The following is a 55,265-nucleotide window of genomic DNA, read 5'->3' on the forward strand; positions in this document are numbered from 1 at the left end:
CGGCCGGCCGGATCGCCGAGCTGTCCGGCCTGTCCACGGGCGCGGTGACCGGCGTGATCGACCGGCTGGAGCACGCCGGCTACGTGCGCCGCGTCCGCGACCCGCACGACCGCCGCAAGGTGCTCGTCGAGGTGACGCTCGGCGAGGAGGCCCGGTCCGCGCGCCTGTCGCTCGGCGCGCAGGCGGCCCTGGCGGAGGTGCTGTCGCGCTTCACGCCCGAGGAGCGGGACGTGCTGGAGCGGTACAGCAAGACGGTCATCGAGGCGTTCCGCAAGCGCGTGGTCGACGCCTGAGCCGGCGGCACCCCGAGCCGGCAGCATGTCGCCCATGGGCGACCAGTGGAACTACCTGATGGACATGGACGGCGTGCTCGTGCACGAGGAGCACCCGATCCCGGGTTCGAGCGAGTTCGTCGCCGAGCTGACCGCGAACGCCATCCCGTTCCTCGTGCTCACCAACAACTCCATCTACACCCCGCGCGACCTGCGCGCCCGGCTGTCCCGCACCGGCCTGGAGGTGCCGGAGTCGGCGATCTGGACGTCGGCGCTGGCGACCGCGAAGTTCCTCGACTCGCAGCGGCCCGGCGGGGCGGCGTTCGTCATCGGCGAGGCGGGCCTGACCACGGCGCTGCACGAGATCGGCTACGTGCTCACCGACCGCGACCCGGACTACGTGGTGCTGGGCGAGACGCGCACCTACAGCTTCACCGCGATCACCAAGGCCATCCGGCTGGTCGAGGAGGGCGCGAAGTTCATCGCCACCAACCCCGACGCCACGGGCCCGTCGCGGGAGGGCTCGCTGCCCGCGACCGGCGCGGTGGCCGCGCTCATCGAGCGGGCCACCGGCCGCGCCCCCTACTACGTGGGCAAGCCGAACCCGCTGATGATGAGGTCGGCGCTGCGGGCGCTGGGCGCGCACTCGGCGAACACGCTGATGATCGGCGACCGGATGGACACCGACGTGCGGTCCGGCCTGGAGGCGGGCCTGCGCACCATCCTGGTGCTGACGGGCATCTCCGCGGACTCCACCGCCGAGTTGTACCCGTACCGGCCGACGCGGGTGGTGAAGTCGATCGCCGACCTGGTGGGCCACTCGGCCGACCCGTTCCCCGAGGACGAGCCGAACCCCGTGTGACCCGCCGGGTGCGCGGCGCGGTCGCGCCGTCACGGTCCGCTCGCCGAAGATCACCCCCGCGGGTGAGCGGTCGCGCCGACCGCCGGGCGGAGCGCCGGAGCACTGATCGACTTGCGCGCACGACCTCCGCGCGTCGCCTATCGTCGCGGGTGTGGAACGACCGCTGTTCGTGGTCGGCGACGTGCACGGGCACCTCGCCGAGCTGATTCGCGCCCTGCACGCCTCGGACCTGGTGGACGCCGACGGCGACTGGACCGGCGGCGACGCGGAGCTGTGGTTCCTCGGCGACTTCGTCGACCGCGGCCCCGACGGCATCGGCGTGATCGAGCTGGTCATGCGCCTGCACGAGCAGAGCGGCGGGCAGGTCGACGCCCTCGTGGGCAACCACGAGGTGCTGCTGCTGGGCATGCACCGGTTCGGCGACGAGAACGTGCCGGGCGCCCCCACGCCCCGCAGCTTCGCCCGCAGCTGGCTGCTCAACGGCGGCCTGCGCAGCGACCAGGACCGGCTCACCGCGGCGCACGTCGACTGGCTGACGTCCCGCCGCGTGCTCACCGAGGTCGACGGCCACCTGCTGATGCACTCCGACACCCTCGCCTACCTGGAGTGGGGCGCCACGGTCGACGAGGTCAACGAGGCCGTGCGCCGGGTCCTCGAGGGCGACGACCTGGAGCAGTGGTGGGAGTGCTGGCGCAAGATGACGACCCGCTACGCGTTCCGCGGCCCGGACGGCCCGGCGGTGGCCACCGCGCTGCTCGACGTGCTGGGCGGCCGCGAGGTCGTGCACGGGCACAGCGTCATCGCCGACCAGCTGGGCGTGCCGCCGCAGGAGATCGACGGCCCGCTGCGCTACGCCGACGACCTGGTGCTCGCGGTGGACGCGGGCCTCTACAGCGGCGGCCCGTGCCTGGTCGTCCGCCTCGACGAGCCCGAGGCCGAGCCCGAACCCGAGGCCGGCGACTAGGGGACCGGCACGATCTCCTTGCCCAGCGGCATGAGCGAGACCGGCACCAGCTTGAAGTTCGCGATGCCGAGCGGGATGCCGATGATGGTCACGCACAGCGCCAGGCCGGTCACGATGTGCCCGATCGCCAGCCAGACACCCGCGACCACGATCCAGATCACGTTGCCGAGCAGCGACGGCGCGCCCGCGCCGGGCCGGTCCACGACGGTGCGGCCGAACGGCCACAGCGCGTAGTTCGCGATCCGGAACGAGGCGAGCCCCCACGGGATCGTGATGATCAGAACGCAGCACACGATGCCCGCGAGCACGTACCCCACGGCCAGCCAGAAGCCGCTCAGCACCAGCCAGATCACGTTCAGGATGAGCCTCACCCGACCATCCTGCCCGATTAAGCTGCCCGCTTGTGCAGAACAGACTCCGCTGGGGCGTCGTCGCCACGGGCGGCATCGCCGACGTCGTGACCGGTGACCTCCGCCTCCTGCCCGATGCCGAGGTGCTCGCGGTGTCGTCCCGCGCGCTGCCGAAGGCCGAGGCCTTCGCCGCGAAGCACGGCATCCCGCGCGCCTACGGCGACTACGCCGACCTGCTGGCCGACCCCGACGTGGACGTGGTCTACGTGGCGACGCCGCACGTCCAGCACCACGAGGTGAGCCGGGCCGCCCTGGAGGCGGGCAAGCACGTGCTGTGCGAGAAGCCCGCCGCGCTGACCTCCGCCGACCTGCGGGACGTGGTGGACCTGGCGCGCGAGCGCGGCCTGTTCTTCATGGAGGCGGTCTGGACCCGGTTCAACCCGCTCGTCACGCGCCTGGGCGAACTGGTCGCGGCGGGGGGGATCGGCGAGGTGCGGTCGGTCCGGGCCGACTTCGGCTTCACGCTGCCGCACGACCCGGCGCACCGGCTGTGGAACCGGGACCTCGGCGGCGGCTCGCTGTTCGACCTGGGCATCTACCCGGTGTCGTTCGCGCACCTGCTGCTCGGCGAGCCGGAGGTGGTGCACGCGCACGGGTCGCTGGTCGGCGGCGTGGACGCCGAACTGGGCATGCTGCTCGGCTACCCCGGCGGCGCGCACGCCCTGCTCGGGTCGTCGCTGGTCAGCCCGCTCAAGGACGGCGCGGTCGTGTACGGCACGAAGGGGCTCGTGGAGTTCCCGGAGGCGATGTACAACCCGGCGCGCATGATCGTGAACGGCGTGGAGCACACCCACGCGCAGGAGGGCGCGGGCTACGTGCCGCAGCTGCGCGAGGTCGTGGCGCGGGTCGCGGCGGGCGAGGTGGAGAGCCCGTCGATGACGCACGACGACTCGCTGGCGGTCCTGCGCACGATGGAACGCGCCGCCGCCGCAGTCGGCCTGTCCTACGAGGGCGTCCGGTGATCCCGGTCGGGTAACCCCCGGTCGCCGGGTCACGGCTCGCGCAGCAGGGCCTCCGCCACCGCCACCACGGCCTCGACCCGGCGGCTGCCCGGCGGGAAGTGCCGGCTCGGCGTGAGCAGGTGGCTGAGCGCGAGGCGCACGACCGTCTCCGCGGTCAGGCGCACGCGCGCGGCGGGCAGGGCGGGCCAGTGCGCGCCGATGTGCTGCGCGAACACCGAGGTGGCGAGCGCCAGGACCGGTTGGCCGCGGGTGGTGAGCAGCGGCAGCAGGTCCTCGGCGTTCGCCCCGGTGAACACGGACCGGGCCAGCGGGTCCTCGACGGCCAGCGCGAAGGCGAACCCGAGGCCGAGCCGCAGCCCCTCCACCGGGTCCGGGGCGGCGCGGAACCGCTCGCGCATGCCGTCGAGGAACTCGCCCGCCTTGAACAGGGCCACCGCCTGCACGAGCCGGTCCTTGTTGCCGAACTCGTTGTAGACGCTCTGCCTGCTCACGCCCGCCCGGCTGGCGACGTCGGCCATGCGCAGGCCGCGGGAACCGCGCGCCGCCACCAGGTCCGCGGCCGCCAGCAGCAGGGCGCGGGTGAGTTCCGTCACGCGACAGAGCTTGGCACAGCGGGGGTTACAGTCGGGGGGTGCCGCTGACCGTGGGATTCGACCTGGACATGACGCTGATCGACCCCCGGCCCGGGATGGCCGCCGTGATGGACGCGGTGGCGGCCGAGTCCGGCTACCCGCTCGACGGCGCCCACTTCGCGGCCAACCTCGGCCCGCCGCTCGACATGGTCTACCGCGGCTTCGGCGTGCCGGAGGAGGACGTCCCGGCCCTCGTCGACCGGTTCCGCGCGCTGTACCCGGACGTGGTGATCCCGGCGACGGTGGCGCTGCCCGGCGCCGCGCAAGCGCTTGCGGCCGTGCGCGAGCTGGGCGGGACGACGCTCGTGGTGACCGGCAAGTACCGCAAGAACGCCGCGCTGCACCTGGCCGCGTTCGGCTGGGAGGTGGACCACCTGTTCGGCGAGCTGTGGTCCACCGGCAAGGCCGAGGCGCTCAAGGCGCACGGCGCCGCGGTCTACGTGGGCGACCACGTGGGCGACGTGCGGGGCGCGAAGGCGGCGGGCGCGGTGGCGGTCGGCGTGGCGAGCGGGCCCTGCGCCGCCGACGAGCTGACCGCCGAGGGCGCGGACGTCGTGCTGCCCGACCTGACGGGCTTCCCGGACTGGCTGCGCGCGAACGCCGACCGGCTCAGCGCCGGGGCCGCTTCGAGTCCCGCACCGCGCTGACCACGCCCAGCGCGAGACCGGCGGGGGCGAGCAGCCAGCCCGCCGCGAACACCCACGCGGGCAGCCCGCGTTCGCCCACGACGAACATCGCGACGATCGCCACGACACCGAGCGCGAACAGGACCACCGCCGCCGGCATCAGCTTCGACATGCGGATGAGCCTAGTCGCGCGATCGGAGGTGCCTCCGGCCCGGTGTTCTGGCTACTCTGGTGGGACGCGCCTCGGGCACGCCCGGGGCGCGTTCGTCGTGTGAGTGCAAGAAGGATTGGTGAGCGCGGTGCCGACCGGCAAGGTCAAGTGGTACGACACGGAAAAGGGCTTCGGCTTCGTCACGCAGGACGGTGGCGAGGACGTCTACGTGCGCAAATCCGCGCTGCCCCCCGGCGTCGAGGGCCTGAAAGCCGGTCAGCGCATCGAGTTCGGCATGGCCGAGGGCAGGCGCGGGCCGCAGGCGCTGTCGGTGCGCCTGGTCGACCCCGCCCCGTCGGTGGCCGAGGCGCGCCGCCGCCCCGCGGAGGAGCTGCACGGCCTGGTCGAGGACATGATCAAGCTGCTGGAGACGAAGGTGCAGCCCGAGCTGCGCCGCGGCCGCTACCCGGACCGCAAGAACACCAAGCTGATCGCCGAGGTGGTCCGGGCCGTCGCGCGGGAGCTCGACCCGTAGGTCAGCGCTCCTCGACCCTGAGCACCCAGGTGCCGCGCGCCACGAAGTCGAACGCGCCGGTGGTGCTCGCCTCGATGCGCGCCCCGTACTGCTGCACCTCGACGCTCTCCAACCGGGCCCCGGGGTCCGGCAGCGCGAGCGTGTACGCGTACCGCGGCTCGCGCGAGGTGAACAGCTTGCTGCGCAACGGCTCCTGCGGCACGCCCGCGCCGTCGCGGTAGGTGAACTTCACCGACCACGCCGTCTCGGCCAGCTCGCCGGGCACGGAGATCTGCACCGGCTTCCCCGGCCGCACCCGCAGCACGCCCAGGGCGTTCGGGTCCACGTCGCAGTTCTCCGACTGGAGGTCGCAGTACTGCGACGGGCCGACGTCCACCGCGTGCCCGTCGGCGTAGAAGGTCACCTCGGGGTTCTGCGGGGCCGCGCAGGCGGCGAGGGCCAGCAGCGGGACGACGGCAAGCGGTACTCGGCGCACGGCCGCCGAGCCTACGTGCCGGGACGGGGCGCGACCGGGCCGGGGCGCAGCGGCCGGTCGCCGCCGAGGCCGGGCACCAGCGACGTGCCCCGCCGGGTCTGCACGGTCTGCGCGAGACCCAGCGCGAGCAGCACCGACAGCACGGTGAACCCGATCCAGTACTCGGTCGGCAGCAGCACGCCGAGCGCCCCGCCGAACACCCAGCCGAGCTGGAGGATGGTCTCCGACCGGCCGAACGCCGAGGCCCGCGACTCGTCCGGCACGTCGTCCTGGATCACCGCGTCCAGCGAGACCTTCGCCAGCGAGCTGGCCGTGGCCCCGACCAGGCCGACGGCCGCCGCCGTGGTCAGGCCGGGCAGCACCGCCGCCACCACCGCCGTGGCCAGGGCCGCGGCGAGGCAGCCGATGACGACGCCGTCGGGCGAGCCGAAGTGCAGGCGCGCGCCGACGGCGTTGCCGAGGAAGCTGCCGACACCGGCCGCCGCCGCGATCACGCCCAGCAGCAGGAGCTGCCTGAACGCGTCGCCCTCGGTCTGGGCGCGCACCACGAACGCGGAGAACAGCATCAGGAAACCGGTGAGCATCCGGATCGTGCCGTTGGCCCACAGCGACACCACGACCGTGCGGCCCAGCGGCTGCCGCCGCCGCTTCGGCGGCCGGTCCGGCTTCCCCGGCCCGGCCCGCAGCGTCGCGGGCACCTCGCCCTCGGTGACCTCCACCCACGACGGGATGCGCAGGCAGTAGTAGGCGTTGACGGCGCTCAACGCGGCGGTGAACCACAGCGCGCCGGGTGAGCCGAACAGGTTCGCGAAGCCGGCCGCGAACGCCCCGAACACACCGCCCGCGGCCAGGCCGAACACCGTCATCCGGGCGTTGGTCTTGGACAGCGTGATGTCGCGCGGCAGCACGCGCGGCGTGATCGCGGACTTGAGCACGGTGAACGACTTGGACAGCACCATGCTGCCCAGCGCCGCGGGGTACAGGCCCCAGTTGTCGAAGTTCGTCGCCATCACGATCGACAGCAGCACCCGCAGCGCGCACGACGCCGCGAGCGCGACCCGCCTGCCGTGCTGGACGCGGTCCAGCGCCGGCCCGATGACCGGCGCGACGAGCGCGAACGGCGCGACCGTGATCAGCAGGTAGAGGGCGACCTTGCCGCGGCTCTCGCCGGAGGCGGCGGAGAAGAACAGGGTGTTGGCGAGCGCGACGGCCATGGCGGCGTCGGCGGCGTAGTTCAGCATCACCGCGTAGGTGAGGGAGGACAGGCCGGACTGCTTCGCGCCGTCGGCGTGCGCGGCGCGGCGGAACGTGGCCAGCGCCTTCCCGCTCAGCTCGCGGGCGCGGAACCAGGCGACGCGGGTGACGGTCAGCTTCCTGGGCAGGGTCGGCGCGGTCGGCCGCTCGTCCGGCGGCGGGGCGAAGCGCGCTTCCTCCGGCCGCCCGTCGTCGCCGTACCAGGACTCCGCGACCCGGTCGCGCGGGTCCCGCGGCCCCCGTGCCGGCGCGCCCCGCGCCCCCGGGTCGCGGTCCGGGCGCGGCGCCCGGCGCGAGGGGCCCCGGCCGGGCGGGTCGGGCGGCGGCGGGGTCCCCGGGGTCGGGTACGGCCGGGTGCGCGGCTTGTACTCGTCGTCCTCCCACGGGTACCGCCGCGACTGGTCTTCCGGCCGAGGGGGTGTCACGCCCCAATCCTGCCTCACCGGGGACGCGGTCACCCCCGGGACGGGCGGTCAGCCCCCGGTGAACCTCACCCGGAAGATCGTCGGCCAGTTCTTGCCGGTGAGCAGGAACTCGTCGGTGCCCGGCACGGCCGCGATGCCGTTGAGCACGTCGGTCGCCGGCACGCCGGCCGGCCGCAGCCCCGCCAGGTCGTAGGTGGCGACGACGCGGCCGTCGGCGGGGTCGATCCGGACGACCTCGTCGGTCTGCCACACGTTCGCCCACACCTGCCCGCCGGCGCACTCCAGCTCGTTCAGCCCGGTCACCGGCCGGCCGTCGCGGCTGACCCGCACCGCGCCGGTCTCGGCGAACGTGCCGGGGTCGCGGAACACCAGCTCGTCCGTGCCGTCGCCCATCACCAGCCGGTCGCCGTCGCGGCACAGGCCCCAACCCTCGCCCTCGTAGGTGACGCGCCTCACTTCTTCGAGGGTGTCGCGGTCCCGCTCGATGGCCACGCCGTCCCGCCAGGTGAGCTGCCACAGCCGGTCGTCGACGACCGTGATGCCCTCGCCGAACAGCGGGCCGGGCAGGTCGACACGCCGCACCACCTCGCCCGTGCCGGGGTCGATCCGGCGCACCGACGACCGCCCCTCCAGGCCCGTGCCCTCGTAGAGCACGCCGTCGACCAGCTCCAACCCCTGCGTGAACGCGCCCGTGTCGTGGGGCAGCGTGCCCAGCACCTCGTAGCCACCCGGGGCGGGGCGGGACGCCTCGCCGGGGCCGCCCGGCGGCGCGCCGCACGCCGCCGACAGGACGAGGACCGCCACCACGAGGAACCACCGCACGTCCGAAAGGGTGGCACGTGTGCGCGGGAGCGCGACGACGTGCGGCACAATTCAACCGTGACCTCGACGCCGACCCAGCAGCCCGACCCAGTCCTCGCCGACACCGCCGCCGTGGAGCTCGCCCGAGCCGCGGCGCAGGAGGAGGCGGGCGCGGAACGCATCGGCGACCACGTGGGCGTGATCGCCGAGGACGAGGTGTCGGCCACCCACCTGTTCGAGGCCGAGCACGCGGGCTACCGGGGTTGGAACTGGGCCGTCACGGTCGCGTTCGCCGGCCCCGGCACGCCGCTGTCGGTCAGCGAGGTCGTGCTGCTGCCCGGTGACGAGGCGCTCGTCGCGCCCGACTGGGTCCCGTGGCACGAGCGGGTCCGCGCGGGCGACCTGGGCGTCGGCGACCTGCTGCCCGCGCCCGAGGACGACCCGCGCCTGGCGCCCGGCTACGTCGCCTCCGACGACCCGGCCGTCGAGGAGGTCGCCCTGGAGGTGGGCCTCGGCCGGGTGCGCGTGCTGTCCCGCGAGGGCGTGCTCGACGCCGCCCAGCGGTGGCACTCCGGCGACTTCGGGCCGCGCAGCGAGATGGCCCGCAGCGCGCCCGCGCACTGCGGCACCTGCGGTTTCTACCAGCGCGTCGCCGGATCGCTCGGTGCCGCGTTCGGGATCTGCGCGAACGAGCTGACGCCCGCCGACGGGCACGTGGTGCACGTCGAGTACGGGTGCGGCGCGCACTCCGAGGTCGAGGTGGAGGGCGGTTCGGCGATCCCCGTGGCCGACGTCGTGTACGACGACGCGGTGCTGGACGTGGAGGCCAACGAGGTCTCCGACGCCGGTGCCGGCACGGCTTCCGCCCGGACCCCCGCCGGCGAGAGCGGGCAGTGAGCCCGGAGCCGCGTGACCCGTTCGGGACCGCCGCGCTGCGCGAGTCGGTGCTGGCCGCCTGGCGGGGGTCGCCCACCCGGTTCCGCGAGGACGCCAACGCCGAGGAGGACCTGCGCCTCGGCGGCTACCGCGACCGGCTGCTGGTCGAGCTGGCGCAGAACGCCTCCGACGCGGCCGGGGCCGAACCCGGCGTGCTGCGGCTGACCGTCGTCGACGGCGAGCTGCGCGCGGCCAACACCGGCGCGCCGCTCGACGCGGCCGGGGTGTCGGCGCTCGCGTCGCTGCGGGCGTCGTCGAAGTCGGCGGGCACGGTCGGCCAGTTCGGCGTCGGCTTCGCCGCCGTGCTGGCGGTGACCGACGCGCCGCGGGTGGTGTCCCGCTCCGGCGGCGTCGCGTTCTCGGCGGCCCGCACCCGCGAGGCCGTGCCGGAGCTGGCGTCGGCGCGCGGCGGCGACGTGCCCGTGCTGCGGCTGGTGTGGCCGACCGACGAGGACGACCTGCCCGAGGGCTTCGACACCGAGGTGCGGCTCCCGCTGCGCGCGGACGCCGGCGGCGTGCTGGCGGAGTTCGCGCTCCAGGTGCCCGACCTGCTGCTGGCCCTGCCGGGGCTGCGGCGGGTCGAGGTCGGCGACGAGGCGTGGGAGCGCGCGGAGACCGGCGGCGTCGTGGAGCTGACCGGGCCCGGCGGCGTGCGGCGGTGGCTGGTGCACCGGGACGCCGGCGAGCTGCCCGGGGAACTGGTGGCCGGCGTGGAGGCGCGGCCCCGGTGGTCGGTGTGCTGGGCGTGGCCGGTGGACGAGCCGCTGTCCGGCGACGTGCTGCACGCGCCCACGCCGACCGACGAGAAGCTGTCCCTGCCCGCCCGGCTGATCGCCACGCTGCCGGTGGAGCCGTCCCGGCGGCGGGTGCTGGCCGGCGACGCGGCGTCGTTCGTGCTGGACCGGGCCGCCGCCGCGTACCCGGCGCTGGTGACCGCGCTGCCCGCGGTCGAGCGCACCTCCCTGGTGCCGCTGCCCGGCTTCCCGCTGTCCGAGGTGGACGACCGGCTGCGCACGGCCGTGCTGGCCGAGCTGCGGTCGGCCTCGTGGCTGCCGCTGGCCGACGGCGAGTGGGGTGCCCCGGCGACGTCCAAGGTGCTGGACGCCGCGTCGTTCGACCTGGTCGAACTGCTGGAGGACGTCGTCCCCGGCCTGCTCGACCACGAGCTGACGCTGCCGTCGCACGCCCGCGCGCTGGCGGCGCTGGACGTGCCGCGCATGTCGGTCGCGGAGGTCGTGGCGGCCCTGTCCGGCGTCGGCGGAGACCCGTCGTGGTGGCGGCAGGTCTACGAGGCCCTGTCGCCGATCGCGGACGTCGACTCGACGGCCCGCGAGGAGATGGGCAGCCTGCCCGTGCCGCTGGTCGACGGTCGCCTGGTGAGCAGCCCGCGCGGCGTGCTCGTCGGCACCGACGCCGACCTGTTCTCGGTGCCGGGCCTGCGGATCGCGCACCCGGAGGCCGCGCACCCGCTGCTGCTGCGGCTCGGCGCGACCGAGGCGAGCGCGGCCGAGCTGCTCGACTCCGACGCGGTGCGCGAGGCCGTCCGGCAGAGCCTCGACGACCCCGGCATGGAAGGGCCCGAGCTGGTCTCCACCGTCCTGCGGCTGGTGTCGCGGGCCGGCGGCCGGCCGTGGCTGGGCGCGCTGGCGCTGCCGTCGTCCTCCGGCGAGTGGCGGCGGGCCGACGAGCTGGTGCTGCCCGACTCGGCGCTGCTGGAGGTGCTGGAGGACGACGCGCCGTTCGGCGTGCTCGCCGCTCCGGTGGCGGCGGAGTGGCCGCGCGAGGTGCTGACCGGCGTGGGCGTCATCGACGGGTTCACCGTCGTGGACGACGACTCGCCCACCGAACCGGACCACGACCTGGCCGACGAGGGCTACTGGTGGGACGCGTTCGACGTGCCGCCGACGCGGGTGCTGGGCATCCGCGACCTGGATCTGGTGGCGCACGACAAGTGGCCGCGGGCGCTGGCCATGATGGCCGCCGACCCCGTGACGTGGCGCGCGGTGACCGAGCCCGACGGCTACACCGGCTGGTGGCTGGCCCGCTACGCGACCCTGGGCGGCGCGCCGCTCGGCTCGTGGCGGCTGCCCGACGCCGTGGAGCTGGAGGGCCTGTACGACGTGGTGCCGGACGTCGGCCTGCCCGCGCACGTGCTGGCGGCGGCGGGCGTGCGCACGTCGTTGGGCGTGCTCGACGAGGACGACGTGACCGACCTCCTGGCCCGCCTGGGCGATCCCGCCCGCACCCTCTCCGACGCCCTGGTGCTGCGGGTCCACGCCCTGCTCGCCGCGGTGGCCGACGACGTGGGCGTCGAACCCCCCGACCGGGTCCGGGTGCTGACCGGGGCCGCCGAACCGGCGGACGACGTGCTGGTGCTGGACCTCCCGTGGCTGCTGGGCGTCCTGCCCCCGGAGCAGGTCCTCACCTCGTCGGGCTCCGCCCCCGCCCTGGCCGAGCTGCTGGCCCTGCCCCTGGCCTCGGAAGAGGTGACCGGCGAGGTCGTCGGCGCCGGTGACGAGGTCGTGTGGTCGGACCTGGGCGCGGTGCGCCTGGCGTGCGAGCTCCTCGGCGTGGAGGTGCCCACCGCCACCGTGGTCGTCCACGACACCCTCGTGGTCTCCGCCGAGGGCGCCGAGCACGAGGTCCCCTGGTGGGTCGCCGACGACGTGGTCCACGCCGCCGACACCCCCGAGGGCCTGGCCCGGGCCCTGGCCTGGACCACGTCCCGCTGGGCGGACCGCCACACCTTCACCGCCCTGATCACCACCCCGACCCCCATCACCCTCCTGGCCTGACCCGCGAGAGTCGTACGTTCAGGCTGCGGGAGTCCAACCCCCAGGTCCCGCGAGTCGTACGTCCAAGTCCCGCGAGTCGTACGTTCAGGGCCCCTGAGTTCTACGTTCGGGTACTCGGCGAGTCCTGGACGTAGAACTCAGAGGGCCCGAACGTACGACTCGCCCGGCCTGGACGTACGACTCGCGCGGCTTGGGGGTTGGACTCTCGGGTCAGTCGGTCAGGCCTTGGCCTTGTTGGGCGGTGCGGCGGCCGCGGCGGGCGGCGGAGCGCTGCCACGTGAAGACGCCGTAGCCGATCACGCCCAGCAGGCTGCCGGACAGGCACGTCCACAGCAGCGTCGTCTCCGACCGCCAGAACAGCAGCACGACGAGGAACCCGACGAACCACAACCCCGTCCCGGCCACGATGGCGGGCACCGGGTCGGCCAGCCTCGCGGGCAGCGGCGGCGGGGCGGGGAGCGGTGCTGCGGGGAGGGGCGGTGCGTCCTGTTCGGCCACGTCAGGCAGGCTACCTGTCCGAAACACGGGTGGGGCACGCTCTGCCTCCTCGCCACACCGACGACCAAGGAGAAGAGATGGCCACCGCCGACCCCGCCGACCCCGCCGCCTCTGACGCGGCCCCCGACGACACCGACGCCGACGCCGGTTCACGAGGACCGGGCGCGGGGGCGTCCGAACCCGGCGCGACCGCCGGGAGCGGTGCCGGGCCCAGGGTGTCCGGGCTCGACGCGTTCTTCAAGATCTCCGCGCGCGGCTCCACGGTCGGCCGCGAGGTGCGCGGCGGCCTGGTCACGTTCGTGACCATGGCCTACATCGTCGTGCTGAACCCGCTGATCCTGGGCAGTTTCGCCGCCGACGACCCGTCCGCCAAGGTCGACGTCCTGGGCAACATCCTCACCGTGCCGCAGGTGGCGGCGGTCACGGCGCTCGTCGCGGGCGTCATGACGATCCTGTTCGGACTGGTCGCGAACTACCCGTTCGCGCTCGCCACGGGCCTGGGCATCAACTCGTTCGTCGCGGTGACGATCGTGCCGCAGGTGTCGTGGCCCGAGGCGATGGGCCTGGTCGTCGTCAACGGCCTGGTGGTGCTGCTGCTGGTCGTCACGGGCGTCCGCACGGCCGTGTTCAACGCGGTGCCCGCCGAGCTGAAGGCGGCCATCGCGGTCGGCATCGGCCTGTTCATCTGCTTCATCGGCCTGGTCGACGCGGGTTTCGTGCGCCGCGTCCCGGACGCCGCGGGCACGACCGTCCCGGTCGGACTGGGCATCGGCGGCTCGATCGCGTCGTGGCCCACGTTCGTGTTCGTCGTCGGCCTGGTCCTGACCGGCATCCTGGTGGCGCGCAAGGTCAAGGGCGGCATCCTGATCGGCGTCCTGTCCGCGACCGTCCTGTCCGTCGTGATCGAGGCGATCGTCGAGGCGGGCCCGTCGGCGGGCGTGAACCCGACCGGCTGGAACCTGGGCTACCCGGCGCTGCCGGACGAGGTGTTCGGCCTGCCGGACCTCAGCCTGCTCGGCGACGTGTCGTTCGGCGCGTGGACCCGGGTGCCCGCGCTGACCGCCGCGCTGCTGGTGTTCACGCTGGTCCTGACGGACTTCTTCGACACGGTCGGCACGATGACGGGCCTGGGCAAGGAGGCCGGGCTGATCGGGAGGGACGGCCAGTTGCCGGGCGTGTCCAAGGCGCTGTTCGTGGACGGCCTGGGCGCGGTGGCGGGTGGTGCGGCGTCCTCGTCGTCGAACACCGTGTTCGTCGAGTCGGCGGCCGGCATCGCGGAGGGCGCGCGGACGGGCCTGGCGAACGTCGTGACGGGCCTGCTGTTCCTCGCCGCGATGTTCCTGACCCCGCTGTACTCGATCGTGCCGGTCGAGGCGGCGGCGCCGGCGCTGGTGATCGTCGGCGCGCTGATGATCGCCCAGGTCAGGGAGATCGACTTCGCCGACTTCTCGGTGGGGCTGCCCGCGTTCCTGACCATCGTGGTCATGCCGTTCACCTACTCCATCGCGAACGGCATCGGCGCGGGTTTCGTCAGCTACGTGCTGCTGCGCGCGCTGACCGGTCGGGCGCGCAGCGTGCACCCGTTGATGTGGGTGGTGTCGGCGGCGTTCGTCGTCTACTTCGCGATCGGGCCGATCCAGGCGGTCCTGGGCGGCTGACGATCCCGGGGTGGTGGAACGGGAGGACAAGTTCACACGATGGGTGCACAGATCGTGAGGTATGCTAACTACGTGGCGGAGACCGAGGTGGAAGCGGGACTGGCGAGCCGGTTGCGACTGGCCGTCGTCAGGCTGAACCGCAGGCTCCGCGCGCAGCGGGTGAACTCCGCGATCTCGCTCACCCAGGTGTCCGCGCTGTCCACGCTGCACAAGTGCGGACCGCTGACGCCCGGCGAGCTGGCCGCCAGGGAAGGCGTCCAGCCGCCGTCGATGACCAGGGTCATCGCGGCGCTGGAGGAGTACGGCTTCGCCACGCGCCGCCCCCACCCCACCGACGGCCGGCAGGCCATCGTGGAGCTGAGCGAGGCGGGGCTGAGCTACATCGACGAAGAGGTGTCCGCGCGCGAGGCCTGGTTGGACGTCCGGCTGGCCGAGCTGACACCGGAGGAACGGGACGTGCTGTCGCGCGCGTCCGGGATCATCGACAGGATGGCGGGGCAGTAACGACGTGCCGGCGTACGCGGGTGGTGCAGAGACCGGTCAGCTCGATCGCAACACGGCCGCACCCCCGCCGCGCAGCGGCATGTTCGGCTCCCTCCGCGTCCGCAACTACCGCCTCTACGCGTCCGGCCAGGTCGTCTCGCTGGTCGGCCTGTGGATGCAGCGCGTCGCCCAGGACTGGCTGGTCCTGGAGCTGTCGGACGGCTCACCGGTGGCGCTCGGCATCGCCGCCGCGCTCCAGTTCGCGCCGACGCTGCTGCTGTCGCTGTGGGCCGGTGTGCTCGCCGACCGGCTCGACAAGCGCAAGCTGCTGCTGGTGCTGGAGACCGGGCTCGGGCTGTGCGCGCTGGTGCTGGGGCTGCTCGACGTCACCGGCGTCGCCGAGCTGTGGCACGTCTACCTGCTGTGCCTGCTGCTCGGCGCGGTGTCCGCGGTGGAAACCCCCGTGCGGCAGAGCTTCGTGGTCGAGATGGTCGGCCGCGACCAGCTGACCAACGCCGTCGCGCTCAACTCCATGACGTTCAACCTGGCCCGGATGGTCGGCCCGGCCGTCGCCGGCGGGCTGATCGTCTTCGTCGGGACGGGCTGGGTGTTCCTGATCAACGCGGCCAGCTTCCTCGGGGTGCTGCTCGGGTTGTTCCTGATGAACCCGCGCGAACTGCACCGCGGCGACCCGGTGCCGCGCCGGAAGGGGCAGTTGCGGGAGGGGCTGCGGTACGTCCGCAAGCGCGCCGACCTGGTGATCCTGCTGTTCCTGGTGTTCTTCATCAGCACGTTCGGGTTGAACTTCTACGTGACCCTGGCGGTGTTGGCGCGCAACACCTTCGGCGGCGACGCCAGTGCGTACGGCCTGCTGTCCACGATGCTGGCGGTCGGCACCCTGGCGGGCGCGACCCTGGCCGCGAAGCGCAGCGCCAACGGCAAGCCGAGGCTGCGCCTGCTGATCATCGGCGCCCTCGCGTTCGGCGTGCTGGAGATCGTCGCCGGCGTGCTGCCCACGATGTGGCTGACGGGCGTCGCGCTGATCCCGCTGGGCATCGCCATGATGACGTTCACGACCACCGCGAACGCCACCGTGCAGCTGGCCGTGGAGCCCGCGATGCGGGGCCGGGTCATGGGCCTGTACATGCTGGTGTTCCTGGGCGGCAACCCGGTGGGCGGCCCGGTGATGGGCTGGCTGGCGGAGCACTTCACCCCCCGCGCGCCGCTCGTGGTCGGCGGCGCCGTGTCGATCCTCGCGGCCGTGGTGGGCGGGATCGTGCTGGCCCGCCGGGGCGGCCTTACCCTGCCGATCCCGCGCTTCGGCCTGCGCCGCCGCTCCCGCCCCTGACCCGCGCGCCACCCGTCCGACCACCCCGTTCGCCAGGCCGTCGCACCCCGCCCGGCCGCTCCACCCGCCCCGTCCGCCCGGCCGTCGCACAATCGTCGCGTGGTCATCGCAACGGACTGGGTCCGCCTGCTCGTCGTCTGCCTGGTCCTCACCGCCGCCGCCGCGGCGGTCGTGCGGTGGGGCGGCCTCGCGTCACCCGGACCGGTCGTCCGGGCGGCCCTGCGGGCGACCGCGCAACTCGCCGCCGTGTCCGCCGTCATCACGGCGGTGCTCGCGTCCCTGCCCTTGACGGTCGGCTTCCTCGTCCTGATGGCCGCCGTGGCGACCGGCACGTCCGCCGCCCGCACCGGGACCGGCCGGCGGGGCGCGTGGGTCGGGGTCGCCATCCTCGGCGGCGCGCTCCCCGCCGTCGCGCTGCTGGTGCTCGGCGGCCTGGTGCCGGTGACCGGCATCGCGCTCGTCCCCGTCGGCGGCATCCTCGTCGGCGGCGCGATGACCGCGACCACGCTGTCCGTCCGGCGCGCCCTCGACGCCCTGCGGGACCGGCACGGCGAGTACGAGGCGGCGCTGGCGCTCGGCTTCACCGAACCGGACGCGGTGCGCGAACTCGTGCGCCGGCCCGCCGCCGAGGCCCTCCTGCCCGCGCTCGACCAGACCCGCACGGTGGGGTTGGTGACGCTGCCCGGCGCGTTCGTCGGGATGCTGCTCGGCGGTGCGCCGGTGTGGCAGGCGGGGGCGCTGCAACTCGTCGTGCTGCTCGCCCTGCTGGCGGTGGAGGCGGTGGCGATCGTCGTGGTCGTGGAACTCGTGGCGCGCGGTTTCGTGCGCCGGGCTTCACAAGAAGAGGAGCTTAGGCTAACCTAAGTCACGTCGCTTCGTGGTGGGAGCGGCAGTCAGTTCGGGAACAGACGAGGCCCCGCCTCCCGGTCGTACCGCCGGGCGGCGGGGCCTCGTCGTGCCCGCACCCCGTCCGCTCCGGGGAGCACCGGCGCGGAAAACCAGGTGCCCCCGGACCCGTGTCCCTGCCACCCTCGGAACGTGTCCGCACTGACCGCCCGGGGCGTGTCGCTGTCGTTCGGCCCGCACACCGTGCTCGCCGCCGTCGACCTCGACGTCCCCGCCGGCGAACGCGTGGGCCTGATCGCGCCCAACGGCGTCGGCAAGTCCACCCTCCTGCGCGTCCTCGCCGGCGAACTGCGCCCCGACACCGGCACCGTCACCGCCCGCGGCCACGTCGCCCACCTCACCCAGGAGACCTCACCGCACCCCGGCGAATCCCTGCGCGACCACCTCGCCCGCCGCACCGGCGTCGCCGCCGCCGTCCAGCGCTTCGAACGCGCCACCGCCGCGCTGACCACCGGGACACCCGGCGCCGACGACGCCTACACCCGCGCGTTCGACGAGTGGACCGCCTCCGGCGCACCCGACTTCGCCGAACGCGCCGACGAGGTGTGCGAACGCCTCGGCCTGCCCGCGTCCCTCCTGGACGACCGCGGCCCCGACGAGCTGTCCGGGGGCCAGTCCGCCCGCCTGCGCCTCGCCGCCGTCCTGCTCACCACCGCCGACGTGCTGCTGCTCGACGAACCCACCAACGACCTCGACCTCGCCGGCCTGGAACTGCTGGAGGCGCACGTGCTGCGCAGCCGCGCCGCCATGGTCCTCGTCAGCCACGACCGCGAGTTCCTCGCCCGCACCACCACCGCCATCGCCGAACTCGACGAGTTCACCAGGGGCGTCACCGCGTACGGCGGCGGCTGGGAGGCGTACGCGCACGAACAGGCCGCCGCCCGCCGCCGCGCCCGCGAGGAGTACGAGACCTACGCCGCCAGGCGCGACGCCCTCGTCGCCCGCTCCCGCCGGACCCGGGAGTGGTCCAGGGCGGGCGTGCGGCGCGTCGCCAGGTCCGACGAGAGCGACAAGAACATCAAGCACGCCCGCAAGCAGGGCGCCGAGAACCTCTCCGCCAAGGCGTCCGCCGCCGACCGCGCCCTCGACCGCCTCGACGAGGTCGAGGAACCCCGCGAACCGTGGGAACTGCGCCTCACCCTCCCGTCCGCGGGCCGCGGCAGCCAGGTCGCGTTCACCCTGCGCCGGGCGGTCGTGCGACGCGGCGACGTCGAACTCGGCCCGGTCGACCTCACCGTCGGCGCGGGCGAGCGGTGGCGCGTCGTGGGACCCAACGGCTCCGGGAAGTCCACCCTCCTGGCGGCCCTGCTCGGCCGCCTGCCACTGGTCTCCGGCGACCGGGCGCAGGGGCCGAACGTCGTCGTCGGCGAAGTGGACCAGGTGCGCGCCGACTTCGCCACCACCACGCCCGTGCTCGACGTCGTGGTCGCCTCCACCGGCCTGTCGCCCGAGGAGGCCAGGACCCTGCTGGCGAAGTTCCGGATCGGCGCCGGCGCCGTGCTCCGACCGTCCGCGTCGCTGTCGCCGGGCGAGCGGACCCGGGCCGGCATGGCGGTGCTCCAGGCACGCGGCACGACGTGCCTCGTGCTGGACGAACCCACCAACCACCTGGACCTGGCGGCCATCGAACAACTCGAACGGGCCCTCGCCGACTACGCGGGCACCCTGCTGCTGGTCACCCACGACCGAAGGCTGGCCGACGCGGTGGGGGTGGACCACACCCTGGACGTCCGAACCCTGGCAAGATAGGGCGCATGGGCACCGAGGAGGACTGGCCGGTCGAGCAGACGTGGTCGTTGCGGAACACGCACTGGCACGCGTACGTGGAGCACACGTCCCTCGACCACGCCTCCCCGCGCTCCGAGCGCCTGGAGCGCACGCCGGAGGAGGTGCTGACCACCCCCGCGGAGGTGGCCGCGTGGCTGGAGGTCAACCTCCGCAGCGCCACGAAGCCCGAGGAAGCCGGCAAGAAGCGCACCAAGGACGACCGCGACTTCACCGACTCGAACCGCGTGCACACCTCGCTGGCGTCGGCGGGCGAGAGCATCTACACGGGCGTCAAGGGCATGCTGACCCTGGCGGTCGAGGCGGTGACCCCCGACGAGTGCCGCAACACCCACGACGGCGCGGACGTGGCACCGCTGAAGTCGGGCCGCCGGCGCTGACCGGATCACCCGATCGGGGAACGAAGATCGGGTATGAGTGGTGATGGCGATGTTGTTGCCGGAAAGATGGAGGCGGCGGCGCACCGGACCCCGTGTCCTGTGAACCGCGCCGTGCGTCGCGCCCCGTGCGCCATGACTCGTGCCCGTGGCTCGTGCGCCGTGACCCACGCCCGGGCCTGGGGCCGAGCCCGACTCCGATCCGCTCCCGTCGAACAGGGCCAAGCCCCCGCAGGGCAGGACCGTCGGACAGGACCGGGGCCCGCCGCGCCCCGACAGAGCGGCGGGCCCCGGAGTCGGGGTGGTCACCCGGGTGGCGCGCTGGGGCGGGTCACGGGGTCACCGGCCAGGTGTGGACCGGTTCGCCCCCGTGCATGAGTTCCACGTACCTGGCCAGCATCGCGGACAGCGCGGTGTCCCGGTCGGCGCCCCGTGCCTCCAGCATCGCCACGGTCTCGCGCTGCCACTGCGAACCGGTCCGCCGCGCCAGGCACCGGGCCTCGATGACGCCGAGGTAGCGCTCCCGCGCCTCGTCGGACACGCCGCAGTCGCGCAGGCCCTCGTGGGCGAGGGGGAGCAGCCTGCGCAGCACCAGCTCGTCCGGGGGGACCCAGCCGATGCCCGGCCAGTAGAGCTGCGCGCCCATCCCGTGCCGTGAACCGGCGTACAGGTTCTCCTCCGCCGCGTGGAACGACATCTGACTCCACAGTGGACGTTCCGAGGTCGTCAGCGCCCGCTGCGCGCCGTAGAAGAACGCCGCGTTGGCCATCGTGTCCAGCACCGTCGGCCCCGCCGGCAGGACGCGGTTCTCCACTCGCAGGTGTGGAACCCCGTCCACCACGTCGTACACCGGCCGGTTCCAGCGCCACACCGTCCCGTTGTGCAGCCTCAGCTCCGTCAACGACGGCGTCCCGCCCGACCCCAGCACGTCCAGCGGGTCCTCGTCGCCGGTCTCCGGCAGCAGCGCCGGGAAGTACCGCACGTTCTCCTCGAACAAGTCGAAGATGGACGTGATCCACCGCTCCCCGAACCACACGCGCGGCCGGACACCCTGGTTCTTCAGCTCCTGCGTCCTGGTGTCGGTGGCCTGGAGGAAGAGCGGTATCCGGGTCTCGTGCCACAGCGCCCGGCCCAGCAGGAACGGCGAGTTCGCCGCGATCGCCACCTGCACCCCGGCCAGCGCCTGCGCCGCGTTCCAGTGCGCCGCGAAGTCGTCCGGCGCCACCTGGAGGTGCAGCTGCACGGACGTGCAAGCCGCCTCCGGCATGATCGACTCCGCGTAGCCGGCCAGCTTCTCGCCGGTCCGGCCGGGCAGCGGCGACAGCTCGCCGGAGATGGACAGCGCGACCTCCTCGCCGCGCTCGGCGAGGATGCGGTCGTTGAGCACCGCGTAGCGCGGCTGGTTGGACAGCCACCGCCGTTCGAAGTGCTCCTGTCGCAACGTCGGCAGCACGCCGATCATCACGATGGACGTCCCGGCGTCGTGCGCCTTGTCGTCGGCCGACGACAGCGTGGAGACCAGTTCGCGCTCCAGGTCGAGCGTCTCGTTCCCGGCCAGCTCGCGCGGCGGGACGTTCACCTCCAGGTTGTGCTGCCCCAGTTCGAGCGTGAACGAGGGGTCGTCGATCTTCTCCAGGACCTCGGAGTTGGCCATGGCCGGCCGGCACGCGCCGTCGACCAGGTTCAGTTCGATCTCCAACCCCATCTGCTGACGCGGGAACGAGAAGCTGTCCTCGACCAACATGGTCCCCAGCGCGTCCATGCACCGCTGCATGCGCTCGCGGTAGCGCTGGCGATCTTCCCTGGTGAACGTCCGACTGGACACATCCGTACCCATGCCGCCTCCCAATCGGTCGGGGTGCTCCGGCGGGCTCAGCGGAGGCCAACCGTGACACAGCGACCACATGCCCGCCAGCGTCCAAATCGGTGCTCTCTGTCACATGACGGTAACAATAAGCGACAAATCGCAGGTTGTGAGCCCGGCCACGTTCACGAGGGATGTTCACGCGGTGGGAGGTGGGACACTGCCCCCGTGATCGAGATCGACGACCCGGCGGACCCGAGGCTGGACGACTTCCGGGACCTGTCGACGGCCGACCGCCGCCCGGACCGCCCGGGTGGGCGCGGCCTGGTGATCGCCGAGGGCGTGGTCGTCGTCGAACGGCTCCTCGCCTCGCCCTACCCGGTCCGCGCGCTGCTCGGCGTGCGTCGGCGCGTCGAAGCCCTCGGCGACCTCCCCGCCCCCGCGTACGTCACGTCCGCCGAGGTCATGGCCGAGGTGGTCGGCTTCCACCTCAACCGGGGCGTCCTCGCCGCCGCCGACCGCGCGCCGCGGCCCGCCCTGGCCGACCTGGCCGCCACCGCGACCCGGCTCGCCGTCCTCGAAGGCGTCGGCGACCACGAGAACCTGGGTTCGTTGTTCCGCAACGCCGCCGCGCTCGGCGTCGACGGCGTCGTCCTCGGCCCGGGGTGCAGCGACCCGCTGTACCGGCGCAGCGTCCGCGTTTCTATGGGGCACGTGCTGCGCGTGCCGTTCACGCACGCGCCCGACCTCGCCGACGGGCTGAACACCTTGCGGGACAACGGTTTCACGGTCGCCGCCCTCACTCCGCGCGCCGACGCGGTGAGCCTGGCCGACGCCGGGCTGCGCGGGCGCCGGGTCGCCGTGATGCTCGGTTCCGAGGGGCCGGGGCTCACCGACGAGGCCATCGCCGCGGCCGACGTCGCCGTGCGCATCCCCATGGCCGACGGCGTCGACTCGCTCAACGTCGCGACCGCGGGCGCCATCGCCTTCTACGCCATCGCCTGAAGCGCTACGTTGCTCTCCGAGCAGAGGAGGACGCAGGTGGAACTGCGGGTCCAGGACGGCCGCGCCGTGCTCGCGGGCAGCGACGACGCGGGTGAGCACGAGGTCGACCCCCACACCCTCCCGCTCGGCGCGGGACTGGCCGAGGCGCTGCACGAGTGGGCGAAGGTGGCCGACGCCGTGAGCCGCACCGACTCGCCCTCCGAGGGCGTCGCGGGCGCCCTGGTGACCAGGCGCGGCCACCAGTTGGCCGGTCGCCTGGCCGCCGACATGGGCTCACCGGTCCGCTACACCGACCCGGTGACGGGCGACGTGGTGACGGTCGACGTGCCGGCAGCCGAGGACGAGTCCCGACCCGACGAGCCCCGATCCGGCGAAACCCGGCCCGACGGACCGGACGAGGCCGCCGCCGAGGCCGGGCAGGCGCCGGAACCCACGCCGTGGGGCACCGGTCTCACCGTCAGCCTGATCACGGCGGCGGTCGTGACGTTCACCGTGTTCACGCTGTCGGTGGGGCTCGGCGAGACCAGCCAGTGGCTCGCGCTGCTGGCGAACGTCCTGGTGGTCGGCGGCATCTCCCCCTCGGTGTGGCTGGCGCGCAGGGTGCCCGTGTGGCGCTGGGTGGCCTACGGCGTCGTCGCGGGCGTCCTCGCCGCGTGGCTGTCGCTCCTGCTCAACGGCCTCCTCTGACCACGCCCGGCCACCCGGACGACAACCCGGACACCCGGACGGCGACCCGGACGCCCGGACGGCGGTCAGGCCAGCGACTCCCGCCACGCGGTGTGCAGCGCCGCGAACCGCCCCTGCCCGCCGATCAGGTCCTTCGGCGTCCCGTCCTCCACGACGCGCCCGCCGTCGACCACCAGCACGCGGTCCGCGATGAGCACGGTCGACAGCCGGTGGGCGATGATGAACGCCGTCCGGTCCGCCAGCACGGTCTCCAGCGCGTCCTGCACCAGGCGCTCGGTGGGCACGTCCAGGCTGGACGTCGCCTCGTCGAGCACCAGCACCGCCGGGTCGGCCAGGAACGCCCGCGCGAACGCCACCATCTGCCGCTGCCCCGCGGACAGCCGCCCACCGCGCTTGCGCACGTCCGTGTCGTAGCCCTCGGGCAGGGCCCGGATGAACGCGTCCGCGCCCACCGCCCGCGCCGCCGCCTCCACCTCGGCCCGCGTCGCCGACGGCCGCCCGAGCGCGATGTTGTCCGCGACCGAGCCGTCGAACAGGAAGTTCTCCTGCGTCACCATGACCACGGCGCGCCGCAGTTCGGCGTCCGCCACCGACCGCAGGTCCACCCCGTCCAACCGCACCGCGCCCGAGGTCGGGTCGTAGAACCGGGCCACCAGCTTCGCGATCGTCGACTTGCCCGCCCCGGTCGCGCCGACCAGCGCCACCGTCTGCCCGGCGGGCACGGTCAGGTCGAACGGGGGCAGCACCACCGGCGTGGTCTCCGAGTACCGGAACCCCACCCCGTCGAACCGCACCGCGCCCCGCACGTCACCCAGCGGCGCCGGGTCCTCGGGTTCGCGGACCGTCGGCTCCTCCTCCAGCAACCCGGAGATCTTCTCCAGCGCCGCCGTCGCCGACGCGTACGTGTTCGTGAACATCGCGAGCTGGTCGAACGGGTCGTAGAACCGCCGCACGTACAGCGTGAACGCGGCCAGCACGCCCAGCTCCAGCTGCCCGCCGGCCACCCGGAACGCGCCCCACGCCAGGATGATCGCCAACGACAGGTTGCCGATCACCCGGACGAGCGATGTGAACGCCGCCATCACGCCCATCGCCTCGGTGTTCGCGTCGCGGAACCGGGCGTTCAGCGCGCCCATGATGCCCGCGTTGCGCTTCTCCCGGCGGAACGCCTGCACCGCGCGGATGCCGTTCATGGTCTCCACGAACTGCACGATGATCTGCGCGATGGCGCCCCGCGTGCTGCGGTAGGCGCGCGCCGAGCGGCGGCGGAACCAGCGGGTCAGCAGGTACAGCGGCACGAACCCGGACAGCACGACCAGCGCCAGCGGCAGGTCCAGGTACAACAGCACCACCGAGATGCCGACGACCGACAGCAGCGACGTGAGCAGGCCGTCCAGGCCCTCCTCCAGCAGGTCCTGCAACGAGTCGACGTCGCTGGTCGCGCGGGAGATGACCTTGCCGGACGTGTAGGTCTCGTGGAACGCCACGGACAGCCGCTGCGCCTGCCGGAAGATGCGCTCCCGCAGCACCAGCAGCACGTCCTGGCCGATGCGCCCGGTGAGCCGGACGAACGTGAACCGCAGCAGCGTCGCCACGAGCCCGCACGCCGCGTACCCGCCGACGCACCACGCCAGCACCGCCGGGCGCCCGTCGAGCGCCGCGGGCACACCCCGGTCGATGGCGGCGGCGATCAGCAGCGGCCCGGCCAGCGCGACCAGGTTCTCCACCACCACGATCACCAGCGCGAGCACCGCGGCCCGGCTGTGCGGTCGCAGCAGCTCGCCCAGCAGCCGCCGCGACCGGGCCTGGAGCAGCACGCCCGTGGCGTGGGTGAGCTCCTCGACGTCCTCGGCGGCCACGCCCCGCCAGTCCTGGCCCGACCGGGCGTCCTCGTCCCGCGGGATGCCCTCGACGACCGCGCTCACACCGCCACCCCCTCGTCCTCCATCGCGGACAACAGCTGCCGGTAGGCCTCGTTGTCCGCCAGCAGCTCGGTGTGCGCGCCGACCGCGGCGATCCGTCCGCCGACGATCATCGCGACCCGGTCGGCGAGCTGCACCGTGCTCGGCCGGTGCGCCACGACCAGCGCCGTCACGCCCTTCAGCACGCGCCGCAGCGCGGCCTCCACCTCGGCCTCGGTGTGCACGTCGAGCGCGGACAGCGGGTCGTCCAGCACCAGCACCGCGGGGTGCCCGACGACCGCGCGGGCCAGCGCCAACCGCTGCCGCTGGCCACCGGACAGCGACAGGCCCTGCTCGCCGATGCGGGTGTCCGCGCCCCACGGCAGGGCGTCCACGAACTCCTCGGCCCGCGCCACCCGCAGCGCCTCCCGCACCCGCGCCTCGTCCACGCCCTCCCCGCCGAGCGCCACGTTCTCCGTGACGCTCGCCGAGAACAGGATCGGCTCCTCGAACGCCGTGCCGACCATCCGCCGCAGCTGCGCCAGGTCCAGGTCGCGCACGTCCACGCCGTCCAGCGTGACCCGGCCGCGCGTGACGTCCGCCAGGCGCGGCACGAGCGCGGTGACCGTCGTCTTGCCGGACCCGGTCGCGCCGACCAGCGCCACCGTCTCGCCGGGCCGCACCTCCAGGTCGATCCCGCGCAGCACCTCGTCCTCCGCGCCGGGGTGCGCGAAGTGCACGCCCTCGAACCGCACGTGCCCGCGCACCGGGGTCGCCGGCGGCGTCGGGACGGCGGGGCCGCGCACGGTCACCGGCTCGTCCAGCACCTCGTAGAAGCGCTCCACCGCGGACGCGGTCGAGTTCGTCTCCGCCAGCAACCACCCGATCGAGTCGACCGGCCAGCGCAGGTAGGCGGTGAGCGTGACGGCGGCGACGAGCGTGCCCACGGTGGTCGTGCCGTCCGCGATGCCGACCGCGCCGAACGCGAGCTGCCCCGCGATGCTCAGCTCGGGCAGCACGATCAGCACCGCCCACAGCGCGGCGAACACCCGCACCTTCGCCAGCTCGGTGTCGCGCAGCTCGCGGGCCTGCCGCAGGAACCGCTTCGTCAGGTGCGGGCCGCGGCCGAACGCCTTGAGCACCCGGATGCCCAGCACCGACTCCTCGACCACGGTGGTCAGGTCGCCGGACTGGTCCTGCGCCCGCCGCGCGACCACCTTGAACTTCGTCTCGAACAGGTACGACAGGGCCAGCAGCGGCAACGTGCAGGTCAGCGCGATCACGCCCAGCACCGGCGACAGCACGAACAGCACGCCCAGGCCGACCAGCACCACGAACGTGTTCACCACGAGGAACACCATCGAGAAGCCGACGAACCGCCGGACCTGCGTCAGGTCGGTCGTGCCGCGCGACAGCAGCTGCCCCGACTGCCACCGGTCGTGGAACGACACCTGGAGGTCCTGGAGGTGGTGGTACAGGTCGGCGCGCATCCGCGCCTCGACGTCCGACGCCGGTCCGGCGATGAGCTTGCGGCGGGCGTAGAACAGGCCGGCCTCGGCGCACCCCAGCAGCACCACCACCGCCACGAGCAGCGGCAACGCGCCCAGGTCGCGGTCCGCGACGGGGCCGTCCACGATGCGCTGGGTGATCAGCGGTATGCCGAGGCCGCACAACATCGCGAGCGCGGTCGCCGCCGCGCTCAGCGCGATCGGCGTGCGCACGGGTGTGAGGTACGGCCACAGCCTGCGCAGAGTCGCGGCTGTGGAAGTACGTTCTTCCGACACGAGTCCCCCTCCGGTCCACCCCGACGGTACGAAGGGGACCGACACTCGGCATCCTGTTTTCCGGGGCCGGCACCCCGGTGACGACCCTGCAAGCTCTACCGCGGTGGAGGTCAAGATGGACATCCGGTTCCTGCGCGCCGAGCCGACCATGGCGCACCCGCGCGGCAGGCTGCTCGCCGTGCGCGGCGGCAGGCTGCACGTGTGGGCGCCCGACGGCTGGGACGTCGTCGGCGGCACCCGCCCCGAGGGGGCGCGCCCGATGAGCCGGGCCGAGGCCGAGGAGTGGTGCCGCGCGGAGGGCGTCGACGAGGCCGTGCTCGACACCGTCCCCCGACCGGTGTAGGCCCGGGGTGGGGCACTGCCCGGGTGGGCCCTACTTGCGCCGGCGCAGCGCCGCGGGGGCCGTGAGCAGGCCCGCGAGGCCGTAGCTCGCCGCCGCGAGCAGGACGAGCACGGTCCACCGGTCGCCCAGCCCGGACCACTGCTCGGGCAGCTTGAAGTAGTGCGCGAGACCGAGCAGGACCGGCCCGATCAGCACGACCGGCCACACCGGGCGCACCGTGAGCAGCCACAGCACCGGCCCGGCCAGCAACGCGCTGACCAGCAGCGCGATCGGCAGCCCGACGACGACGAGCAGGATGAACTCGCTCAACGTGGTCTCGTCGACGACCCGGTCGAGCACACCGGCGCGGTACGCCCAGACCCAGGCGATCAGCAGCACCGCGCCCACCACCGCCGACACGACCACGCGCAGCAGCACGGTGAACGCGGCGCGTCCCGCGGTCGAGGTCTCAGCCACGCCGGGCAGTCTCGCGCACGTCGTGCCGCGCTGTCACCGGTGCGGCCAGCGCGAACCCGACCACCCCGGCCAGCAGCGCGCCCGCCGGCACGTTCACCCAGACGGTCATCAGCGTGAGCACGGCGGCGAACGTCACCCCGACGGCCGCGAACCCCAGGGGCCGCGCCTGCCGCGCCACCGCGAGCACCAGCCACGACAGCAGCACCCCGACGAGCAGGCTCACCGGCATCGCCACCAGGCCCAGGCCCAGGCAGTCCCAGTCCTCCGTCGAGCACACCACCCCGGCCGCGATGAACTCGCGCAGCCCCCACCAGGCCGCACCGAGCCCGGCCCCGACCGCGACACCGACGACCACCCGTCCCAGCATGTCCGCCGAGTACCCGCCCGCTCACCCGGGGGAAACCGTCAGCCGCCCAGCATGCCGCCGATCAGGAACGACACCGCGCCGATCAGCGCCAACCAGCCCGGCGTCGGCGAGTGCGACGCGGCGATCCACATCAGCAGCAGGCCCACGCCCCAGCAGCACGTCGCCGTCACGCCGGGCCGCGCGACCCGCAGCAGCCGCAGCACGCCCCACACCGCCGGCAGTGCCAGCAGCACCACCACCGGGATCGACAGCGCGAACAGGACGCCGCACCCGATGTCCTCGTCGCCGCACGAGGCGGCCGCGTCGACGTACGCCCACACCGCCAGGCCGACCAGCAGCCCGACCGCACCCACCACGCCGTACCGTCGCGCCACGTCGCCCATGCGGGAATGGTCCCCTGCCGGTGGCCGCCCGGTCGTGAGTACTACTACGCGAAAAGGCCCCCCACCCGGCGGGTGGAGGGCCCTTCGACGCGATCTCAGCCCCGGTTGGAGCGGACGCCCAGCAGGACGTCCTCCCACGACGGGACGATCGGGTGGTTCTTCTTGCCACCGCGCTTGGGCGGTGGCTCCTTGCGCGGCGGCTGCTTGGAACCGGCCGCGGGGGTCGGCTGCTGCTGCGCGGGGACCGGCGGGACAGGTTCCTCGGCCACGACGGGCTCCTCGACGACCGGCTCGGGCTCCGGCTCCCGCACGGGCGGCGGGGGCGGGGGTGCGACCGGGGTCGGCTCCTCGCGGGCGAGGATCTCCGGCTCCTGGCGGCGCTCCACCTCCAGCGCCTGGCGGGCCAGCGCCGTCACCGGGCGCAGGCTGCGCAGACCCCGGTTCGGGTTCGGGTCCATCAGGTCCACGGCGGCGTCGTCCAGCGCGGTCACCGTGCCGCCCTGCACACCCGGGTGGAACGCCCAGTGCGCACGGTTGTCCGAGCGGCCCGCCGTCCAGTGCAGCTGCACGACCCAGCGGCCGTCCTCGCCGCGCCACGAGTCCCAGCTCACGTCGGCGTAGTCCTGGCCGCGCAGGCCGAACGAGTGGGCGACGACCTCGCCGAGCGTCTGCACGTCCGGCCCGTCCTCGCGGACGGGGTGGGCGCGCTGCGCCAGGTCGGCCGTGCGGGACCGCTCCAGCAGCACAGGGTAGGCGAACCGCTCCACGCGGTGCTTCGGGATGCCGGCCGCCGAGGCGACCTGGTCCACCGACTCGCCGGCGCGGATGCGGGCCTGGATCTCCCGCGGGCGCATCTGCGACTCGACCTCGATCTCGATCTGGCCGAGCCGGGTCAGGTCGCCGCGCGCGGCGGCGCGCAGGCGCTCGTCGGCGGGGAGCACGAAGCGCTCGCCGCGATCCGGGTCCTCCAAGATGACGGACTTGCCGTCGTCTTCGAGCCCGATGACTCGCAACGCTCGCATCATGGCCTCCCGGATGACTCACCTCGCCGACTGCTGACGTTAATCCGGCGTGCCGCCTTGACGCCGGAGGCTCGCCGTGCCCATCGATATCTTCGTGTGATCTTGCCGTATGTCGTCCGTGTCCGCACGTCCGTTACGACACACGTGCCCTGTTCAGGGTGCCCGATCGAACGCCTGATGGACACCCCCGGGCACGAGAAAGCCCGAACGGCCGGCCACCCGCGGGGGTGGCCGGCCGTTCGGGGAACCGTCGTCAGAGCTGCCCCACGACCCAGTCGACCGCCTGGGTCAGGGTGGTCACGTCGGTCGGCTCGACCGCCGGGAACATCGCGACGCGCAGCTGGTTGCGGCCCAGCTTGCGGTACGGCTCGACGTCCACGACGCCGTTCGCGCGCAGCGCCTTGGCCACCGCCGAGGCGTCCACCGAGTCGTCGAAGTCGATCGTGCCGACGACCTGCGAGCGGTGCGCCGGGTCGGCCACGTACGGGGTCGTGTAGGACGTCGACTCGGCCCACGAGTACAGCCGCGACGACGAGTCGGCGGTGCGCTCGACGGCCCACTCGAGCCCGCCGTTGCCGAGGATCCACTCGATCTGGTGGTTCAGCAGGAACAGGGTGGCCAGCGACGGCGTGTTGTACGTCTGGTCCTTGGTGGAGTTGTCCAGCGCCGTGGTCAGCGACAGGAACTCGGGCACCCAGCGGCCCGACGCGCCGATCTCGGCCACCCGCTCCAGCGCGGCCGGGGACATCAGCGCGATCCACAGGCCGCCGTCGGAGGCGAAGTTCTTCTGCGGCGCGAAGTAGTAGACGTCGTAGTCGGTCGCCTCGACGGGCAGGCCGCCGGCGGCCGAGGTGGCGTCGATGGCGACCAGCGCGCCGTCGGACCCGGCGGGCCTGGTCACGGGCACCGCGACACCGGTCGACGTCTCGTTGTGCGCCCAGCCGACGAGGTCGGCGCCCTCGGCGTAGGTGATCCCGGGCGCGGAGCCGGCCTCGGCCTTGACCACGATCGAGTCGCCCAGGAACGGCGCGTCCGAGGTGACCTTGGCGAACTTCGAGGAGAACTCGCCGTAGGTGAAGTGCTGGGCGCGCTCGCGCACCAGGCCGAACGCGGCGGCGTCCCAGAAGGCGGTGGTGCCGCCGTTGCCCAGGACGACCTCGTAGCCCTCGGGCAGGGAGAACAGCTCCCGCAGGCCGGCGCGCACGGAGCCGACCAGGGACTTCACCGGCTTCTGCCGGTGGGAGGTGCCCATCAGCGCGGCGCCCTCGGCCGCGAGGGCCGCGAGGGCCTCGGGACGGACCTTGGAGGGCCCGCAGCCGAACCGGCCGTCGGACGGCCGCAGGTCGGAGGGCAGGACCAACGAGGTGGGGTCGGCGGTCTGGGTCATCGCGAAGCCTCCGGTCACGGGGAGGGGGTCGGCAGGCACGACCGGCGCCGTTGCCGGGGGCCTCAGTGTTGCAGCCGCATGGCCGAGCGGTGACGGCCGGGTGTCCCCGGTCACCCTGCTCCACGCGAACCCGGCCACGGCGAGTCGTAAGTCCAAGCCGGGTGAGTCGTAAGTCCAGGCCGGGTGAGTCGTACGTCCAGGCCGGGCGAGTCGTATGTCCAGGACCACTGGGTTCTACGTTCAGGACTTCACGAAGAGACCTGAACGCAGAACTCGGGGGTCCCGAACGTACGACTCGCCCGGCCTGAACGTAGAACTCAGGACTCCTGGACGTACGACTCGCCCGGCCTGGACGTACGACTCTCGGGGCCTGGGCGTTGGGCTCTCGCGGGTCAGGAGATTTCGGACCAGCCCTCCACCTCGTCGGGGGTGCGGGGGGCGGGGCCGGTGTAGGTGGCCGAGGGGCGGACCAGGCGGCCGGTGCGCTTCTCCTCCAGGATGTGCGCGGACCAGCCGGCGGTGCGGGCGCAGGTGAACATCGCGGGCATCATGTGCGGCGGCACCTGGGCGAAGTCCAGGATCACCGCGGCCCAGAACTCGACGTTGGTCTCGATCGCGCGGTCCGGGCGGCGTTCGCGCAGCTCGGCCAGGGCGGCCTGCTCCAGCGCGTCGGCCGCCTCGTAGCGGGACGCGCCCAGCTCCTTGCACGTCCGCCGCAGCACGCGCGCCCGCGGGTCCTCCGCCCGGTACACCCGGTGCCCGAAGCCCATCAGCCGCTCGCCGCGGTCGAGGACGCCCTTCACGTAGCCGCGCGCGTCACCGGTCCGCTCGACCTCCTCGATCATCGGCAGCACGCGGGCGGGCGCGCCGCCGTGCAGCGGGCCGGACATCGCGCCGATCGCGCCGGACATGGCCGCCGCGACGTCCGCGCCGGTGGAGGCGATGACGCGGGCGGTGAACGTGGAGGCGTTCAGGCCGTGCTCGGCGGCCGACACCCAGTACGCGTCGAGCGCCTTGACGTGCGCCGGGTCGGGCTCGCCGCGCCAGCGGGTGAGGAAGCGCTCGGTGATGGTGCGGCACTCGTCGATGCGGTGCTGCGGCACGGCGGGCCGGCCGATGCCGCGCGCCGACTGCGCCGCGTACGACAGGGCCATGACGGAGGCGCGGGCCAGCTGGTCGCGCGCCTGCTCGTCGGTGATGTCCAGCAGCGGCTGGTAGCCCCAGATGGGGGCGACCATGGCCAGCGCCGCCTGCACGTCGACCCGCACGTCACCGGTGTGCACCGGGATGGGGAACGGTTCGGCGGGCGGCAGGCCGGGGCCGAAGCGGCCGTCGACCAGCAACGCCCACACGTTGCCGAAGGTCACCTTGCCGACGAGGTCCTCGATGTCCACGCCCCGGTAGCGCAGGGCGCCACCGTCGCGGTCCGGTTCGGCGATCTCGGTGCGGAAGGCGACCACGCCTTCGAGACCCGGTGTGAAACCGTCGTCCTCGCTCTGCACCACGCTGTGCGCTCCTTCTCGGCGAAAGTAAAGAGTTGCCAGCACCTTCCTCCTGGTGGGACGCACCCGCAATCAGGCCGGCCCGTGTCGTCGGTCACGATCAAGGAACCGATTCAGAACGGTTCCGCGCGCCGCCCGCGCGCGAGGCGGTCGTCGAGCCCTCGTGCCGGCCCCTCGTTAAGCCCTTGTTTCGGCTCCGCGTTCGCGGCGTCGCGCGTGGTAGACCACCGGGCATGCACCTGACGCCCCACGAGCGGGACAAGCTGCTGGTCCACGTCGCGGCCGACGTCGCGCGCAGGCGGCTGGAGCGCGGTGTGGTCCTGAACTACCCGGAGGCGGTCGCGCTCATCACCGACCACGTGCTGGAGGGCGCGCGGGACGGTCGCTCGGTCAGCGAGCTGATGGACGGCGGCAGGCACGTCCTCACCCGCGCGCAGGTGATGCCGGGTGTGCCGGAGATGATCGAGTCCGTGCAGGTGGAGGCCACCTTCCCGGACGGGACGAAGCTCGTGACCGTGCACGACCCGATCGCGTGAGGAGCGGCCCGTGGTCCCTGGCGAGATCATCCCCGGCGAGGAGCCGGTGGAGCTGAACCCCGGACGGCCGCGGACGACGCTGGTCGTGGTCAACGCGGCGGACCGCCCGGTGCAGGTGGGGTCGCACTACCACTTCGCCGCGGCCAACCCGGGGCTGGAGTTCGACCGCGAGGCCGCGTGGGGCAAGCGCCTGGACGTCCCGGCGGGCACGGCGGTGCGCTTCGAGCCGGGCGTGGAGCGGGAGGTCGTGCTGGTGCCGATCGCCGGGGCGCGCCGCGTGCCCGGCCTGCGGGCCGAGTGGGCCGGCGACCTGGACGAGCGGGGGCCCGCCAGGTGACCGGGATCGACCGCCACCGCTACGCGGAGCTGCTCGGGCCCACGACGGGCGACCGGATCAGGCTCGCCGACACGAACCTCCTCATCGAGGTCACCGAGGACCGCAGCCGGGGCGCGGGCTCCGGTGACGAGGTGGTCTTCGGCGGCGGCAAGGTGGTGCGCGAGTCCATGGGCCAGGGCGTGGCCACGCGCGCCGAGGGCGCGCCCGACCTGGTGATCACCGGCGCGGTGGTCCTCGACCACTGGGGCGTCGTCAAGGCGGACGTGGGCGTGCGCGACGGCCGGGTCGTCGGCATCGGCAAGGCCGGCAACCCGGACACGATGGACGGCGTCGACCCGGCGCTCGTGATCGGCCCCGGCACCGAGGTGCTCTCGGGCAACGGCAAGGTCCTCACCGCCGGCGGCATCGACTGCCACGTGCACTTCGTCTGCCCGCAGATCGTGGACACCGCCATCGCCTCGGGCCTCACCACGCTCGTCGGCGGCGGCACCGGCCCGGCCGAGGGCACGAAGGCCACCACGGTCACGCCCGGCGCGTGGAACCTCGGCCGCATGCTCGCCTCGATGGACCACATGCCGGTCAACGTGCTGCTGCTCGGCAAGGGCAACACCACCCGCGAGGACGCCCTGCGCGAGCAGCTCCTCGGCGGCGCGGGCGGGTTCAAGCTGCACGAGGACTGGGGCACCACGCCCGCCGCGATCGACGCGTGCCTGCGGGTGGCCGACGAGTCGGGCGTGCAGGTCGCCATCCACACCGACACGCTCAACGAGGCAGGGTTCCTCGAATCGACGCTGGAGGCCATCGGCGGCCGGTCGATCAACGCCTACCACTCCGAGGGCGCGGGCGGCGGGCACGCGCCGGACGTCATCCGGGTGGTGTCGCACCCGAACGTGCTGCCGTCGTCGACCAACCCGACCCGCCCGCACACCGTGAACACGCTCGAGGAGCACCTCGACATGCTGATGGTGTGCCACCACCTGAACCGGTCGGTGCCCGAGGACCTGGCGTTCGCCGAGAGCCGCATCCGGCCCACCACGATCGCCGCCGAGGACGTGCTGCACGACCTGGGCGCCATCTCCATGATCAGCTCCGACTCGCAGGCGATGGGCCGCGTCGGCGAGGTCGTCATCCGGACGTGGCAGACCGCGCACGTGATGAAGGCCAAGCGCGGCTCGCTGCCCGGCGACGGCGGCTCGGACAACCTGCGCGCCCGCCGGTACGTCGCGAAGTACACGATCAACCCGGCGATCGCGCACGGCATCGACCACGAGGTCGGCTCGGTCGAGGTCGGCAAGCTCGCGGACCTCGTGCTGTGGGAGCCGAAGTTCTTCGGCGTGCGGCCGTCGGTGGTGCTCAAGGGCGGCTTCATCGCGCACGCGGCGATGGGCGACGCGAACGCGTCCATCCCCACCCCGCAGCCGGTCCTGGCCCGGCCGATGTTCGGGGCCCACTCGGCGGCGCTGGGCAGCGTGCACTTCGTGTCGCGGCAGGCGGTCGACGCGGACCTGGCGGGGCTGCTGCGGCTGGCCCGGCCGCTGGTGCCGGTCCGCGACACGCGGGGCGTCGCCAAGGCCGACATGGTGCTCAACGACGCCCTGCCGGACGTGGAGGTCGACCCGGACAGCTTCGCGGTGCGGGTCGACGGCGACCTGGTCGAGCCGCAGCCGGTGGCGGAGCTGCCCCTGGCCCAGCGCTACTTCCTCTTCTGATGGACCTCGTCGCGCTGATGCTGGCCGACTCCCGGTTCCCCGGCGGCGGCCACGTCCACTCGGGCGGCCTGGAGGAGGCGGCGGCCCGGCGGCTGGTGGTGGACGAGGCGTCGCTGCGGTCCTTCCTGGTGGGCCGGTTGCGCACGGCCGGCGCCCTGGCCGCGGTGTTCGCCGCGGTGGCCGCCGCCCAGGACGGGTACGCGGAGCTGGACGCCGAGCTGGACGCCCGCACCCCGTCCCCGGCGCAGCGCGCGGCCTCGCGCACCCAGGGCCGGGGCGTCGCGCGGGCGGCCACGCGGGCCTGGCCGTCGGCGCGGCTGGAAGGGCTGCTCCGGGCCACACCCCGCCCGCATCACCCGATCGTGGTGGGCGTGCTGGTGGCCGACCCGTTCGAGGCCGCCCAGACCGTCGCCTACCACGCCGTGACCGGCCCGGCGACGGGCGCGATCCGGCTGCTCGGCCTCGACCCGTTCGGCGTGAACGCCGTGCTCGCCGGCCTCGCGCCGGAGATCGACGCGGTCGCCGGGCACGCCCGCGACCACGCCGGCACGCCGCCGGCCGACCTGCCCGCGCCCAGCGCGCCGGGCCTCGACCTGCTCGCCGAGGCCCACGACCGACACCACGCGGAAGAGGTGCGTCTCTTTGCCAGCTGACCACGGCCACGTCCACCCGGTGAACTTCGACCCGACCGACGCCGGTCACGACCCGCACGACCAAGCGCACGGCCACGCGCACGACCACGGCCGCCGCGCCGTGCGGCTGGGCATCGGCGGCCCCGTCGGCAGCGGCAAGACCGCGCTGACCGCGGCGCTGTGCCGCGCCCTGGGCGACGAGCTGGACCTCGCGGTGGTGACCAACGACATCTACACCACCGAGGACGCCGACTTCCTGCGCGCGGCGGGCGTGCTGGACACGGAGCGGATCGAGGCGGTGCAGACCGGCGCGTGCCCGCACACCGCGATCCGCGACGACATCACCGCCAACCTCGACGCGGTGGAGCTGCTGGAGCACCGGTTCCCCGGCCTGGAGCTGGTGATCATCGAGAGCGGCGGCGACAACCTGACCGCCGTGTTCAGCCGGGGCCTGGTCGACCGGCAGGTGTTCGTGGTGGACGTGGCGGGCGGCGACAAGGTGCCGCGCAAGGGCGGCCCCGGTGTGACGACCGCCGACCTGCTCGTCATCAACAAGACCGACCTGGCCCCCCTGGTGGGCGCCGACCTGGGCGTGATGACCTCGGACGCCCACCGGGTGCGCGGCGGGCTGCCGGTGGTCAGCCAGTCCCTCGTGGACACGCCGGACGCCCCCGCCGTGGCCGAGTGGGTGCGCGCCCAGCTCCGCGCCCTCGCCGGGGTCGGGTGAGGGCGCGGGCCCGCCTGGTGGTCGTGCGCGACGAGGCCGGGCGGAGCGTGGTGCGGGAGATGCGGTCGATGGCGCCCCTGCGGCTCGTGCCCGCCAGGGGGAGCGGTGGTGTCGCGCTGGTCCACCTCGTCAGCGCGGTCACGTCCCCGCTCGGCGGCGACGACCTGGAGCTGCACGTGCGGGTCGGCCCCGGCGCGGCCCTGGAGTTGCGGGGAGTAGCGGCCACCCTCGCGCTGCCCGGCCACCGCCCGGGCGGCAGCCGCGCCCTCGTGCGCGTCGAACTGGGGGCCGGCGCGAGCCTGGAAAACCTCCCGGAACCGACCGTCGTCACGGCGCGGGCGAATCACGAGGCGGTGTTCCGCGCGGATCTCGCGGACGACGCCCGTTTGCGCACCCGGGAAATCGTCGCGGCGGGCCGGCTGAACGAAAGAGCGGGTTCGCTCACCACCACTCTCGACGTCCGCCGAAACGGAACCGTGATCAGGCAGACAACCCGGTTGGGCGTGTCCGAGGTGGACGCCTCGGCGGCCGGTCTGGCCGGCCGCCGGGTGCTCGGCACGGAGCTGCTGTGCTGGGGCCGCGACCTGCCGGTCGCCGTCGCGGGGGACTGGTGGTCGCTCGTCCCGCTGGCCCGCGGCGGCAGCCTGGCGACCGTCCTGGCGGACGACGCGGTGACCGCGCTGCGCGCTTTGGACGACGCGCGGCGCAGGCACCCGGGATCGGCGGAAGATCTTCTGACTCGATCTCGAACACGATTCCGAGTCGAATCTCACAGTTAGTCGCCCGGATCGGGTGGTAACCGTCACCACCCAGGCGGTTCCGCGAATAACCTGGAGCCCGTACGGTCGCGGCAGCCCCAGGCACCACGAGTGCTCAGCCCAGCTCCGGGAGGTCGGTATGACGGAGACGACGACCAACATCGCGCTGCCGTCGATGCGCGTGTCCTACGAGCAGGGTTCGCTCACGGAGAGCGACCTGGCCGCCGGCTGGCACGAGCAGCTGCAACTGTGGCTGGACCAGGCGGCCGGCGCCGGCCTGTCCGAGCCGAACGCGATGGTGCTCGCCACCTCCGACCCGCAGGGCCGCCCGTCGTCCCGCACCGTCCTGGCCAAGGGCCTGGACGAGCGGGGCCTGGTGTTCTTCACCAACTACACCTCCGCCAAGAGCCACGACCTGATGGCGACCCGCTACGCGTCGGCGACGTTCCCGTGGTTCGCCATGCAGCGGCAGGCCCACGTGCGCGGCATCGTCGAGAAGGTCGGCCCGGCGGAGACCGCCGCCTACTGGGAGAGCCGCCCGCGCGGTTCGCAGATCGGCGCCTGGGCGTCGCCGCAGTCGCGCGTGGTGCGCGGTCGCACGACGCTGGAGAGCGCGCTGCACAAGGTCGAGCGCCAGTTCGCGGACGCCGACCGGGTACCGGTGCCGCCGCACTGGGGCGGCTGGCGCATCCGGCCCGAGGAGGTCGAGTTCTGGCAGGGGCGGCGCGACCGCATGCACGACCGCCTGCGCTTCCGCCTCGGCCGCGACGGCTGGGAAGTGCAGCGCATCGCCCCGTAGGACCGCTTTGCGGGACAGTCCCGTCGACGAGCCCCGCCGGTGTTCCCGCCGCGGGGCTCGCCGTACGTCCGGGGCCGCGTGCCGGTGCCCCACCGCCGGGAAGTCCACGTCGTCCAGTGTGGCCGTCCGGGCGGTGCGCCACGTCTCCCAAAACGCCTTGTTAGTTGCCGTACGCTAACGACCGTGCGGAAAGTCCTGGGCCGGATCGCCATCGACACGCGGCCGCTGAAAGTCCTCGCCTTCCGGAGGCTGTGGCTCTCCACGGTGGTCACCGCCGTCGGCAGCCAGCTGACCGCGGTGGCCGTGCCGAAGCAGGTGTACGACCTCACCGGGTCCTCGGCCTGGGTGGGCGTGTCGGCCGGCGTGGCGCTGGTGCCGCTGCTCGTCTTCGGGCTCTACGGCGGCGCCATCGCGGACGTCGTCGACCGGCGCAAGCTGCTGGTCGTCACCAACGCCGGCATCGCCGCGACGTCCGTGCTGCTGTGGCTCCAGGCCGCGCTGAAAGCGGACTCGGTGTGGCTCGTGATCGCGCTGCTCGGCCTGCAACAGGTGTTCTTCGCCGTGAACGCGCCCGCCCGGACGGCGTCCGTGGCCCGGCTGGTGCCCGCCGAGCAGATCCCGGCGGCCTCCGCGCTGTCGTCCACGGTGATGATGTTCGGCGGCGTGTTCGGCCCGATGCTCGCGGGCGCGCTCATGCCCGTCGTCGGGCTCTCCACCCTGTACCTGGTGGACGCCGTCGCGCTGACCGCGACCATCTGGGCGGTCTGGAAGCTCCCGCCCCTGCCGCCGCTCGACGGCAGCAGCCGCCGCGCCGGCCTGCGCGACGTCGTGGACGGCTTCCGGTACCTGGCGCTCCAGAAGATCCTGCTCGCGAGCTTCCTGCTCGACATCATCGCGATGGTCTTCGGCATGCCGCGCGCACTGTTCCCCGAGATGGCCGAGAACACGTTCGGCGACCCGCCGGGCGGCGGTCTGGCGCTCGGCTGGCTGTTCGCCGCGATCCCGCTGGGCGCGATGCTGTGCGGCCTGACGTCCGGGTGGACGTCCAGGGTCACCCGGCACGGCGTGGGCGTGGTGGTCTCGATCGTGGCGTGGGGCGTGGCCATGATCGGGTTCGGCCTGGCGGACGCGCTGTGGCTGGCGGTGGTGTTCCTGGCCATCGGCGGCGCGGCGGACATGATCAGCATGGTGTTCCGCAGCGCGATCCTCCAGACGGCCGCGACGGACGAGATGCGCGGCCGGATGCAGGGCGTGTTCATCGTCGTGGTGGCCGGCGGGCCGCGGATCGCCGACCTGCTGCACGGCACCGGCGGCGCGGCCATCGGCCCCGGGTTGGCCACGGCCCTGGGCGGGGTCCTGGTCGTGGTGGGGACGGGCGTGGCGGTGCTGGCGATCCCGGCGATCCGCCGCTACCGGTTCACGCCCTCGCCGAGCGCAGAAAGCGCGCCCACGACGTAGCGGGGACGGAGAGGACGGGCGCGGGGTTCTTCGAGTCCCGCGCCCCGACGCGACCGGCGAACTGGGCCACCTCCACGCAGTTCGCGGTGCTGGCACTGCGGGAACTCTTGCGCCACGAGGTCATGCATCGATGATCCCACGCAGGTAAGCGGCGGTGTCCTGCTCCGAGTAGGCCAATTCCCGCAACTGCGCCCACGTCTTCTCGTAGACCTCGATGTGCTCGTCCTCGTCGAGGAACAGGCTGGAAACCTTGTTCTCCAACAGGACGAGACTCGGCTCCTCGTCGTATTCCAAGATCACGAACGGTCCGCTGAGCCCGCCGTGGAAACCGGCTCCGGTCGGCACCACCTGGACGGTGATGTTGGGGCGCTCGGCGGCGTCGAGCAGGTGGCGGACCTGCCGGGTGTGTGCGCCGGGCTCGCCGAAGGGGCGCTCGACCGCGACCTGCTCGATGATCGCGTGCAGCATGAGCGGGGTCTTGCGGGAGAGGAGCCCCTGGCGGGCCATGCGACTGGCCACCAGGGCGTCGACCCGGTCTTCCGAGAGACCGGGACCGGTGGCTTCGATCACCCATCGCGCGTACTCGGCGGTCTGCGCCAGGCCGGGGATGACCAGGGGTTCGTAGAACAGCAGGCCGTTGGCCTCGTCCTCGAAATCGGCCCAGGTCTGCCAGTCCTCGGGGTAGTTGTCGTTGGTGAGGCGGAGGAGGCCGCGCTGCTCGGCGTTCCGGGCGAGGTCGAGCAGGTGCACCCGCTCCTTCTTCGTGACCCGGTAGAAGTCGAGCAGCTTCTCGACGTCGTCCAGGTAGAGGCCGCTCTCCGCGCTCTCCACCCGGCTGATCTTGCTGGCGGACATCTCCACCGCCTTCGCCACGTCCGCCCCGGTCATGCCGGTGGCGCGGCGCAGCCTGCGCAGGGTGACGGCGAGGCGGCGGGAGCGGACGGTGGCCTGGGCGCGGCGGGGCATGGGGCAAAGCTAGAGCCGTCGGACGAACAGCGGAAGTTTGTTCACTCCATCGAGTAATTGAGCGAGAATGTGCAAGCTTGCACGATAAGCGGCATGGAATTCATCAAGGTGGTCGAGCCACGTCGTGAGTGGCTGCTGCGCTGCTACTCGGACAAGGAGGACGTGCTGTCCCTCGAAGTCCACGACGGCGCGATCTCCGTGCTGCTGCCCTCGGGCGTCGACCAGGTCTCCCTGAGCGCGCCGCAGATCGCCGCGTTCCGGGAAGCGTTCACCGAGGCCGTCTCACGTGCCGAAGCCGACCTTCGCGAGGTGGCCGCGTCCTGACATCAAGACTTGCCCAAGCCGTGGCTCGCCGACTGTGCAGGCCAGGTGTGATCCGGCACACTCATCCGGCATGGCGGAAGCGACGAGCGCACCGGCGCAACCGGAACTGAAGAGGGCCATCGGCCCCAAGCTCCTGCTGTTCTTCGTGGTCGGTGACATCCTCGGCACGGGCATCTACGCCCTGACCGGCAACGTCGCCGGCAAGATCGGCGGCGCGCTGTGGGTGCCGTTCCTGATCGCGTTCGCGGTGGCCTTCCTGACCGCGTTCAGCTACCTCGAACTGGTCGGCAAGTACCCGCGCGCGGCGGGTGCGGCGCTCTACGCCAACCGCGCCTTCAAGATCCAGTTCCTCACGTTCATGGTGGCGTTCGCGGTGATGTCGTCGGGCATCACCTCCGCTTCCTCCGCCGCGCTCGCCTTCGGGCGCACCTACCTCCAGTCCGTCATCAAGGAGTTCTTCTCCGACACGTTCACCGTCTCGGCCACGCTGGTCGCGATCCTGTTCATCATCGGCCTGGGGGTGGTCAACTTCCGGGGCGTCTCGGAGTCGGTCAAGGCGAACGTCGTCCTGACCTGCATCGAGCTGTCCGGCCTGGTGATCATCATCGCGATCGGCGTGTTCGCGGTGGCCTCCGGCGACGGCGAGCCCGCCCGCCTCACGCAGGTCGACCCGGCACCCGGTCAGTCGGCGATGCTCGCGATCACGTCGGCGACGGCGCTGGCGTTCTTCGCGATGGTCGGGTTCGAGGACTCGGTGAACATGGCGGAGGAGTGCAAGGACCCCGTGCGCATCTTCCCGAAGGCGATGCTGTGGGGCATGGTGATCGCGGCGGTCATCTACGTGCTGGTCGCCATCACGTCGTCGCTGCTGATCCCGGCCGACGAGCTGTCCAAGGCGGGCTCCTCGGCGCTGCTGAGGGTCGTCCAGGTGGGCGCGCCGGGCTTCCCGCTGTGGGTGTTCTCGCTGATCGGCCTGTTCGCGGTCATCAACTCGGCGCTGATCAACATGCTGATGGCGAGCCGGCTGATCTACGGCATGTCGAACGAGCGGATCATCCCCAAGGTCTTCGGGGCGGTGCACCCGTTCCGCCGCACGCCGTGGATCTCGATCATCTTCACGTCCGGCGTCGCGATCATCCTGGTCTCGACGGCGGACATCGCGAAGCTCGGCGGCACCACGGCCCTGCTGCTGCTGATCGTGTTCACCATCGTCAACGTCGCCGTGCTGGTGCTGCGCCGGGAGAAGTCGGACCACGCGCACTTCCGCGCGCCGACGTGGGTGCCGGTGCTCGGCGCGCTCACGTGCGCCTACCTGGCCAGCCCGCTGTCCGGCCGGCCGTGGGAGGACTACAAGATCGCCGGCTACCTGCTGGTGGCGGGCGCGGTGCTGTGGGTGGTCAACCGGTTCGTGCACGGCAAGACCGAGTTCGACGCGGAGAAGCCGGCGAAGTGACCACCGTGCCCGGCGCCGCCCGTGTCGGGTGGCGCCGGGCACGGGGCTGCGCGCACCAGGTGTTGCCGGTGTACTGGAGCTTGCCCGCCATGATCCAGCCCCACTTGCCGTTGTTCACGTTCGCGCCGTAGTGGCGAGGGCTGCCGTGGACGCGCACGTTGAACGTGTCGTCGATGAAGGCGTTCCCGATGTACGAGCCCCCGCTCGGCGCGTCGGTCATGTCGCCGTCCGCCGTCACCCGGTACTGCCAGACCTGCGTGCACGCCACGCCGGCTTCGCCGCCCGTCGTGACCGGTGCGGCGTGGGCCGTTCCCGCCGCCGGCACCAGGCCGAGGACGGGCACCGCGGTCGCGAGGCCGCGTAAGAGCGTCTTCGACCGGACTCCTCAGCGGGGAGGTTCACCGACGAACGCGAAGCATGGTGGACCACCGCCCGCCCCGACTGGCAGCGGTCGGGTGGTCCGCCGCCCGGAGAAATCCCCCGAAGTCGTCACGAGGCGTGAGCGGGCGCGAATCGCCGCAGGTGGGCCGCGTCGTGCGCGTTGACGACGGTCACCCGGTCGGCGACCTCGCGCAACCGCGCCAGGTTGGCCAGGCGCAGCTCGGCGATCGTCTGCATCCTCCTCTCGAACCCGGCGAGGCCGACCGGGACGTGCGGCGGGGTCGCCGGCTGGCCGTGGTGGAAGTAGGCGTCGCCCGCGTGCAGCAGCCAGCCGTCGCCGGTGCGCACCGCGACGCCGGTGTGGCCCCGGGTGTGGCCGACGAGCGGGACCAGCAGCACGTCCGGCAGGAGTTCGCGGACCCCCTCGAAGCCCTCCCACGCCTCGCCGGTCGGGTCGTGCGGCACGAGGTCGGCGTCCGCCACTGGGCGGGGGAGTAGCGGGGGTTGGCGCGGTCGTCCAGCTCCTCGCGCGGGACGTGCACCCGCGCGCCCGGGAAGTCGCGCACGCCGCCCGCGTGGTCGACGTCGAGGTGGGGCAGGGCGACGTGCCGCACGTCGGAGGCCGCGAGGCCGAGCGCCGCCAGTTGCCGCGCGGTGGTCTCGCGCTCGTCGAGCACGGGCCTGCTCGCGACCCGGAACAGGAGTGGCAGGGTCGCCTTCGGCGTGCGCACGTCGTCCACGCCGAGGCCGGTGTCGACCAGCACCAGGCCGGCGGAGTCCGTCTCCAGCACGAGGGTGTGGCAGACCAGCTCGCCCCGGTGGGAGAACGAGCCGCGACCGGTCACGAGCCGCCCGCCGAAGGGGCGCATGGTGCCGCTGTTGAGGTGGTGGACCTTCACGGGGCGGGCCTCTCCAGGAGGACGCCCAGGTGGGCGCGGACGGCGTCGAGCGGGGCGAGGGAACGGCGGGTGCGGGCGAGCAGCAGCGCGCCCTCGACCGCGGCGAGCGCGACCGAGGCCAGGTCGTCGTCGCCCAGGTGCTCGGCGAGGGCGGCCTGCCAGGAGGCGTAGACGTCCTCGCAGGCGGTGCGGATGGGCTCGCTGTCGGCGGTGGCGTCCAGCGCCACCGTGGCGATGGGGCAGCCACTGCGGTAGTCCGAAGCGCGCAGCTGCTCGCCCAGCAGTCCCAGCACGCGGGAAAGCGCTTCCGCGGGGGACGGACCGGCGTCCAGCGCGGCGGCGAGGGTATCGCGGAGGTCGGCCCCGGCGAGGGTCACCGCCTCGACCGCCAGCTGCTCCTTGCCGCCCGGGAAGTGGAAGTACATCGAGCCCTTCGGGGCGCCGCCCTCGGCGAGCACCTGGTTCACGCCGGTGGCGTGGTAGCCCTGGGCGCGGAAGAGGTCGGCGGCGGTGCGCACCATCCGCTGTCGCGTGTCGGTCCGTCGTGGCATGCTTTACTATAGAGACCGGTCTAGTTACTTCGTCGAGCGGATACGCTCCTGACCCATGCTGGAGATCGCCCACGGCGCCGCGCGCGCCGTCATCGCACCGAACGGTGCCGGACTCAAGTCCTACGAGGTCAACGGTGTGCCGTACGTGGAGACGTACGACGACCAACCGCCCATGGGCAGCGGCGCGGTGCTCGTGCCGTGGCCCAACCGCACGGCGGGCGGCAAGTGGACGCTCGACGGCGAGGAGCTCCAGCTGGAGATCGGCGAGCCCGCGCGGGGCAACGCCATCCACGGCCTGGTGCGCCACGCCATCTGGGGCGTCGTGGAGCACACCGGGTCCCTGCTGTCGCTGGAGACGCCGGTGGCGGGCCTCGGCTGGCCGGTCGAGCTGCGCACCACCATCAGCTACGCGCTGGACGAGAACGGCCTGACCGTCTCGCACGGCGTCACCAACGTGGGGGACAAGCGCACCCCGTTCGGGGTCGGCACCCACCCGTACCCGCGGGCCGGGGCGTCCGAGACCGACGAGACGTCGCTGTCGCTGGCCGCGACGACCGTGCTGCCGGTGGACCCCGGGACCATGATCCCCAACGGCCCGGCCGTCCCGGTCGAGGAGACCGAGTACGACTTCCGGGTGGCGCGGCTGCTGGAGGGCGTGCGGCTGGACACCGCGTTCGGCGGCTGCGAGCCGGTCGACGGGCTGGTGCGGCACGTGCTGCGCGGGCCGTCCGGCGCGGTCGAGATGTGGGCGGACCCCGACTTCAAGTGGGTGCAGGTCTACACGCCGGACGACTACCCCGGCCGGGGGCGCGCGGTGGCGATCGAGCCCATGACGTGCCCGCCGGACGCGTTGAACTCGGGCGTCGACCTGCTGTGGCTGGAGCCCGGCGAGTCGTGGGCGGGACGTTGGGGTTTGCGCCCGCTGGCCTAGGCCGTTAGCGTCGCTAACTATGAGCGTCGCAATCACGGGTGGGTACGTCGTCCCGGTGGCCGGTGAGCCGATCGACGGCGGCACGGTCCTGATCGGGGACGGCAAGATCGTCGCGGTCGGCGCGGACGTCGAGGTCCCCGACGACGCGCGGGTCGTCGACGCGACCGGTTCGTGGGTGCTGCCCGGCTTCGTGGAGGCGCACGGCCACCTCGGCGTGCACGAGGAGGGCGAGGGCTGGGCCGGGCAGGACACCAACGAGATGACCGACCCCAACGGCGCGCGGCTGCGCGCGCTGGACGCCATCAACGCCGCCGACCAGGGCTTCGCCGACGCCCTGGCCGGCGGCGTGACGACGGCGGTGGTCAAGCCGGGGTCGGGCAACGTCATCGGCGGCCAGACCGTGGCCGTGAAGTGCTGGGGCCGCACGGCCGACGAGATGCTGCTGCGCAACCCGGTGAGCGTCAAGAGCGCGCTGGGCGAGAACCCCAAGCGCGTCTACGGCGACCAGAAGAAGCTGCCGTCCACCCGCCAGGGGGTGGCCGCGGTCATCCGCGACGCGCTCACCAAGGCGCAGGACTACGTGGCCAGGCGGGACGCGGCCGACGGGCCGTTCGACCGGGACACCACGTCCGAGGTGCTGGCGAAGGTCCTCTCGGGTGAACTCCCGTGGTGCCAGCACTGCCACCGCGCCGACGACATCGCCACCGCGCTGCGGCTGGCCGACGAGTTCGGCTACCGGCTGATCGTGAACCACGGCACCGAGGGCCACCTGATCGCCGACCTGCTCGCCGAGAAGGACGTGCCGGTCATCATCGGCCCGCTGTTCACCAGCCGCTCCAAGGTCGAGGTGCGCAACCGCTCGCTGCGCAACCCCGGCATCCTCGCCCGCGCCGGGGTGCGGATCGCGATCACCACGGACCACCCGGTCGTGCCGATCCACTTCCTCGTGCACCAGGTGACGCTGGCGGTGAAGGAGGGCCTGGACCCGAAGGTCGGCCTGGAGTCGATCACGGTCAACCCGGCGGCCATCATGGGCCTGGACGACCGGGTCGGGTCGCTGCGGCCGGGGCTCGACGCCGACGTCGTCATCTGGTCGGGCGACCCGCTGGACGTGATGAGCCGGGCGACGAACGTCTTCGTCGACGGCCGCGAGGTGTACCGCTACGAGAACGGCCGGGAGGTCGTCCAGAGCCCGTTCCACTCGGAGTGAACCGCTCCGGGTGACGGTGGTCCGGCGGGCGTCCTACCGCGATGGGACGCCCGCCGGACCGTTACTTCCGCAGTTCGCGCCCGATCACGAGGCGCTGGATCTGGTTGGTGCCCTCGAAGATCTGCAGCACCTTGGCCTCCCGCATGTACCGCTCCACGGGGAAGTCGCGCGTGTAGCCCGCGCCGCCCAGCACCTGCACGGCGTCCGTCGTCACCTTCATCGCGGCGTCCGTGCAGACCAGCTTGGCGATCGCCGCCTGCCGGCGGAACGGGAGGCCGCGGTCGCGGCGGCGGGCGGCGGACAGGTAGGTGGCCCGCGCCGACTCCACGGCGGCGGCCATGTCGGCGAGCAGGAACTCCAGGCCCTGGAAGTCGATGATCGGGCGGCCGAACTGGGTGCGGGTCTTCGCGTAGGCCACGGCCTCGTCCAGCGCCGCCTGCGCCAGGCCGACCGCGGTGGCGGCGATGCCCAGGCGGCCCGAGTCCAGAGCGGACAGCGCGATCCTCATGCCGTCGCCCTCCGCGCCGATCAGGCGGTCCTCGTCGAGGTGCACGCCGTCGAACACCAGTTGCGCCGTCGGGGAGCCGGTCAGGCCCATCTTGCGCTCGGGCGCGGCGGCGGTGAGGCCGTCCGCCCTGCCGGGGGCGAGGAAGCAGCTGACGCCCCGGCCGCCGTCGTCGGAGGTGCGCGCCATCAGCGTGTAGAAGTCGGCGACGCCGGCGTGCGTGATCCACGCCTTCGTGCCGGTGACGGTGTAGCCCCCGCCCGAGCGCACGGCCCGTGTGGACAGTGCGGCGGCGTCCGACCCGGCGTGCGACTCGGACAGCGCGTAGCCGCCCAGCAGGTCGCCGCCCAGCACGTCGGGCAGCCAGCGCGCCTTCTGCTCGTCCGTGCCGAACGTCGCCAGCGCGTAGGCGGACATCACGTGCACGGACAGGCCGACGCCGACCGACATCCAGGCGGAGCCGACCTCCTCCAGGGCCTGGAGGTACACCTCGTACGGCTGGCCGCCGCCGCCGAACTCCTCCGGGTAGGGCAGGCCCAGCAGCCCGGTCTTGCCGAGCAGGCGGAACTCGTCGCGCGGGAACCGCTCGTGCTCCTCGGCCTCGGCGGCGTGCGGGGCCAGCTCGTCGCGGGCGATCTCGCGCACCAGGGCGAGCAGGTCCTCGGCCTCGGTGGTGGGGAGCAGGCGTTCGGCGGGCATCGTCGACCTCCGGACAGGTGTACTCGGCTCAGTACTCCAGGACGTACTCCAGTACTGTACCGAGGGAGTGTGACAGAGTCGCAACCATGACCTCGATCGCGCGCAGACCCCTGACGCCCCGGCAGGTGGAGCTGTTGGCGCGGCTGGAGGCGCTGGTGCTGGCCGAGGGCTTCGCGCACTTCACCCTCGACGACCTCGCCGCCCGCCTGCACTGCTCCAAGTCCACGCTCTACGCGCTGGCCGCCAGCAAGGAGCAGCTCGCCGTCCGCGTCGTCGGCCGGTACTTCAAGGGCGCCGCCGAGCGCATCGAGGCCCGGATCGAGGGCGTCCGCGACGTGCGCGCCCGCGTCGGCACCTACCTCGCCGGCGCGGCCGAGGAGCTGCGGCGCGCGTCGGCCCAGTTCATCAGCGACGTCGCGGCGTTCGCGCCCACCCGGTCGACCTACGAGCGCAACGCGCGGGCGGCGGCCGAGCGCATCCGGGAGTTCATCCAGGAGGGCGTGCGCGAGGGCGTGTTCCGCGAGGTGCACGCCACGCTCGTCGCCGAGATGGCCGGGCTGCTGATCGAGGGCATCCAGACCGGGGTGCTGACCAGGCGGGCGGGTGTGTCCGACGCCGAGGCGTTCACCGCCCTGGGTGAACTGCTGCTGGACGGTTTGCGGAGAGAACGGAGCCAGTCGTGATCGTGGTTGCCGGTGAGGCGCTGGTCGACCTCGTGCCCACGCCCGAGGGGAACCTCGCGCCGCGGCTCGGGGGCGGGCCCTACAACGTGGCCGTCGCCGCCGGGCGGCTCGACGCGCCCGTGGGCTTCCTGTCGCGGGTGTCGTCCGACCTGTTCGGCGACCGGCTCGTGGAGCGCCTGCACGCCTCGGGCGTGCGCACGGACCTCGTGCAGCGCGGCGACGAGCCGACGACGCTCGCCGTCGTGGGCCTCGCGGACGACGGGTCGGCGCGCTACTCGTTCTACGTGGAGGGCACCGCCGACCGGCAGGTGACCGACCCCGGTCCGCTGCCCGCCGGCACGAGGGCCGTGTCGTTCGGCACGCTGTCGCTCGTGCTGGAGCCCGGCGCGAGCACCTACGAGCGCGTGCTGTGGCGCGAGGCCGAGCGCGGCGCGCTCACCGTGCTGGACCCCAACATCCGGGCCGGCCTCATCCACGACCCGGTGGCCTACCGCGACCGCTACGACTCGTGGCTGCCGCACGTCGGCCTGCTCAAGGTCTCGGTCGAGGACGCCCGCTGGCTGGCGGACCTCCCGGACACCGCCGGCGAGGACGAGGTGCTCGACGTCGTCCGCGTGTGGCAGGGCGCGGGGCCGGCGGCCGTCGTGCTCACCCGCGGCGGTGACGGCCTGGCCGCGCTGATCGCCGGGGGCGACGTGATCCACGTCCCACCCACGCCCGTCGACGTCGTCGACACCATCGGCGCGGGCGACACCGTGCAGGGCGCGCTGCTGGCCTGGCTGCACGAGCACGACGCGCTGTCGGTCGAGGCCGTGCGCGGTCTGGACGCCGACGCGTGGCGCGCCGCGCTGGCCTTCGCGGGCGCCGCGGCGGCCGTCACGTGCTCGCGCGCGGGGGCCGAGCCGCCGTTCCGGCACGAGCTGGGATGACCTAGCTCTCACCCCTCGTGAGGTGGACGAACACGCGCCACGGGTTACGGTGGGTGGGCACGCCAGTCACCCGCGCGACCGCGTGTGATGCCGGTCCCATCTCGCAGAATCGGTTCACACCCGGCTGTGGTGGGGGTCGTCCGCTGACTAGCGTGGGAAAACCGACAGGACCCCAACGGGGTGGTGCTGCGGTGCGGGGCAAGGCCACATCCGCCCCTGCGCGCAGGCGTGCGAGACCCGCACGAGCCGCCCCGCCCTAGCGTGAGAGGGACTCTGCATGCCCGACGCGACGACTGCGCCGAACGACACCCGTACCGTCGCGCTGCGCCATCCGGGCGGAGAGCACGAGATGAAGGTAGTACCGGCCACCGAGGGTGCGCCCGGTATCGACCTCGGGAAGCTCCTGGCCACGACTGGTCTGGTCACCCTGGACAGCGGCTTCGTCAACACCGCGTCCTGCTCCTCCGAGATCACCTACATCGACGGTGACGCGGGCATCCTGCGCTACCGCGGCTACCCGATCGAGCAGCTCGCCCAGAAGTCGAACTTCCTCGAGGTCAGCTACCTCCTCATCTACGGCGAGCTGCCCACCCAGGCCCAGCTGGAGGAGTTCTCCTCCAAGATCAGCCGTCACACCCTGCTGCACGAGGACCTGAAGCGGTTCTTCGACGGCTTCCCGCGCGACGCGCACCCCATGCCCGTGCTGTCCTCGGCGGTGTCCGCGCTGTCGACGTTCTACCAGGACAGCCTCAGCCCGTTCGACGCCAACCAGGTCGAGATCTCCACGATCCGCCTGCTGGCCAAGGTGCCCACCATCGCGGCCTACGCCTACAAGAAGTCGGTGGGCCAGCCGTTCCTGTACCCGGACAACTCCCTGGGGCTGGTGGACAACTTCCTGCGCATGACGTTCGGCTTCCCCGCCGAGCCGTACGACGTGGACCCCGACCTGGTCCGCGCGCTGGACCTGCTGTTCGTGCTGCACGCCGACCACGAGCAGAACTGCTCCACCTCCACCGTGCGCCTGGTGGGCTCGTCCGAGGCCAACCTGTTCGCCTCGATCTCCGCCGGCATCAACGCCCTGTTCGGCCCGCTGCACGGCGGCGCGAACAGCGCGGTGCTCGACATGCTGGAGAAGATCCGCAACGAGGGCGGTGACGTCTCCGCCTTCGTGAAGAAGGTCAAGAACAAGGAGGACGGCGTCCGCCTGATGGGCTTCGGCCACCGGGTCTACAAGAACTACGACCCGCGCGCCGCGATCATCAAGACGACCGCGGACGAGATCCTCGGCAAGCTCGGCGCGTCCGACGAGCTGCTGGACATCGCGAAGGCCCTCGAGGAGACGGCGCTCGCCGACGACTACTTCGTCGAGCGCAAGCTCTACCCGAACGTGGACTTCTACACGGGCCTCATCTACCGCGCGATGGGCTTCCCGACGAAGTTCTTCACCGTGCTGTTCGCCCTGGGCCGCCTCCCCGGCTGGATCGCCCACTGGCGCGAGATGATCAACGACCCGGCCACCAAGATCGGCCGCCCGCGGCAGGTCTACACCGGTGCGGCGGAGCGGAACTTCGTGCCGCTCGACCAGCGCTGACGCACCCCGCTCCACGGAAGAGGCCCGCACCCCGCCGGTGCGGGCCTCTTCCGTCGTGCCCACCGAAACGTCCACTGCGGACTGAATGCGGCCCCGGCCGGGGAAGGCGCCGACAGCGGTGCGCATGCCGCCCCTGCTCCCGGGTGGTCCGACCCGGTCGCGCAGGGCCGCAGGTTCGACCCGGACGGGGCGCACGAGCGCCGGGAGGCGCCCGCCCGGTACCGGGCGATCAGCGGCCGATCACCGCAGGGCGTCCCGCAGCCGGACCCGCGCCCCGGTGCGCAGCACGGCGTTCGAGTAGACCCTGCCGCCCAGCCAGGTGATCGCGGCGACGGCGGCCAGCGCCAGCACGACCGCCAGCAGCACCTGCCACAGCGGCGCCACGCCCATCGCCATCCGGCCCGGCAGCAGGATCGGCGCGAACGGCGGCAGCACCGACAGCACCGCGACCGTCGTGCCGGTCGGGTCGGCGATCATCAGGTTGAAGCCGACCAGGAACACCACGACCACGGTCATGCTGATCGGCGTCAGCACCGACTGCAACTCCTCCTGCCGCGACACCAGCGACGCGGCGGCGGCGAACACCACGGCGTAGAGGAAGAACCCCAGCAGGTACCAGAGCACGCCGGCGGCCAGCGCGCCGCCGGCCACGCCCGCGACGTCGACCACGCCGGAGAACGACGCCAGGCCCAGGCCGATGCCGCCGATCAGCACGAGCTGGAGCAGCCCCACCGCGCCCAGGCCGACGACCTTGCCCAGCAGCAGCTGCCACGGCCGCAGCGCGGCCAGCAGGATCTCCACGACCCGGCTCGACTTCTCCTCCACCACGCCCTGCGCGACCATCGTCCCGTAGACCAGCAGCGAGTAGTACAGCAGCGCGGCGATCACCAGGCCGATCGCGAGCCGCTGCCCGTCCGCCGCGTCGCCGGGCTCCAGCGCCACCACCTCGACGCCCGCCTCGGCCACGTTCTCCGCCACCTCGGCCGGGTCCAGTCCCGCCTCGGCGAGCTGCGCGTCGAGCACCTGCTGCTTCACGATCAGGTCGATCACGGTGCGCAGCTCGTCGCCCAGCGACTCCTCGACCACGACCCGCAGCGCGTCCGGGGCCCCGCTGATGAGCGCGTCCACGTCCCCGGAGCGCACCCGCTCCTCGGCCGCGGCGGGGTCGCCGGCGTCGACGACCTCCACCTCGCGCCCGAACGACGCCGCCGTCTGCCTGAGCGGCTCGGCGAGCACGGTGGCCTGGCCGCTCAGCGCGACCCGGTCGCGGTCCGCGCCGTCGAACAGCACGGCCTGGAGCAGCACGTACCCCGCCATCACGGCGACGATCACCAGCGTGCCCCACAGGAAGGACTTGGTGCGCACCTTGACCAGGAACTCCCGGCGCGCGACCAGGAACACCGCCCGGCCCGGGGTCAGGTCGCTCATGCCGCGCTCTCCTCGGTCACCACGGTGCGGAACAACTCGGTCAGCGACGGCCGCTGCCGGGAGAACTCGTGCACGGGACCGGTGTCCAGGGCCGCGCGCAGCACCACCTGGTCGTCGGCGTCCGGGGCGAGGTCGAGGACCGTGCGACCGCCCGTGACCGACGACGCCCGCACGCCGGGCAGCGCGTCGGCCCAGCCCGGCGGGGCCAGCGGCGCGTCGACCACCAGCTTCGCCGACCCGCCCGCGCGCAGCTCGTCCACCGGGCCGCAGGCGACCATCCGCCCCGCGCGCACGATGCCGACCCGGTCGCACAGCCGCTCCACCAGGTCCAGCTGGTGGCTGGAGAACACCACGGGCACGCCGGTGGCGGCCTTCTCGCGCAGCACCTGGCTCATCACGTCCACCGCCACCGGGTCCAGGCCCGAGAACGGCTCGTCGAGCACCAGCACGTCCGGCTCGTGCACCAGGGCGGCGGCGAGCTGCACGCGCTGCTGGTTGCCCAGGCTGAGCTTCTGCACCTCGTCGTGCCGCCGGTCGCGCAGGCCCAGGCGGCCGATCCAGTCCTCCGCCGAGCGGTGCGCCGCGTTCGTCGACATGCCGTGCAGCTCGGCCAGGTAGACCAGCTGGTCGAGCACCTTCATCCTCGGGTAGAGGCCGCGCTCCTCGGGCATGTAGCCGATGCGCCTGCGCGTCCCGAACGTGACCGGCGCGCCGTTCCAGCGGATCTCGCCGGAGTCGGCGGCGAGCACGCCCAGCGCGATGCGCATGGTGGTGGTCTTGCCGGCGCCGTTGCTGCCGACGAACCCGAACAGCTCGCCCGCCCGCACGTCGAAGGTCATGTCGGCCAGCGCGACGACCTCCCCGTAGCGCTTGGAGACGCGGTCGATCTCCAGCACCCCCTGTGCCACGGTGCCTCTCCTCCTGTTGGGCCGGCTCGGCCCGCTCTAGCGGTAGACCTGGGTCGACAGCGGTTCGAACGGGCTCCGGCTGAACACGGCCTCCACCGGCAGCCCGAAGACCTCGCAGATCCGCAGCGCCAGGTCGAGGCTCGGGTACTGGTCGCCCCGCTCCAGCGCGCCGATCGTCTGCGGGTTGACCTCCACGGCCCGGGCGAGCCCCGCCCTCGTCATACCCCGTTCGACCCGGAGCACCCCTATCCGGTTGTGGATGGGTTGCCCGGGGCCTCGGCGCACCGGACTCATGCTACGAAGTGTTGCGAAAACCCAACAGATCGGCAAGTAAACAGTTCACACACGAGGCCGACCGGACGCACCTCCGCCCGGTCGACCCGCAAATCACGATTCGGTGAAACGATACGGAGCTCGGAACCGAATCGACTCTCGACGACTCGAATGCGCAGTAGGGCCGCAAGCCCCGTTGCCGTGAGGGGTGACCATGGAGCCGGACCAGTGGCTCGCGCAGTACGGACAGAAGATCGAGCAGGCGAAGCAGAGCGCCACCGCGGTGCAGGAGCAGCTCGGCGACGTCGGCGGCAGCGCCACCTCGCCGGACGGCCTGATCACCGTGACCGTCAACGCCTCGGGGGCGTTGACGAACCTGGTCCTGCGGCCGCAGCTGCGGGGCGAGGACCCCGAGCGCGTCTCCGGCGCGATCATGACCGCCGTCGCCCAGGCGCAGCGCGCCGCGGCGGGCCAGGTCGTCCAGATCATGTCGGAGTCGTTCGGTGACGGTCCGGCGCTGGACTTCGTGAAGTCGAAGATGCCGAACGGCTATTCGGGTGACGGCACGGACGCCGTGGAACCGGAGCCGGAGATCCAGCGTCGGGACACCAGGCCCGACGACGACTACTTCACCAACCCACCCGATGTCATGGCCTGAGCAGGGGGTAGACGACCATGTTCGACGCGTTCAACGTGAGCCCGGAGCAGATCCGGGCGCACGCCGGCACGGTCGACCAGTTGACGCAGCGGATGCTCTCGGCGACGAAGACCGCTGACCCGTCGCTGTCGAGCGAGGCGTTCGGCGTGTTCGGGTCGTTCCTGGCGGAGTTCCTGCTGAAGGCGGCGGGCAACTCCCAGGACATCCTCGGCCAGGCCACCGAGACCATCGCCGACATGTGCCAGGGCCTCAAGGAGGTCGCCGACCTCTACGAGAACGTCGACCTGGACAACGCGTTCGGGTTCACCGGAAAGGCGCGCGGATGACCACGCAGGCGAGCACGACGCAGGGCCGTGACCCGTCGTACCTGATCGGCGACGTGCAGGGCACCGTCGCGGCCGTCGAGCGCGGCGACTGGGTGCAGGCCGGGCTGGGCATGGCGAACACCGCCATGGGCATCGTCGGACTGGCGTCCAACCCCCTGTCGGGCTTCCTGTCCGCCGGGTTCAGCTGGGCGATCCAGCACGTGGACTTCCTGCGCGAGCCGTTCGACGCGCTGCTCGGCAGCCCGGAGTCGATCAAGAAGATGTCCGACAGCTGGCTGTCGGCGTCCAAGCAGATCGAGGGCATCGTCGCCGACTACCGGCGCACGTCGGTGCAGGAGACGAAGGGCTGGGCCGGCCGCTCCGCCGACGGCTACCGCGCGGCGAGCAAGAAGCACGCCGCCGGGCTGGAGACCCTGGCCAAGGCCACCAAGGGCATCTCGCAGGCCGCCAAGGGCGCGGGCGAGCTGGTCGCGACCGTCCGCAAGACCATCATGGACCTGATCAGCCAGGCCGTGTCCGACATGGTCATGAAGATCATCCAGTGGCTGGCGGCGTCGTTCCTCACGTTCGGCGCGGCCATCGCGGGCGCCATCGCGGACATCGTGCAGATGGCGTGCAACTACGCCAAGAAGCTCGCCGACTTCCTCCAGAAGCTCGGCAACTCGCTCAAGAAGCTCATCGACCTGATCAAGTCGGTGTCCTCGATCGCGCAGACCGCCAAGCAGATCCTCCAGGCCATCACCGCGATGACGTCGTCGAACAAGGGCGCGTCGGGCGGCGGCGGCTCGGGTCCGCGGCTCAGCCAGGGCGGGCTCGGCCTGACCGACGGGCAGCTGCGGGACATGGACCGCGGCGCGAACGACCGGTACACCAACAACCCGGGCGGGTCGACGAACCCGTCGGGTTCGGGCGGCCACTCGGCCGGTCCGGTGGTGAGCCGCCCGCCGCAGGTCGGCGTGGGCTACGGCCCGGAGGCCCCGGCCGCCGGTGGTGGCGGGTACTACCCCGGCGGGCCGAGCGGTCCCGTGGTCAGCCGCCCGCCGCAGGTGGGCGGTGGCGGTGGCTCGTACCCCGGTGGCCAGTACCCCGGTGGCGGCCAGTACCCCGGCTCCGGCGGCTACCCCGGCTCGGGCGGCTACCCCGGCTCGGGCGGTTCCGGCGGCTCGACCGGCTCGCGTCCCGGTGGCGGCTCCGGCGGTTCCGGTGGTCACTGGGAGCCGGGTCGATGGGTCCCGGACAGCGGTTCCACGGGCCCGAACACGCTCCCGTACCCGAGCGGCACCACGCACGCGACCAACGCGACCTCCGGTCTCGGCGGCGCGTACGTGCCCCCGGTCCGCCCGGCGACGCCCGACCTGCCCCACACCCCGAACGTCGGCGGTGGCGGTGGCGGTGGCGGTGGCGGCGCGGGCGGTGGCTTCGGCGGCGGTGGCGGCGGCGGCTTCGCCGGTGGTGGTGGCGGCGGTTTCGGCGGCGGTGGCGCGGCCGGCGCGGGTGCCGGCGGCCAGACCCTCCAGGCGGGCGGCTCGTCCGGCGTCATGGGCGCGTCCGGCGGTGCCCCGGCGGGTGCCGCGGGCGCGGCGGCGGCGGCCGGCGGCGGTCGTCCCGGCGGCGGCATGGGCATGATGGGCGCGCCGATGATGGGCGGTGCCCCGCCCCAGGGCGGCGACGGCAAGGACCACCAGCGCAAGGTGCGCCTCGAAGGCGAAGCCCTGATCGAGGAGCCCCCGAAGGCGGCGAAGCCGATCATCGGCGAGTAACACCACCTCGAAGGGGGCCTCCACACGGGAGGCCCCCT

At 73.1% G+C, this 55,265-nt stretch carries 59 protein-coding genes and 1 pseudogene (1 of these 60 only partly in view); 35 read left to right on the plus strand and 25 right to left on the minus strand.

Annotated elements, in window-relative coordinates; translation table 11 throughout:
- The 3 genes from CKY47_RS10975 to CKY47_RS10985 form a co-directional block, all read left to right on the plus strand.
- A protein-coding gene (locus CKY47_RS10975; RefSeq protein ID WP_306745611.1) for a MarR family winged helix-turn-helix transcriptional regulator crosses the window boundary here: on the plus strand, window positions 1-293 show its 3' portion. It extends 172 nt beyond the left edge of the window; 293 of the gene's 465 nt are visible here — the last part of the coding sequence; the start codon falls outside the window, past its left edge; its stop codon occupies window positions 291-293.
- 34 nt (window positions 294-327) lie between these two features.
- Window positions 328-1,134 (plus strand): HAD-IIA family hydrolase, encoded by an 807-nt coding sequence (locus CKY47_RS10980; RefSeq protein ID WP_306745612.1) that lies wholly within the window; start codon window positions 328-330, stop codon window positions 1,132-1,134.
- Between the two features lie 151 nt (window positions 1,135-1,285).
- Window positions 1,286-2,098, plus strand: coding sequence for a metallophosphoesterase (locus tag CKY47_RS10985; protein WP_306745613.1), 813 nt, complete (start codon window positions 1,286-1,288; stop codon window positions 2,096-2,098).
- Here the strand turns inward: CKY47_RS10985 and CKY47_RS10990 are convergent.
- Complete coding sequence (locus tag CKY47_RS10990; protein WP_306745614.1) at window positions 2,095-2,469, minus strand: YccF domain-containing protein; 375 nt, start codon at window positions 2,467-2,469, stop codon at window positions 2,095-2,097. The genes CKY47_RS10985 and CKY47_RS10990 overlap by 4 nt on opposite strands.
- 32 nt (window positions 2,470-2,501) lie before the next feature.
- On the opposite strand from CKY47_RS10990, the gene CKY47_RS10995 reads away from it, so the two are divergent.
- The gene (locus tag CKY47_RS10995) at window positions 2,502-3,470 is read left to right on the plus strand and encodes a Gfo/Idh/MocA family protein (RefSeq protein ID WP_306745615.1); all 969 of its coding nucleotides are present in this window, start codon (window positions 2,502-2,504) and stop codon (window positions 3,468-3,470) included.
- A 29-nt stretch (window positions 3,471-3,499) separates the two neighbouring features.
- Here CKY47_RS10995 and CKY47_RS11000 read toward each other — a convergent pair whose 3' ends face one another.
- The gene (locus CKY47_RS11000) at window positions 3,500-4,063 is read right to left on the minus strand and encodes a TetR/AcrR family transcriptional regulator (RefSeq protein WP_306745616.1); all 564 of its coding nucleotides are present in this window, start codon (window positions 4,061-4,063) and stop codon (window positions 3,500-3,502) included.
- Window positions 4,064-4,101: 38 nt separating this feature from the next.
- Between CKY47_RS11000 and CKY47_RS11005 the strand changes: the two genes are divergently transcribed.
- On the plus strand, window positions 4,102-4,749 hold the full coding sequence (locus CKY47_RS11005; RefSeq protein ID WP_306745617.1) for an HAD family hydrolase: 648 nt from the start codon (window positions 4,102-4,104) through the stop codon (window positions 4,747-4,749).
- Here CKY47_RS11005 and CKY47_RS11010 read toward each other — a convergent pair.
- On the minus strand, window positions 4,712-4,900 hold the full coding sequence (locus CKY47_RS11010) for a hypothetical protein (protein ID WP_306745618.1): 189 nt from the start codon (window positions 4,898-4,900) through the stop codon (window positions 4,712-4,714). The genes CKY47_RS11005 and CKY47_RS11010 overlap by 38 nt on opposite strands.
- Before the next feature lie 127 nt (window positions 4,901-5,027).
- On the opposite strand from CKY47_RS11010, the gene CKY47_RS11015 reads away from it, so the two are divergent.
- Window positions 5,028-5,414: a cold-shock protein gene (locus tag CKY47_RS11015; RefSeq protein WP_306746005.1), complete on the plus strand. Its 387-nt coding sequence runs from the start codon at window positions 5,028-5,030 to the stop codon at window positions 5,412-5,414.
- Between the two features lies 1 nt (window position 5,415).
- Here the strand turns inward: CKY47_RS11015 and CKY47_RS11020 are convergent, their stop codons facing one another.
- From CKY47_RS11020 to CKY47_RS11030, 3 genes are read right to left on the minus strand one after another with little or no spacing between them, the layout of a single operon-like run.
- Window positions 5,416-5,889 (minus strand): DUF2771 family protein, encoded by a 474-nt coding sequence (locus CKY47_RS11020; protein WP_306745619.1) that lies wholly within the window; start codon window positions 5,887-5,889, stop codon window positions 5,416-5,418.
- Between the two features lie 11 nt (window positions 5,890-5,900).
- Window positions 5,901-7,568, minus strand: coding sequence for an MFS transporter (locus tag CKY47_RS11025; RefSeq protein ID WP_306745620.1), 1,668 nt, complete (start codon window positions 7,566-7,568; stop codon window positions 5,901-5,903).
- 48 nt (window positions 7,569-7,616) lie between these two features.
- The gene (locus CKY47_RS11030) at window positions 7,617-8,390 is read right to left on the minus strand and encodes a glutaminyl-peptide cyclotransferase (protein WP_306745621.1); all 774 of its coding nucleotides are present in this window, start codon (window positions 8,388-8,390) and stop codon (window positions 7,617-7,619) included.
- 57 nt (window positions 8,391-8,447) lie between these two features.
- Between CKY47_RS11030 and CKY47_RS11035 the strand changes: the two genes are divergently transcribed.
- Together CKY47_RS11035 and CKY47_RS11040 are read left to right on the plus strand one after the other, a co-directional pair.
- Complete coding sequence (locus tag CKY47_RS11035; RefSeq protein WP_306745622.1) at window positions 8,448-9,266, plus strand: DUF3027 domain-containing protein; 819 nt, start codon at window positions 8,448-8,450, stop codon at window positions 9,264-9,266.
- Window positions 9,263-12,100 (plus strand): sacsin N-terminal ATP-binding-like domain-containing protein, encoded by a 2,838-nt coding sequence (locus tag CKY47_RS11040; protein ID WP_306745623.1) that lies wholly within the window; start codon window positions 9,263-9,265, stop codon window positions 12,098-12,100. The genes CKY47_RS11035 and CKY47_RS11040 overlap by 4 nt, the downstream gene beginning before the upstream one ends.
- Window positions 12,101-12,310: 210 nt before the next feature.
- Here CKY47_RS11040 and CKY47_RS11045 read toward each other — a convergent pair whose 3' ends face one another.
- On the minus strand, window positions 12,311-12,598 hold the full coding sequence (locus CKY47_RS11045) for a DUF2530 domain-containing protein (protein WP_306745624.1): 288 nt from the start codon (window positions 12,596-12,598) through the stop codon (window positions 12,311-12,313).
- A gap of 77 nt (window positions 12,599-12,675) precedes the next feature.
- Here CKY47_RS11045 and CKY47_RS11050 point away from each other — a divergent pair, with 77 nt between their 5' ends.
- The 6 genes from CKY47_RS11050 (at window position 12,676) to CKY47_RS11075 (ending at window position 19,158) form a co-directional block, all read left to right on the plus strand.
- A complete protein-coding gene (locus CKY47_RS11050) occupies window positions 12,676-14,256 on the plus strand; it encodes an NCS2 family permease (RefSeq protein ID WP_306745625.1) in 1,581 nt (526 codons plus the stop codon).
- Between the two features lie 39 nt (window positions 14,257-14,295).
- On the plus strand, window positions 14,296-14,760 hold the full coding sequence (locus CKY47_RS11055; protein ID WP_306745626.1) for a MarR family winged helix-turn-helix transcriptional regulator: 465 nt from the start codon (window positions 14,296-14,298) through the stop codon (window positions 14,758-14,760).
- Between the two features lie 4 nt (window positions 14,761-14,764).
- Window positions 14,765-16,087 carry an MFS transporter gene (locus tag CKY47_RS11060; protein WP_306745627.1) on the plus strand — a complete coding sequence of 441 codons (1,323 nt, stop codon included), beginning with the start codon at window positions 14,765-14,767 and terminating at the stop codon, window positions 16,085-16,087.
- A 99-nt stretch (window positions 16,088-16,186) separates the two neighbouring features.
- The gene (locus CKY47_RS11065) at window positions 16,187-16,951 is read left to right on the plus strand and encodes an ABC transporter permease (protein WP_306745628.1); all 765 of its coding nucleotides are present in this window, start codon (window positions 16,187-16,189) and stop codon (window positions 16,949-16,951) included.
- 174 nt (window positions 16,952-17,125) lie between these two features.
- The gene (locus CKY47_RS11070; RefSeq protein ID WP_306745629.1) at window positions 17,126-18,742 is read left to right on the plus strand and encodes an ABC-F family ATP-binding cassette domain-containing protein; all 1,617 of its coding nucleotides are present in this window, start codon (window positions 17,126-17,128) and stop codon (window positions 18,740-18,742) included.
- A gap of 5 nt (window positions 18,743-18,747) precedes the next feature.
- Window positions 18,748-19,158, plus strand: coding sequence for a hypothetical protein (locus CKY47_RS11075; RefSeq protein ID WP_306745630.1), 411 nt, complete (start codon window positions 18,748-18,750; stop codon window positions 19,156-19,158).
- A gap of 328 nt (window positions 19,159-19,486) precedes the next feature.
- Here the strand turns inward: CKY47_RS11075 and CKY47_RS11080 are convergent, their stop codons facing one another.
- Window positions 19,487-20,992, minus strand: a complete 1,506-nt coding sequence (locus CKY47_RS11080; RefSeq protein ID WP_306745631.1) for a glutamate-cysteine ligase family protein — start codon at window positions 20,990-20,992, stop codon at window positions 19,487-19,489.
- A 195-nt stretch (window positions 20,993-21,187) separates the two neighbouring features.
- On the opposite strand from CKY47_RS11080, the gene CKY47_RS11085 reads away from it, so the two are divergent.
- Both CKY47_RS11085 and CKY47_RS11090 read left to right on the plus strand, forming a co-directional pair.
- A complete protein-coding gene (locus CKY47_RS11085; RefSeq protein ID WP_306745632.1) occupies window positions 21,188-21,964 on the plus strand; it encodes a TrmH family RNA methyltransferase in 777 nt (258 codons plus the stop codon).
- 36 nt (window positions 21,965-22,000) lie between these two features.
- A complete protein-coding gene (locus CKY47_RS11090; protein ID WP_306745633.1) occupies window positions 22,001-22,651 on the plus strand; it encodes a DUF2537 domain-containing protein in 651 nt (216 codons plus the stop codon).
- A gap of 65 nt (window positions 22,652-22,716) precedes the next feature.
- On the opposite strand, the gene CKY47_RS11095 is transcribed toward CKY47_RS11090, so the two are convergent.
- Complete coding sequence (locus CKY47_RS11095; protein WP_306745634.1) at window positions 22,717-24,576, minus strand: ABC transporter ATP-binding protein; 1,860 nt, start codon at window positions 24,574-24,576, stop codon at window positions 22,717-22,719.
- Window positions 24,573-26,273, minus strand: a complete 1,701-nt coding sequence (locus tag CKY47_RS11100) for an ABC transporter ATP-binding protein (protein WP_306745635.1) — start codon at window positions 26,271-26,273, stop codon at window positions 24,573-24,575. The genes CKY47_RS11095 and CKY47_RS11100 overlap by 4 nt, the downstream gene beginning before the upstream one ends.
- Before the next feature lie 178 nt (window positions 26,274-26,451).
- Between CKY47_RS11100 and CKY47_RS11105 the strand changes: the two genes are divergently transcribed.
- Window positions 26,452-26,679: a hypothetical protein gene (locus CKY47_RS11105; RefSeq protein ID WP_306745636.1), complete on the plus strand. Its 228-nt coding sequence runs from the start codon at window positions 26,452-26,454 to the stop codon at window positions 26,677-26,679.
- A gap of 30 nt (window positions 26,680-26,709) precedes the next feature.
- Here the strand turns inward: CKY47_RS11105 and CKY47_RS11110 are convergent, their stop codons facing one another.
- From CKY47_RS11110 to CKY47_RS11135, 6 genes are all read right to left on the minus strand, one after another.
- Window positions 26,710-27,135 carry a hypothetical protein gene (locus CKY47_RS11110; RefSeq protein WP_306745637.1) on the minus strand — a complete coding sequence of 142 codons (426 nt, stop codon included), beginning with the start codon at window positions 27,133-27,135 and terminating at the stop codon, window positions 26,710-26,712.
- Window positions 27,128-27,502 carry a hypothetical protein gene (locus tag CKY47_RS11115; RefSeq protein ID WP_306745638.1) on the minus strand — a complete coding sequence of 125 codons (375 nt, stop codon included), beginning with the start codon at window positions 27,500-27,502 and terminating at the stop codon, window positions 27,128-27,130. Before CKY47_RS11115 ends, CKY47_RS11110 begins: the two co-directional genes overlap by 8 nt.
- 38 nt (window positions 27,503-27,540) lie before the next feature.
- On the minus strand, window positions 27,541-27,885 hold the full coding sequence (locus tag CKY47_RS11120) for a hypothetical protein (protein ID WP_306745639.1): 345 nt from the start codon (window positions 27,883-27,885) through the stop codon (window positions 27,541-27,543).
- A 95-nt stretch (window positions 27,886-27,980) separates the two neighbouring features.
- On the minus strand, window positions 27,981-28,907 hold the full coding sequence (sepH, locus tag CKY47_RS11125) for a septation protein SepH (RefSeq protein WP_306745640.1): 927 nt from the start codon (window positions 28,905-28,907) through the stop codon (window positions 27,981-27,983).
- 253 nt (window positions 28,908-29,160) lie between these two features.
- Entirely contained in the window at window positions 29,161-30,294 is a 1,134-nt protein-coding gene (gene serC, locus CKY47_RS11130) for a phosphoserine transaminase (RefSeq protein ID WP_306746006.1), read from the minus strand.
- 392 nt (window positions 30,295-30,686) lie between these two features.
- The gene (locus tag CKY47_RS11135; RefSeq protein ID WP_306745641.1) at window positions 30,687-31,799 is read right to left on the minus strand and encodes a citrate synthase 2; all 1,113 of its coding nucleotides are present in this window, start codon (window positions 31,797-31,799) and stop codon (window positions 30,687-30,689) included.
- A 230-nt stretch (window positions 31,800-32,029) separates the two neighbouring features.
- Here CKY47_RS11135 and CKY47_RS11140 point away from each other — a divergent pair, with 230 nt between their 5' ends.
- From CKY47_RS11140 to CKY47_RS11175, 8 genes are all read left to right on the plus strand, one after another.
- Complete coding sequence (locus CKY47_RS11140; RefSeq protein ID WP_306745642.1) at window positions 32,030-32,332, plus strand: urease subunit gamma; 303 nt, start codon at window positions 32,030-32,032, stop codon at window positions 32,330-32,332.
- 10 nt (window positions 32,333-32,342) lie between these two features.
- On the plus strand, window positions 32,343-32,669 hold the full coding sequence (locus CKY47_RS11145; protein ID WP_306745643.1) for an urease subunit beta: 327 nt from the start codon (window positions 32,343-32,345) through the stop codon (window positions 32,667-32,669).
- Window positions 32,666-34,378: an urease subunit alpha gene (locus tag CKY47_RS11150; RefSeq protein ID WP_306745644.1), complete on the plus strand. Its 1,713-nt coding sequence runs from the start codon at window positions 32,666-32,668 to the stop codon at window positions 34,376-34,378. The genes CKY47_RS11145 and CKY47_RS11150 overlap by 4 nt, the downstream gene beginning before the upstream one ends.
- Window positions 34,378-35,031 carry an urease accessory protein UreF gene (locus tag CKY47_RS11155; RefSeq protein WP_306745645.1) on the plus strand — a complete coding sequence of 218 codons (654 nt, stop codon included), beginning with the start codon at window positions 34,378-34,380 and terminating at the stop codon, window positions 35,029-35,031. Before CKY47_RS11150 ends, CKY47_RS11155 begins: the two co-directional genes overlap by 1 nt.
- Window positions 35,021-35,737, plus strand: coding sequence for an urease accessory protein UreG (gene ureG, locus CKY47_RS11160; protein ID WP_306745646.1), 717 nt, complete (start codon window positions 35,021-35,023; stop codon window positions 35,735-35,737). Before CKY47_RS11155 ends, ureG begins: the two co-directional genes overlap by 11 nt.
- Window positions 35,734-36,516 (plus strand): urease accessory protein UreD, encoded by a 783-nt coding sequence (locus CKY47_RS11165; RefSeq protein WP_306745647.1) that lies wholly within the window; start codon window positions 35,734-35,736, stop codon window positions 36,514-36,516. Before ureG ends, CKY47_RS11165 begins: the two co-directional genes overlap by 4 nt.
- Window positions 36,517-36,634: 118 nt before the next feature.
- Window positions 36,635-37,294: a pyridoxamine 5'-phosphate oxidase gene (pdxH, locus tag CKY47_RS11170; protein ID WP_306745648.1), complete on the plus strand. Its 660-nt coding sequence runs from the start codon at window positions 36,635-36,637 to the stop codon at window positions 37,292-37,294.
- 183 nt (window positions 37,295-37,477) lie between these two features.
- Window positions 37,478-38,752 carry an MFS transporter gene (locus tag CKY47_RS11175; protein WP_306745649.1) on the plus strand — a complete coding sequence of 425 codons (1,275 nt, stop codon included), beginning with the start codon at window positions 37,478-37,480 and terminating at the stop codon, window positions 38,750-38,752.
- On the opposite strand, the gene CKY47_RS11180 is transcribed toward CKY47_RS11175, so the two are convergent.
- On the minus strand, window positions 38,712-38,876 hold the full coding sequence (locus CKY47_RS11180) for a DUF397 domain-containing protein (RefSeq protein WP_306745650.1): 165 nt from the start codon (window positions 38,874-38,876) through the stop codon (window positions 38,712-38,714). The genes CKY47_RS11175 and CKY47_RS11180 overlap by 41 nt on opposite strands.
- Window positions 38,873-39,718 (minus strand): helix-turn-helix domain-containing protein, encoded by an 846-nt coding sequence (locus tag CKY47_RS11185; protein WP_306745651.1) that lies wholly within the window; start codon window positions 39,716-39,718, stop codon window positions 38,873-38,875. The genes CKY47_RS11180 and CKY47_RS11185 overlap by 4 nt, the downstream gene beginning before the upstream one ends.
- A gap of 93 nt (window positions 39,719-39,811) precedes the next feature.
- Between CKY47_RS11185 and CKY47_RS11190 the strand changes: the two genes are divergently transcribed.
- Together CKY47_RS11190 and CKY47_RS11195 are read left to right on the plus strand one after the other, a co-directional pair.
- The gene (locus CKY47_RS11190) at window positions 39,812-40,042 is read left to right on the plus strand and encodes a hypothetical protein (protein WP_306745652.1); all 231 of its coding nucleotides are present in this window, start codon (window positions 39,812-39,814) and stop codon (window positions 40,040-40,042) included.
- 70 nt (window positions 40,043-40,112) lie between these two features.
- Window positions 40,113-41,495 (plus strand): APC family permease, encoded by a 1,383-nt coding sequence (locus CKY47_RS11195; RefSeq protein WP_306745653.1) that lies wholly within the window; start codon window positions 40,113-40,115, stop codon window positions 41,493-41,495.
- Here the strand turns inward: CKY47_RS11195 and CKY47_RS11200 are convergent.
- The 3 genes and pseudogenes from CKY47_RS11200 to CKY47_RS11215 all read right to left on the minus strand — a co-directional run bounded on the left by CKY47_RS11200 (window position 41,440) and on the right by CKY47_RS11215 (window position 43,326).
- Window positions 41,440-41,838 carry a hypothetical protein gene (locus tag CKY47_RS11200; protein WP_306745654.1) on the minus strand — a complete coding sequence of 133 codons (399 nt, stop codon included), beginning with the start codon at window positions 41,836-41,838 and terminating at the stop codon, window positions 41,440-41,442. The genes CKY47_RS11195 and CKY47_RS11200 overlap by 56 nt on opposite strands.
- A 146-nt stretch (window positions 41,839-41,984) precedes the next feature.
- Window positions 41,985-42,775 (minus strand): annotated as a pseudogene (locus CKY47_RS36885) (MBL fold metallo-hydrolase).
- Window positions 42,772-43,326 (minus strand): TetR/AcrR family transcriptional regulator, encoded by a 555-nt coding sequence (locus tag CKY47_RS11215; protein ID WP_306745655.1) that lies wholly within the window; start codon window positions 43,324-43,326, stop codon window positions 42,772-42,774. The pseudogene CKY47_RS36885 and the gene CKY47_RS11215 overlap by 4 nt, the downstream one beginning before the upstream one ends.
- 55 nt (window positions 43,327-43,381) lie before the next feature.
- Between CKY47_RS11215 and CKY47_RS11220 the strand changes: the two genes are divergently transcribed.
- Window positions 43,382-44,257 (plus strand): aldose 1-epimerase family protein, encoded by an 876-nt coding sequence (locus CKY47_RS11220; RefSeq protein WP_306745656.1) that lies wholly within the window; start codon window positions 43,382-43,384, stop codon window positions 44,255-44,257.
- Window positions 44,258-44,276: 19 nt separating this feature from the next.
- Window positions 44,277-45,467, plus strand: a complete 1,191-nt coding sequence (locus CKY47_RS11225; RefSeq protein WP_306745657.1) for an amidohydrolase — start codon at window positions 44,277-44,279, stop codon at window positions 45,465-45,467.
- Window positions 45,468-45,528: 61 nt separating this feature from the next.
- Here the strand turns inward: CKY47_RS11225 and CKY47_RS11230 are convergent, their stop codons facing one another.
- Window positions 45,529-46,671 (minus strand): acyl-CoA dehydrogenase family protein, encoded by a 1,143-nt coding sequence (locus tag CKY47_RS11230; RefSeq protein ID WP_306745658.1) that lies wholly within the window; start codon window positions 46,669-46,671, stop codon window positions 45,529-45,531.
- A gap of 86 nt (window positions 46,672-46,757) precedes the next feature.
- Here CKY47_RS11230 and CKY47_RS11235 point away from each other — a divergent pair, with 86 nt between their 5' ends.
- The 3 genes from CKY47_RS11235 to CKY47_RS11245 all read left to right on the plus strand — a co-directional run bounded on the left by CKY47_RS11235 (window position 46,758) and on the right by CKY47_RS11245 (window position 49,874).
- Window positions 46,758-47,354 carry a TetR/AcrR family transcriptional regulator gene (locus CKY47_RS11235; RefSeq protein WP_306745659.1) on the plus strand — a complete coding sequence of 199 codons (597 nt, stop codon included), beginning with the start codon at window positions 46,758-46,760 and terminating at the stop codon, window positions 47,352-47,354.
- Window positions 47,351-48,283: a carbohydrate kinase family protein gene (locus tag CKY47_RS11240; RefSeq protein ID WP_306745660.1), complete on the plus strand. Its 933-nt coding sequence runs from the start codon at window positions 47,351-47,353 to the stop codon at window positions 48,281-48,283. Before CKY47_RS11235 ends, CKY47_RS11240 begins: the two co-directional genes overlap by 4 nt.
- 277 nt (window positions 48,284-48,560) lie before the next feature.
- Window positions 48,561-49,874 carry a citrate synthase gene (locus CKY47_RS11245; RefSeq protein ID WP_306745661.1) on the plus strand — a complete coding sequence of 438 codons (1,314 nt, stop codon included), beginning with the start codon at window positions 48,561-48,563 and terminating at the stop codon, window positions 49,872-49,874.
- Window positions 49,875-50,114: 240 nt separating this feature from the next.
- Here the strand turns inward: CKY47_RS11245 and CKY47_RS11250 are convergent, their stop codons facing one another.
- Genes CKY47_RS11250 through CKY47_RS11260 form a run of 3 tightly spaced genes read right to left on the minus strand, consistent with a single transcriptional unit; the run spans window position 50,115 to window position 52,504 of the window.
- A complete protein-coding gene (locus tag CKY47_RS11250; RefSeq protein WP_306745662.1) occupies window positions 50,115-51,302 on the minus strand; it encodes an ABC transporter permease in 1,188 nt (395 codons plus the stop codon).
- Window positions 51,299-52,210, minus strand: a complete 912-nt coding sequence (locus CKY47_RS11255; RefSeq protein ID WP_306745663.1) for an ABC transporter ATP-binding protein — start codon at window positions 52,208-52,210, stop codon at window positions 51,299-51,301. The genes CKY47_RS11250 and CKY47_RS11255 overlap by 4 nt, the downstream gene beginning before the upstream one ends.
- A gap of 36 nt (window positions 52,211-52,246) precedes the next feature.
- Window positions 52,247-52,504, minus strand: a complete 258-nt coding sequence (locus tag CKY47_RS11260; protein WP_306745664.1) for a helix-turn-helix transcriptional regulator — start codon at window positions 52,502-52,504, stop codon at window positions 52,247-52,249.
- A gap of 193 nt (window positions 52,505-52,697) precedes the next feature.
- Here CKY47_RS11260 and CKY47_RS11265 point away from each other — a divergent pair, with 193 nt between their 5' ends.
- Genes CKY47_RS11265 through CKY47_RS11275 form a run of 3 tightly spaced genes read left to right on the plus strand, consistent with a single transcriptional unit; the run spans window position 52,698 to window position 55,227 of the window.
- Window positions 52,698-53,141, plus strand: coding sequence for a YbaB/EbfC family nucleoid-associated protein (locus tag CKY47_RS11265; RefSeq protein WP_306745665.1), 444 nt, complete (start codon window positions 52,698-52,700; stop codon window positions 53,139-53,141).
- A gap of 17 nt (window positions 53,142-53,158) precedes the next feature.
- Window positions 53,159-53,467 (plus strand): type VII secretion target, encoded by a 309-nt coding sequence (locus CKY47_RS11270; protein WP_306745666.1) that lies wholly within the window; start codon window positions 53,159-53,161, stop codon window positions 53,465-53,467.
- On the plus strand, window positions 53,464-55,227 hold the full coding sequence (locus CKY47_RS11275) for a WXG100 family type VII secretion target (RefSeq protein WP_306745667.1): 1,764 nt from the start codon (window positions 53,464-53,466) through the stop codon (window positions 55,225-55,227). Before CKY47_RS11270 ends, CKY47_RS11275 begins: the two co-directional genes overlap by 4 nt.
- The last annotated feature ends 38 nt before the right edge of the window (window positions 55,228-55,265 follow it).

Origin of the sequence: Saccharothrix longispora (genome assembly GCF_030852425.1) — a bacterium.
Classification (GTDB): domain Bacteria; phylum Actinomycetota; class Actinomycetes; order Mycobacteriales; family Pseudonocardiaceae; genus Actinosynnema; species Actinosynnema longispora.

Coding starts and splice junctions, on each gene's coding strand:
- CKY47_RS11010 (WP_306745618.1), bottom strand. CDS start 4,900: ATGTCGAAGCTGATGCCGGCGGCGGTGGTCCTGTTCGCGCTCGGTGTC.
- CKY47_RS11105 (WP_306745636.1), top strand. CDS start 26,452: ATGGACATCCGGTTCCTGCGCGCCGAGCCGACCATGGCGCACCCGCGC.
- CKY47_RS11180 (WP_306745650.1), bottom strand. CDS start 38,876: ATGACCTCGTGGCGCAAGAGTTCCCGCAGTGCCAGCACCGCGAACTGC.
- CKY47_RS11115 (WP_306745638.1), bottom strand. CDS start 27,502: ATGCTGGGACGGGTGGTCGTCGGTGTCGCGGTCGGGGCCGGGCTCGGT.
- CKY47_RS11190 (WP_306745652.1), top strand. CDS start 39,812: ATGGAATTCATCAAGGTGGTCGAGCCACGTCGTGAGTGGCTGCTGCGC.
- CKY47_RS11050 (WP_306745625.1), top strand. CDS start 12,676: ATGGCCACCGCCGACCCCGCCGACCCCGCCGCCTCTGACGCGGCCCCC.
- CKY47_RS11225 (WP_306745657.1), top strand. CDS start 44,277: ATGAGCGTCGCAATCACGGGTGGGTACGTCGTCCCGGTGGCCGGTGAG.
- CKY47_RS11155 (WP_306745645.1), top strand. CDS start 34,378: ATGGACCTCGTCGCGCTGATGCTGGCCGACTCCCGGTTCCCCGGCGGC.
- CKY47_RS11140 (WP_306745642.1), top strand. CDS start 32,030: ATGCACCTGACGCCCCACGAGCGGGACAAGCTGCTGGTCCACGTCGCG.
- CKY47_RS11275 (WP_306745667.1), top strand. CDS start 53,464: ATGACCACGCAGGCGAGCACGACGCAGGGCCGTGACCCGTCGTACCTG.
- CKY47_RS11075 (WP_306745630.1), top strand. CDS start 18,748: ATGGGCACCGAGGAGGACTGGCCGGTCGAGCAGACGTGGTCGTTGCGG.
- serC (WP_306746006.1), bottom strand. CDS start 30,294: ATGACCCAGACCGCCGACCCCACCTCGTTGGTCCTGCCCTCCGACCTG.
- CKY47_RS11120 (WP_306745639.1), bottom strand. CDS start 27,885: ATGGGCGACGTGGCGCGACGGTACGGCGTGGTGGGTGCGGTCGGGCTG.
- CKY47_RS10980 (WP_306745612.1), top strand. CDS start 328: ATGGGCGACCAGTGGAACTACCTGATGGACATGGACGGCGTGCTCGTG.
- CKY47_RS11220 (WP_306745656.1), top strand. CDS start 43,382: ATGCTGGAGATCGCCCACGGCGCCGCGCGCGCCGTCATCGCACCGAAC.
- CKY47_RS11185 (WP_306745651.1), bottom strand. CDS start 39,718: ATGCCCCGCCGCGCCCAGGCCACCGTCCGCTCCCGCCGCCTCGCCGTC.
- CKY47_RS11265 (WP_306745665.1), top strand. CDS start 52,698: ATGGAGCCGGACCAGTGGCTCGCGCAGTACGGACAGAAGATCGAGCAG.
- CKY47_RS11250 (WP_306745662.1), bottom strand. CDS start 51,302: ATGAGCGACCTGACCCCGGGCCGGGCGGTGTTCCTGGTCGCGCGCCGG.
- pdxH (WP_306745648.1), top strand. CDS start 36,635: ATGACGGAGACGACGACCAACATCGCGCTGCCGTCGATGCGCGTGTCC.
- CKY47_RS11215 (WP_306745655.1), bottom strand. CDS start 43,326: ATGCCACGACGGACCGACACGCGACAGCGGATGGTGCGCACCGCCGCC.
- CKY47_RS11195 (WP_306745653.1), top strand. CDS start 40,113: ATGGCGGAAGCGACGAGCGCACCGGCGCAACCGGAACTGAAGAGGGCC.
- CKY47_RS11235 (WP_306745659.1), top strand. CDS start 46,758: ATGACCTCGATCGCGCGCAGACCCCTGACGCCCCGGCAGGTGGAGCTG.
- CKY47_RS11260 (WP_306745664.1), bottom strand. CDS start 52,504: ATGAGTCCGGTGCGCCGAGGCCCCGGGCAACCCATCCACAACCGGATA.
- CKY47_RS11270 (WP_306745666.1), top strand. CDS start 53,159: ATGTTCGACGCGTTCAACGTGAGCCCGGAGCAGATCCGGGCGCACGCC.
- CKY47_RS11080 (WP_306745631.1), bottom strand. CDS start 20,992: ATGGGTACGGATGTGTCCAGTCGGACGTTCACCAGGGAAGATCGCCAG.
- CKY47_RS11245 (WP_306745661.1), top strand. CDS start 48,561: ATGCCCGACGCGACGACTGCGCCGAACGACACCCGTACCGTCGCGCTG.
- CKY47_RS11230 (WP_306745658.1), bottom strand. CDS start 46,671: ATGCCCGCCGAACGCCTGCTCCCCACCACCGAGGCCGAGGACCTGCTC.
- CKY47_RS11055 (WP_306745626.1), top strand. CDS start 14,296: ATGGGTGCACAGATCGTGAGGTATGCTAACTACGTGGCGGAGACCGAG.
- sepH (WP_306745640.1), bottom strand. CDS start 28,907: ATGCGAGCGTTGCGAGTCATCGGGCTCGAAGACGACGGCAAGTCCGTC.